The organism is Gemmatimonadaceae bacterium, from assembly GCA_035606695.1.
Taxonomy (GTDB): domain Bacteria; phylum Gemmatimonadota; class Gemmatimonadetes; order Gemmatimonadales; family Gemmatimonadaceae; genus JAQBQB01.
Genome location: DATNEW010000029.1, coordinates 1 through 57,671, shown reverse-complemented (window position 1 = coordinate 57,671; position 57,671 = coordinate 1). Strand labels below are relative to the sequence as shown.

Annotated in this window: 48 protein-coding genes (1 of these 48 running past the window's edge); 22 read left to right on the top strand and 26 right to left on the bottom strand. The window is 64.8% G+C overall.

The window, feature by feature from the left end:
* On the top strand, positions 1-661 hold the 3' portion of the coding sequence (locus VN706_15485; protein ID HXT17043.1) for a ShlB/FhaC/HecB family hemolysin secretion/activation protein. It extends 1,712 nt beyond the left edge of the window; the window shows 661 of its 2,373 coding nt (coding positions 1,713-2,373); its start codon lies beyond the left edge, outside the window; it ends in the stop codon at positions 659-661.
* A 173-nt stretch (positions 662-834) separates the two neighbouring features.
* Here VN706_15485 and VN706_15480 read toward each other — a convergent pair whose 3' ends face one another.
* Together VN706_15480 and VN706_15475 are read right to left on the bottom strand one after the other, a co-directional pair.
* Entirely contained in the window at positions 835-2,649 is a 1,815-nt protein-coding gene (locus VN706_15480; protein HXT17042.1) for an amidase, read from the bottom strand.
* A 76-nt stretch (positions 2,650-2,725) separates the two neighbouring features.
* The gene (locus VN706_15475; protein HXT17041.1) at positions 2,726-3,079 is read right to left on the bottom strand and encodes a hypothetical protein; all 354 of its coding nucleotides are present in this window, start codon (positions 3,077-3,079) and stop codon (positions 2,726-2,728) included.
* 96 nt (positions 3,080-3,175) lie between these two features.
* Here VN706_15475 and VN706_15470 point away from each other — a divergent pair, with 96 nt between their 5' ends.
* A complete protein-coding gene (locus tag VN706_15470; GenBank protein HXT17040.1) occupies positions 3,176-3,505 on the top strand; it encodes a PadR family transcriptional regulator in 330 nt (109 codons plus the stop codon).
* A gap of 28 nt (positions 3,506-3,533) precedes the next feature.
* Entirely contained in the window at positions 3,534-6,230 is a 2,697-nt protein-coding gene (locus tag VN706_15465; protein HXT17039.1) for an ADOP family duplicated permease, read from the top strand.
* A gap of 2 nt (positions 6,231-6,232) precedes the next feature.
* On the opposite strand, the gene VN706_15460 is transcribed toward VN706_15465, so the two are convergent.
* Complete coding sequence (locus tag VN706_15460; protein HXT17038.1) at positions 6,233-7,558, bottom strand: sorbosone dehydrogenase family protein; 1,326 nt, start codon at positions 7,556-7,558, stop codon at positions 6,233-6,235.
* Between the two features lie 281 nt (positions 7,559-7,839).
* Between VN706_15460 and VN706_15455 the strand changes: the two genes are divergently transcribed.
* The 4 genes from VN706_15455 to VN706_15440 all read left to right on the top strand — a co-directional run bounded on the left by VN706_15455 (position 7,840) and on the right by VN706_15440 (position 13,966).
* Positions 7,840-8,199, top strand: a complete 360-nt coding sequence (locus tag VN706_15455; protein ID HXT17037.1) for a PadR family transcriptional regulator — start codon at positions 7,840-7,842, stop codon at positions 8,197-8,199.
* Positions 8,196-10,889: an ABC transporter permease gene (locus tag VN706_15450; protein HXT17036.1), complete on the top strand. Its 2,694-nt coding sequence runs from the start codon at positions 8,196-8,198 to the stop codon at positions 10,887-10,889. The genes VN706_15455 and VN706_15450 overlap by 4 nt, the downstream gene beginning before the upstream one ends.
* Before the next feature lie 91 nt (positions 10,890-10,980).
* Positions 10,981-11,547, top strand: a complete 567-nt coding sequence (locus tag VN706_15445) for a hypothetical protein (protein ID HXT17035.1) — start codon at positions 10,981-10,983, stop codon at positions 11,545-11,547.
* 16 nt (positions 11,548-11,563) lie between these two features.
* Positions 11,564-13,966, top strand: coding sequence for a DNA polymerase domain-containing protein (locus VN706_15440; GenBank protein HXT17034.1), 2,403 nt, complete (start codon positions 11,564-11,566; stop codon positions 13,964-13,966).
* Between the two features lie 150 nt (positions 13,967-14,116).
* Here VN706_15440 and VN706_15435 read toward each other — a convergent pair whose 3' ends face one another.
* Positions 14,117-14,665: a hypothetical protein gene (locus VN706_15435; protein HXT17033.1), complete on the bottom strand. Its 549-nt coding sequence runs from the start codon at positions 14,663-14,665 to the stop codon at positions 14,117-14,119.
* A gap of 7 nt (positions 14,666-14,672) precedes the next feature.
* A complete protein-coding gene (locus VN706_15430; protein ID HXT17032.1) occupies positions 14,673-14,996 on the bottom strand; it encodes a hypothetical protein in 324 nt (107 codons plus the stop codon).
* Positions 14,997-15,085: 89 nt separating this feature from the next.
* Here VN706_15430 and VN706_15425 point away from each other — a divergent pair, with 89 nt between their 5' ends.
* A complete protein-coding gene (locus VN706_15425) occupies positions 15,086-16,267 on the top strand; it encodes a serine hydrolase domain-containing protein (GenBank protein ID HXT17031.1) in 1,182 nt (393 codons plus the stop codon).
* A 163-nt stretch (positions 16,268-16,430) separates the two neighbouring features.
* Positions 16,431-17,255, top strand: coding sequence for a VOC family protein (locus tag VN706_15420; protein HXT17030.1), 825 nt, complete (start codon positions 16,431-16,433; stop codon positions 17,253-17,255).
* On the opposite strand, the gene VN706_15415 is transcribed toward VN706_15420, so the two are convergent.
* Positions 17,230-19,710 carry an ABC transporter permease gene (locus VN706_15415; protein ID HXT17029.1) on the bottom strand — a complete coding sequence of 827 codons (2,481 nt, stop codon included), beginning with the start codon at positions 19,708-19,710 and terminating at the stop codon, positions 17,230-17,232. The genes VN706_15420 and VN706_15415 overlap by 26 nt on opposite strands.
* Before the next feature lie 137 nt (positions 19,711-19,847).
* Here VN706_15415 and VN706_15410 point away from each other — a divergent pair, with 137 nt between their 5' ends.
* The 3 genes from VN706_15410 (at position 19,848) to VN706_15400 (ending at position 23,735) form a co-directional block, all read left to right on the top strand.
* Positions 19,848-20,204, top strand: coding sequence for a hypothetical protein (locus tag VN706_15410; protein HXT17028.1), 357 nt, complete (start codon positions 19,848-19,850; stop codon positions 20,202-20,204).
* Between the two features lie 62 nt (positions 20,205-20,266).
* Complete coding sequence (locus tag VN706_15405; protein HXT17027.1) at positions 20,267-22,681, top strand: ABC transporter permease; 2,415 nt, start codon at positions 20,267-20,269, stop codon at positions 22,679-22,681.
* A gap of 61 nt (positions 22,682-22,742) precedes the next feature.
* On the top strand, positions 22,743-23,735 hold the full coding sequence (locus VN706_15400) for an aldo/keto reductase (GenBank protein ID HXT17026.1): 993 nt from the start codon (positions 22,743-22,745) through the stop codon (positions 23,733-23,735).
* A 9-nt stretch (positions 23,736-23,744) separates the two neighbouring features.
* On the opposite strand, the gene VN706_15395 is transcribed toward VN706_15400, so the two are convergent.
* Both VN706_15395 and VN706_15390 read right to left on the bottom strand, forming a co-directional pair.
* Positions 23,745-24,113 (bottom strand): hypothetical protein, encoded by a 369-nt coding sequence (locus VN706_15395; protein ID HXT17025.1) that lies wholly within the window; start codon positions 24,111-24,113, stop codon positions 23,745-23,747.
* A complete protein-coding gene (locus VN706_15390; protein ID HXT17024.1) occupies positions 24,077-24,376 on the bottom strand; it encodes a hypothetical protein in 300 nt (99 codons plus the stop codon). The genes VN706_15395 and VN706_15390 overlap by 37 nt, the downstream gene beginning before the upstream one ends.
* A 373-nt stretch (positions 24,377-24,749) precedes the next feature.
* Between VN706_15390 and VN706_15385 the strand changes: the two genes are divergently transcribed.
* Positions 24,750-27,965 carry a SusC/RagA family TonB-linked outer membrane protein gene (locus VN706_15385; GenBank protein HXT17023.1) on the top strand — a complete coding sequence of 1,072 codons (3,216 nt, stop codon included), beginning with the start codon at positions 24,750-24,752 and terminating at the stop codon, positions 27,963-27,965.
* 21 nt (positions 27,966-27,986) lie between these two features.
* A complete protein-coding gene (locus VN706_15380) occupies positions 27,987-29,543 on the top strand; it encodes a SusD/RagB family nutrient-binding outer membrane lipoprotein (GenBank protein ID HXT17022.1) in 1,557 nt (518 codons plus the stop codon).
* Between the two features lie 162 nt (positions 29,544-29,705).
* Here the strand turns inward: VN706_15380 and VN706_15375 are convergent, their stop codons facing one another.
* From VN706_15375 to VN706_15350, 6 genes are all read right to left on the bottom strand, one after another.
* A complete protein-coding gene (locus VN706_15375) occupies positions 29,706-30,473 on the bottom strand; it encodes a TonB-dependent receptor (protein HXT17021.1) in 768 nt (255 codons plus the stop codon).
* Positions 30,474-30,508: 35 nt separating this feature from the next.
* Positions 30,509-31,198 carry a hypothetical protein gene (locus VN706_15370; protein HXT17020.1) on the bottom strand — a complete coding sequence of 230 codons (690 nt, stop codon included), beginning with the start codon at positions 31,196-31,198 and terminating at the stop codon, positions 30,509-30,511.
* A gap of 208 nt (positions 31,199-31,406) precedes the next feature.
* On the bottom strand, positions 31,407-32,114 hold the full coding sequence (locus VN706_15365) for an SGNH/GDSL hydrolase family protein (GenBank protein ID HXT17019.1): 708 nt from the start codon (positions 32,112-32,114) through the stop codon (positions 31,407-31,409).
* Positions 32,115-32,167: 53 nt separating this feature from the next.
* Entirely contained in the window at positions 32,168-32,920 is a 753-nt protein-coding gene (locus VN706_15360) for a hypothetical protein (GenBank protein ID HXT17018.1), read from the bottom strand.
* 256 nt (positions 32,921-33,176) lie between these two features.
* Positions 33,177-35,600 (bottom strand): ABC transporter permease, encoded by a 2,424-nt coding sequence (locus VN706_15355; protein ID HXT17017.1) that lies wholly within the window; start codon positions 35,598-35,600, stop codon positions 33,177-33,179.
* A gap of 63 nt (positions 35,601-35,663) precedes the next feature.
* Positions 35,664-36,653: a helix-turn-helix domain-containing protein gene (locus tag VN706_15350; protein ID HXT17016.1), complete on the bottom strand. Its 990-nt coding sequence runs from the start codon at positions 36,651-36,653 to the stop codon at positions 35,664-35,666.
* A 165-nt stretch (positions 36,654-36,818) separates the two neighbouring features.
* Here VN706_15350 and VN706_15345 point away from each other — a divergent pair, with 165 nt between their 5' ends.
* The 4 genes from VN706_15345 (at position 36,819) to VN706_15330 (ending at position 44,390) form a co-directional block, all read left to right on the top strand.
* Positions 36,819-38,201 (top strand): cytochrome c, encoded by a 1,383-nt coding sequence (locus tag VN706_15345; protein HXT17015.1) that lies wholly within the window; start codon positions 36,819-36,821, stop codon positions 38,199-38,201.
* A gap of 44 nt (positions 38,202-38,245) precedes the next feature.
* The gene (locus tag VN706_15340; protein HXT17014.1) at positions 38,246-41,290 is read left to right on the top strand and encodes a hypothetical protein; all 3,045 of its coding nucleotides are present in this window, start codon (positions 38,246-38,248) and stop codon (positions 41,288-41,290) included.
* A 111-nt stretch (positions 41,291-41,401) separates the two neighbouring features.
* Positions 41,402-41,731 (top strand): PadR family transcriptional regulator, encoded by a 330-nt coding sequence (locus VN706_15335; protein HXT17013.1) that lies wholly within the window; start codon positions 41,402-41,404, stop codon positions 41,729-41,731.
* A 4-nt stretch (positions 41,732-41,735) separates the two neighbouring features.
* Entirely contained in the window at positions 41,736-44,390 is a 2,655-nt protein-coding gene (locus tag VN706_15330) for an ABC transporter permease (GenBank protein HXT17012.1), read from the top strand.
* Positions 44,391-44,418: 28 nt separating this feature from the next.
* Here VN706_15330 and VN706_15325 read toward each other — a convergent pair whose 3' ends face one another.
* Positions 44,419-45,105 carry a TetR family transcriptional regulator gene (locus VN706_15325; GenBank protein HXT17011.1) on the bottom strand — a complete coding sequence of 229 codons (687 nt, stop codon included), beginning with the start codon at positions 45,103-45,105 and terminating at the stop codon, positions 44,419-44,421.
* Between the two features lie 54 nt (positions 45,106-45,159).
* Here VN706_15325 and VN706_15320 point away from each other — a divergent pair, with 54 nt between their 5' ends.
* Positions 45,160-47,007, top strand: coding sequence for a S9 family peptidase (locus tag VN706_15320; GenBank protein ID HXT17010.1), 1,848 nt, complete (start codon positions 45,160-45,162; stop codon positions 47,005-47,007).
* Between the two features lie 59 nt (positions 47,008-47,066).
* On the opposite strand, the gene VN706_15315 is transcribed toward VN706_15320, so the two are convergent.
* The 7 genes from VN706_15315 to VN706_15285 all read right to left on the bottom strand — a co-directional run bounded on the left by VN706_15315 (position 47,067) and on the right by VN706_15285 (position 51,628).
* Positions 47,067-47,663 carry a YdeI/OmpD-associated family protein gene (locus VN706_15315; protein ID HXT17009.1) on the bottom strand — a complete coding sequence of 199 codons (597 nt, stop codon included), beginning with the start codon at positions 47,661-47,663 and terminating at the stop codon, positions 47,067-47,069.
* A gap of 70 nt (positions 47,664-47,733) precedes the next feature.
* Positions 47,734-48,120 (bottom strand): hypothetical protein, encoded by a 387-nt coding sequence (locus tag VN706_15310; GenBank protein HXT17008.1) that lies wholly within the window; start codon positions 48,118-48,120, stop codon positions 47,734-47,736.
* A gap of 37 nt (positions 48,121-48,157) precedes the next feature.
* Entirely contained in the window at positions 48,158-48,571 is a 414-nt protein-coding gene (locus tag VN706_15305) for a hypothetical protein (GenBank protein HXT17007.1), read from the bottom strand.
* 276 nt (positions 48,572-48,847) lie between these two features.
* Positions 48,848-49,501, bottom strand: a complete 654-nt coding sequence (locus VN706_15300; GenBank protein ID HXT17006.1) for a YdeI/OmpD-associated family protein — start codon at positions 49,499-49,501, stop codon at positions 48,848-48,850.
* Between the two features lie 136 nt (positions 49,502-49,637).
* On the bottom strand, positions 49,638-50,387 hold the full coding sequence (locus VN706_15295) for a Nif3-like dinuclear metal center hexameric protein (protein HXT17005.1): 750 nt from the start codon (positions 50,385-50,387) through the stop codon (positions 49,638-49,640).
* 152 nt (positions 50,388-50,539) lie between these two features.
* On the bottom strand, positions 50,540-51,040 hold the full coding sequence (locus VN706_15290; GenBank protein ID HXT17004.1) for a hypothetical protein: 501 nt from the start codon (positions 51,038-51,040) through the stop codon (positions 50,540-50,542).
* A gap of 33 nt (positions 51,041-51,073) precedes the next feature.
* Positions 51,074-51,628, bottom strand: coding sequence for a class I SAM-dependent methyltransferase (locus VN706_15285; protein ID HXT17003.1), 555 nt, complete (start codon positions 51,626-51,628; stop codon positions 51,074-51,076).
* Positions 51,629-51,979: 351 nt separating this feature from the next.
* Here VN706_15285 and VN706_15280 point away from each other — a divergent pair, with 351 nt between their 5' ends.
* Together VN706_15280 and VN706_15275 are read left to right on the top strand one after the other, a co-directional pair.
* Complete coding sequence (locus VN706_15280; protein ID HXT17002.1) at positions 51,980-52,399, top strand: hypothetical protein; 420 nt, start codon at positions 51,980-51,982, stop codon at positions 52,397-52,399.
* 299 nt (positions 52,400-52,698) lie between these two features.
* Entirely contained in the window at positions 52,699-54,276 is a 1,578-nt protein-coding gene (locus VN706_15275) for a hypothetical protein (protein ID HXT17001.1), read from the top strand.
* A gap of 167 nt (positions 54,277-54,443) precedes the next feature.
* Here the strand turns inward: VN706_15275 and VN706_15270 are convergent, their stop codons facing one another.
* The 4 genes from VN706_15270 to VN706_15255 all read right to left on the bottom strand — a co-directional run bounded on the left by VN706_15270 (position 54,444) and on the right by VN706_15255 (position 57,362).
* Positions 54,444-54,692, bottom strand: a complete 249-nt coding sequence (locus tag VN706_15270; protein ID HXT17000.1) for a hypothetical protein — start codon at positions 54,690-54,692, stop codon at positions 54,444-54,446.
* Positions 54,693-54,820: 128 nt separating this feature from the next.
* Complete coding sequence (locus VN706_15265; protein ID HXT16999.1) at positions 54,821-55,237, bottom strand: hypothetical protein; 417 nt, start codon at positions 55,235-55,237, stop codon at positions 54,821-54,823.
* Positions 55,238-55,347: 110 nt separating this feature from the next.
* Entirely contained in the window at positions 55,348-56,421 is a 1,074-nt protein-coding gene (locus tag VN706_15260) for a hypothetical protein (protein ID HXT16998.1), read from the bottom strand.
* Positions 56,422-56,534: 113 nt separating this feature from the next.
* Positions 56,535-57,362, bottom strand: a complete 828-nt coding sequence (locus tag VN706_15255; protein HXT16997.1) for a hypothetical protein — start codon at positions 57,360-57,362, stop codon at positions 56,535-56,537.
* A gap of 136 nt (positions 57,363-57,498) precedes the next feature.
* On the opposite strand from VN706_15255, the gene VN706_15250 reads away from it, so the two are divergent.
* A partial coding sequence (locus VN706_15250) for an IS5/IS1182 family transposase (GenBank protein ID HXT16996.1) occupies positions 57,499-57,671 on the top strand: 173 nt, incomplete at its 3' end.

Here is a 57,671-nt window from a genome sequence, read left to right as displayed (position 1 = left end):
TGCCGAGCTCGCGTGGAATACCGATTTTGGTCCGCGTCTCGATTGGCGGTTGTTCGGCGAAGAGCAGCGCACGGCCGAGTGGCGCAACAACTACTCGTGGGGAACCGAGTTCATTCCCAACATCGTCGCGGCGCGCGGTGCGAGCGCGGGCGCCGCGGTGCATTGGCGTCACGACACCGGGGTCGACCCGCGCGCGTTTCGAACCGCGACCGACGTGCGCCTCGAGACCGCGACCGGTGATTCAACGTATGGTCGGGGCGCGATCGACTTCACGGTCTCCCGCGGGCTCACGCGACGTACCTCCGCTGCCATCACCGTCGGCGGCGGATCGAGCGTCGGGCAGCTCACGCCGCAGCGCCGCTGGTTCCTTGGCGGCGCGCAAACGATTCGCGGCCAGAGTCCCGACACGACACAGAGCGGCAATGCATTCTGGATGTCGCGCGCCGAGCTCGGGCTCGATGAGGATTTGGCGCGCGTCGCGCTGTTCGGCGATCTCGGGTGGGTCGGCGATCGCCGAGCGTGGCGCGATGCAGGGCGGCCGATGAGTGGCGTTGGCGTCGGCTACTCGATGATGGACGGCCTCATTCGCTTCGACGTGGCGCGAGGCATTTATCCGCGGACACAGACGCGGTTGTCAGCGTATTTGAATGCGAGATTTTAGAACTACCCGCATTGTCATCCCGAGCGAGCCTGAGCGTAGCGAAGGGGAGTCGAGGGACCCCCGTCCCGGCGGAGGAGCGATAGACAGCGCTCCGCTGACGCGAGGGTCCTTCGACCGCGGCGCTGCGCGCCTTCGCTCGGGATGACACGGGCGCGCCTCCGCTCATATAACGCCTAGACAAACCCCGGCGGCCGCTCCCCAGCCACACCAAACGCCCGCTCCAATGCCACCCCCGCCCGCCCAACTGTTCCTTCATCGAACAACCGCCCGAGCAGCGTCACACCATGCGGCACGCGTCGCGGCGGATTGAACTTCGGTAACGGATGCGCCGGATCCGGCGCCCAGTCGCTGCGCGCCTCGGACACCTGCACGAACCCCGCACGCAACGTGAGCGACGGATGCCCCGTGAAGTTCGTGATCGTGAGCATCTCATCGCGCAGCGACGGCACGAGCAGCAGATCGACTTGCGAGAAGATGCGATCCATCTCACCCGCCACCATCCGCCGAAAGCGATCCGCCTGCACGAAATCCACCGCCGACAAGAAGCGCGAGATGCGAAAGAGATTCGGCCACGCGTCCGGCACCTGCGCCTTGAGCTGATCGACGCGATGATCGAGCGTGATGTCCTCGAACGCCGCGGCCGCTTCGGCGAACAGCATCAGCTGCAGTGAATCGTACGGCCAATCGGGCAGCGTAACTTCCGTCGGCACCATACCGAGCTTCTTCACCGTGTCGAGCGCCGCGCGATCGACGTCCGTCGCCGGCGCTTCCTTCATCCACGCCGGGAAGTAGCCGACGCGCAGTCCACTCACGCCCGCCGTCGCGTCGAAATCGAGATGACTCGGCAGACTGTACGTGTCGGCGGCGTCGGGGCCGCTGATGGCATTCAGCACGAGCATCGCGTCTTCGACGCCGCGGGTCATCGGCCCGAGCTTGTCGAGCGACCAGCAGAGCGTCATCGCGCCGGTGCGCGCGACACGGCCGAACGTCGGACGCAGTCCCGTGACACCACACCGCATACTCGGCGCGATGATGCTGCCGCCCGTCTCGCTGCCCACCGAGAATCCAACGAGACCGGCAGCTGTCGCCGCGCCAGGGCCCGCGCTCGATCCCGACGCGCCCTCCTCGAGCAGCCATGGATTCATCGTCTGCCCGCCGAACCAGATGTCGTTCAGTGCGAGCGCGCCGAGGCTGAGCTTGGCGATGAGGACCCCACCAGCATTCTTTAATCGCGCGACGACAGCCGAATCAGCGGTGGGCACGCGATTGCGATAGAACTCCGCACCCCACGTCGTGGGAATGCCCGCGGTGTCGAGCAGATCCTTCACGCCGAACGGAATGCCATGCAGCGGGCCGCGATACTTCCCCGCGGCGATCTCGGCATCTGCCTGTTTCGACTGCGCGAGCGCGGCGTCGCGCGTCACCGTGATGACGCAGCGAAGCTTGGGATCGAAGCGCTGGATGCGATCGAGGTAGATGTTGGTGAGGCGCGTCGACGTGAGCTTCTTCGACTGGATCCAGTGTGAGAGTTGCGCGACTGTCGCAAACGCAATCGCGTCGTCGGTTGCCGGCAGCGGGCCCGGATCGGTTGTGCTGCGCACGAAGCGATCGCGTGCGGGATTCGCATCCTTGCCGATCGTCAGCGGATTCCACCGCGACGCGGGCTGCACGGCATCGGCGATCGCGACCTTGCGCGGCCCCGTGCGTCGCTCCATGAGCGATGCCATCGCCGTGCGCCAACTGTCGGCCGCCACCTTTCGCTCGGCGTCGGTCATCGCGACACGCGCGAGCTTCTCGGCTTCAGCGAATGTCGTCGTCGTCACCGGCGGACCTGCACCCGGTCCGGTATTGAACGCCGGCGGCGCGCCCGGTGTGCCGGGCGTGGAGCTCGCCGTCGCGGACGATTGCGAATCGCCATTGCGACAGGCAGCGGCAGCGCCGAGGAGTCCAAGCGGCGCGGTGATGAGAAACTGGCGTCGGGTATTCACGATTTGGGAATGCGAAGGAAGAGGTAGGACCCAAATCGTAGCGCGAACTGGGCGCGCCGGGAAGAACGTCAGTCACTCATTGCGGTGTGAGCGCGATGGTGAGCGACACAGGGTGCGTCGAAGAACAGCCGCAACTCGGATTGTCGCCCGTGACCGTGACGTCCTGGTTGACCGTCGTGAATCCGGGCGCCGAGATCGACAGGTGGTAGTCGCCTGCGGTGCCGGGAATCATGCAGACGGTGTCGCACGACATGGTGGTTTGAGTCGGTCCGGTGACCGCGATCGTCGCGTCCTTCACCCCTGTGCGCGTCGCGGCCGATTGAAGTGTGATCGTCAGCGCGAGCGGCAGTGGACACGGGAGCGCCAGACATTCGCCGCCGCCGCATGCGGCAGCGCCAGCAAGAAATGCGAGACCGGTCAGTTTGAGCATACCCGCCTAACCTCGGCGCGCGTACGCCGGTCACCGCTCCTATTGACATTCGATACGAGCCGCTGCATTCTCATATCGACAGCCGATAGGAGTGGCATGACCCGGCCGACGCCGTTGCTTCAGGGAACGCTCGATGTGCTCATTCTCAAGGCGCTCACGCTCGAGCCGCTGCACGGGCTCGGCGTCTCGCGGCGCATCGACCAGATCACGCGCGGCGCCTTCGTCGTGGGACCGGGATCGCTGTTCCCCGCCTTGCATCGCCTCGAGGAAAAGGGTTGGCTCGAGGCGTCGTGGGGCGAATCGGAGAACAATCGGCGCGCCAAGTACTACAAGCTCACCGCCGCGGGTCGCCGCCAATTCACCGCCGAGGCCGCGGAGTGGAATCGTGTCGCCGGCGCGATGACCGCCGCGCTCGAGTCGACATGATCTCCGCATCCAGCCTGTCGATGTGATCATGCGCGTTCTCATCGCGTTGCGCAGTCTCTGGTGGAATCTTCGGCACCGAGCGCGCGTGGACGAAGCGCTCGACGACGAGCTCGCGTTGTATGTGGATCTTCTCACAAAGGATTACGAGGGCCGTGGCCTTTCACCGACCGACGCGCGACGCGCGGCACTCGTCGCAACCGGCGGTTCGACGCAGGTGAAAGAAGCTACCCGCGACGCCTGGCTGGGAAGCAGCATCGCGGCCCTGGCGCGCGAGCTTCGGTATGCGTGGCGCTCGCTCGCCCGTTCGCCTGGGTTCGTCGCGATCGCGATCGTAACGCTCGGCGTCGGCATCGCCGGATCGACGACCATCTTCACCGTGGTCAACGCCGCCCTGCTCCGCCCGCCGCCCGACATCGCCGCGCCGGCCGAGCTCGCGACGATGGAACGCGTGCAGCCGACGTCGACGTTCGACGACTTCAGCTATCCCGACGCGAAAGACTTCGACGCGCAGACGACCACGTTCGCGGGCATCGCCGCGTACAACGGCACCTACATGTCGTTGTCGACAGGCCGCACCACCGAACGAGCGTGGGTGAGTTACGTCAGCGACAATTACTTCGACGTGCTCGGCGTGCGGCCCGCGCTTGGCCGGCTCATGACGCGACATGATGCGATCGACGGACCCGCCGGTCCCGTCATCGTGCTTGGCTACTCGCTGTGGGAGCGGCGATTCGGCGCCGATTCGAATGTGATTGGCCGGATCGTGTCATTGAACGAAGGGAGATTTACCGTGATCGGCGTTGCGTCGCGGCGGTTCATCGGCGCCATGACGCTCCATCCGATGGAAGCGTTCATTCCGCTCACGGCAACGAGGTTCGCGAGCCCGGGTGGTCTGCCCGCCGATTTCCTGACGTCGCGCAGTTCGGGATGGTTGCGATTGATCGGACGGATGCGCCCTGGCGTGACGCTCGAGCGAGCGCAGAGCGATCTGTCGACCGTCGCCGCGCGCCTCGCGTCGACGTATGCATCGAACAAGGGCCGCGGCGTGCGCGTGTTCGCGGGCGCGGGCATGACGTTCGAAGAGCGCGTCGACGCCGCGCGCATGCCGCGGTTGCTCTCGCTGGCGGTCGCGTTGCTCTTGCTGCTCGCCTGCGCGAACGTCGCGAGCTTGTCCCTCCTACGCGCATCGGCAAAGCGCCGCGAGTTTGCAACTCGACTCGCGCTCGGCGCGTCGCGCGCATCGCTCACCCGGCTTCTCGTCATCGAGGGCGCGTTGATCGCCTCCGCCGCAGCGCTGCTCGGATTGGGACTCTCGCAGCTGCTCGTGCGAACGACGTCGATCGTTGGCGGGATCGTGTCGATTCACGCCGTCGACCTGTCGATCGACCGCCGCGTATTGCTCGTCACAATCGCCGTCGCCGCGGCGACAGCCATACTCGTGTCTCTGCTCCCGAGTGTGCACGCGTCGCGGACCGATCTCGCCGTGCTGCTCAAGGACGGCGCGGGCGGAGCGATTCGGCGGCGCACGCGAGGCCAGCGCGCGCTCGTCGTTCTTCAAGTGGCGGCCTCGCTGGTCCTGCTGTCGTCCGCGTCGATCGTCTATAGCGCGTTCCAGCGGTTGATGCACGTCGATCCCGGATTCGACGCGCGCGGCCTGACGTTCGATTATCCGGAGCTGCGGGACATCGGCTACGATTCGGCCGCGCGCCGGCAGTTCGAGCGCGCGCTCTACGCGCGAGGCCAGTCCGATCCGTCGTTCGACGCCGTGGCACTCACGTCCACGGTCCCGCCGCAGGAGTATGCGACGCGCGTGTCGGTGTTTCACCCGGGTCAGGAGCCGCCGCCCGGCGCACTCGACGGACACGAATTCGAGCTCGGCACGCGCGTGGCGGTGGATGCGATCTCACCGAATCTGCTGGACGTGATGCGCATTCCACTGCTCGCGGGACGCGCCTTCACGTTGGCCGACGACGAGCGCAGTGAATCGGTCGTTCTCGTGAGCCGCGCGCTCGCGGACGCGTTTTGGCCGCGGGCGAATCCGATCGGTCAATATCTGTCGTGGCCGAGTGTGAGCGGCGCTCGCCGGCCGCCGATGCGCGTCGTCGGCGTCGTCGCGAACACGCGCCATCGCTCGTTGACGAGCGATCCGCCGCTCGTGATGTATGTGCCATTTACCCAACACGCCGAGCTATTTCCGGCGATCGTGGTGCGCGGGAAGCACGGCGTACCGCCTTCGCCGCGGGCCGTTCACGATTTTCTCATGCGCGTCGATCCGCGAGTGCCGGTGTTCGGCGCCCAGCCGCTGATCGATCACGTGGCGAGCGAGATTCGCCCACAGCGCATTGCCAGTGCATGGATCGGCGCCTTTGGCGGTATCGCCTTGGTGCTTGCCGCGATTGGACTATATGGAGTCGTCGCGCAAGGGGTGGTGCAACGCACGCGCGAACTTGCCGTGCGCTGCGCGCTCGGTGCGACGCCGGGGGAGGTCATGACGCAGGTGCTTCGCGACGGATTGGCGTTGTCCGCATTGGGCGCCGTCGCCGGCGTCGCGGGATCATTCTGGGCGTGGCGCGCGTTGCGCGGCATGTTCGCCGGCGTCGATGCGAATCCGTCGGCCGTCCTCGCCGCACTCGTGCTCCTCGGCACCGCGACCGTCGCGGCGAGCTATGTGCCCGCGCGGCGCGCGGCGCGACTCAATCCGGTCGACGCGCTGCGCAGCGACTGAGCTCAGCGTCCTCCACCCGGCGTCACCCGCCACACCGCATTGCCGACATCATCCGCGACGAGCAGCGCGCCGCGCTTGTCGATCGCGACCCCAACGGGGCGTCCGTGCGCGTCGTCGCCGTCGATGAATCCCGTCAGCACGTCGATCGCCGCGCCACTCGGCTTTCCTTCCGCGAACGGAACGAAGATCACCTTGTAGCCGCTCACCGGTTTGCGATTCCACGAGCCGTGTTGTCCAACGAACATGCCGTGCGTGAATGGCGCAGGCAGCGTCGCGTTCTTCGACCAGGTGAGTCCCAGCGACGCCGTGTGCGGTCCAAGCGCGTAATCCGGCGCGATCGCCTTCGCGACGAGGTCCGGCCGCTGCGGTTTCACGCGAGCATCGATGTGCTGTCCGTAATAACTGTACGGCCATCCGTAGAACGCCCCGTCGCGCACCGACGTCATGTAATCGGGTACGAGATCGCTGCCCAACTCGTCGCGCTCGTTCACCGACGCCCAGAGCGCGCCCGACTCCGGCTCCCACGCCAATCCAGCCGGGTTGCGCAGCCCGCTCGCGAATACGCGATGCGCGCCAGTCTTCGCGTCGATCTCCCACACCGCCGCACGCTCGGCTTCCGCTTCGATGCCATGCTCGGCGGCGTTGCTGTTGGAGCCGACGCCAACGTAGAGCTTCGAGCCGTCGGGGCTCGCGAGCAGGCTCTTCGTCCAGTGATGGTTGTACGGCCGTCCCGGCAGATCAGTGATCTTGCGCGGCGCCGCGGTAATCCGGGTGTCGCCGTCATGATAGGGATACGCGATCAGCGCATTCGCATTCGCGACGTACAACGTCTGTCCGACGAGCGCGATGCCATATGGTGAGTACAGGCTGTCGAGCAATACCGATTTCGTTTCGGCAACGCCGTCGCCGTCCGCGTCGCGCAGCAGGATGATCTTGTCCGGGCTCGGTACCGACGCACCAGCTTTCTTGAAATAGTATTTCATGAACCAGCCGCGGATGCCCTTGGGATCATCCTCGGGCCGCACCGGTCCGTTCGACTCGGCGACCAGCACGTCGCCGTTCGGCAATACGTACAGGAAGCGGGGATGGTCGAGGTTCATCGCGAACGCGCGCACGGCGAGCCCCGGCGCCGCTGTCGGCGTTGTGCCGGCCGGCCATCCCTTCGCCGTTTCGACTCGCACCACGGTCACGAGTGATTTTTCGGGGCCTGGCAGCTCGGGCGCCGGACCCATGCCCGCCGACACCGGCAGGTGTGCGTTGCCGCCACACGCCGCGGCGAGCGCGGCCGACGACATCCATAGAAGAGCGCGTACGATGCGATTCGACATGCGTCGCGGAGGGGCAAGAACCTCACCAGTCAACTATTAAACGGATGTGAATCGACCGCGGCCCGGCTTGCCTTGTTTTGATGCAGAACGTGACGCTGGTCATCCTGACTCCTCGCTCAGCGGAGCGCTGCGTGCGACTCCTCCGCCGGGACGGGGTCCTTCGACTCCGGCGCTCCGCGCCTTCGCTCAGGATGACAGGCGGCGCGGCGCCTGAAACCCCACGTTGCCATAACCGTACTAGGGGAATATCCTTTTCCCCTTACCGCACTACTGGAGCGCCCGTGGCCGACCGCGACGTCGATCTCATTCAAGGCACCCTCAACGTGCTCATTCTGAAAACGCTGTCGTGGGGCCCGATGAACGGCTACGCCATCGCGCAGTGGGTGCGACAGGCGACGGCCGGCGACATCGACGTCGAGGAGGGCGCGTTGTACCCCGCCCTGCACCGCATGGAGCATCGCGGGTGGATCAGCGCCGAGTGGGGGGTGAGCGAGAACAATCGCCGCGCGAAGTACTATCGCCTGACCACGCTGGGACGCCGAACGCTGCGCGAGCGCACCGAGAGGTGGGAGCGGTTGGTCAGCGCCGTCGGCAAGGTACTTCATGCCCACGCACGTCATTTGAACGCCGAGGCCAAATGATGCCCCCACGAGATCGCGATGCGCGCGAACCAGAGTCGACGCAGCCAACCTGGCGGCGGTATCTGCGATTCATTCGCCCCAATGCGGCCGCCGACCTGGACGACGAGCTGCGTGACCACATCGGTTCGACCATCGACGAGCTGGTCGCACACGGCATGACGCGCGACGCGGCAGAAGGCGAAGCGCTGCGCCGATTCGGCGACGTTGCCCGCGTGCGGCGCGAAGTCGAGCGGCTCGACGCCCGCCATGAGACACGAATGAACATCAGCATGGCGCTCGACACGCTGCGGTACGACGTGCGCTACGCGTTGCGCGGCCTTCGCCGAAGCGTCGCGTTCACCGTGGTCGCGGTGGTATCGATCGCGCTCGGCATCGCGGCGAACACCACGGTTTTCTCCGTCGTGAACGCGCTGCTTCTGCGGCCCATTCCCGGAGCTCGCGCCGATCGCCTGCTTCGCGTATACGTGAATCGTCATAGCCCATTCGAATACACCGATCTGGCGTGGCTTCGCGATCGTTCGAAGTCGCTGGAGTACATGTTCGGCGAGCGGACCAGCGCGATGTCGTTTCGTGCGTCGGCTGCGTCAGAGGACGAACGCATCCGTACCGCCTACGTTACGCGTGGGTACTTCCCCGCGCTCGCGCCGCGCTTCGCGCTCGGGCACCCCTTCGATGTCGACGAAGCGCGAGATGGCGGCCGCAGCGCGGTGGTCGTGCTCACCAATTCGTTCTGGCAGCGGCAGTTTGCCGGCGACTCATCAGTAATCGGGCGGCAGATCATCATCGCCGCGCATCCGGTGACGGTGGTCGGCGTGCTTGCGCCGGAGTTCCGAACGTCCGTGCTCTCCTGGTCGCCCGACGTGTTCATTCCCTTTTCGCTGGCGCCGGTCCTCACGGGACAAAAGCTCGATGAGTTCGGAGGCAGCTTCTACACGACGGCGCGGCTCAAGGCCGGTATCTCACAGCAACAGGCCGAGGGCGAGCTGCGCGGCTTGATGACGCAGCTTGCGCGTACGGACAGCGTGCGCTACGACGGAATGCACGTGCAACTCGATCACGTTCGCGGCGTGAATGCCGAAGAGCGCGTCGGCGTCGAGGCGGGATCGGCCTTTCTCATGGTCATGGTCGCGATGGTGCTACTCATCGCGTGCGCGAACGTCGCCAACCTTCTGCTCGGCCGGGCCGCGGCACGGCGCACGGAGATGGGAGTTCGCCTGGCGATCGGCGCGAGCCGCAATCGTCTCGTGCGTCAACTCCTCACCGAGAGTTTGCTCCTCGCCGTCGCGGGCGGAGCGTTGGGGTTCGTGACCGCGTGGGCACTCACGCACGCAATTCCGAGCGCGCTGCCGCCCGAAGCGGGCATCGACTCGACGTACTTCGCGCCGGACGCGCACGTCGTCCTTTTCACGACTGCGCTGTGGTTGCTCACGACGTTGTTGTTTGGCGTGGCGCCGGCGATGCGTGCCGCGTCACCCGATCTGATCGGACTTCTGAAAGGCGGCGAGACGAGCGCACGGCGTCGCTCGCGGCGTGGCGCGCTCGTCGTCGCGCAAGCGGCGTTGTGCGTGATCCTGCTCGCGGTCGCGTCGCTCTTCTTGCGGAGTCTCGCGAGCAGTCGTTCGGTCGATCCCGGCTTCCGCGCCGACGGCGTCGTCGATGCAACGGTCGATCTCGGTCTTCTTCCGCCCGCGCAGGACAAGGCGGCGATGCTCGCGAACATCGTCAATGCCGCGGCCAGAATGCCGGGCGTGCGGTCGGCGTCGCTCGCCGCCGTCATTCCGCTCAGCGGCAGCAACATGGAAACGGGCTTCGCGCCGGAAGGAATGACGGTGCGCACGCGCCGCGAACAGCCCTACGTCTATTTCAACGTGATCGGCCCGCGTTTCTTCGAGACGGTGCGCCAGTCACTCGTTCGCGGCCGCGAATTCCTCCCAACCGACGCGAAGGGTTCGCCGCGCGTCGGAATCATCAACGAGGCGGCCGCGCGCCACTACTGGCCCACCGGCGACGCACTCGGAAAGCGCTTTCATTTTGGATCGGCGACGGGGCCGCTCACTGAAGTTGTCGGCATCGTGCGCGATGCGAATTATGTGATGCCGGGTGAGGCACCGAAGGTCACGGTTTACGTGCCACTCGCGCAGGATCCGCGAGAGGAAATGACGCTGCTCCTGCGCACGTCCGGGAATCTCGCGAGCACGCGACGCGCGGTGTGGTCGCTGCTGCACGACGTTGCCCCGACGTTGCCTCCGCCACCCGTCGTTCACATGAGCGACGACATGGCAATCACGCTGCTCCCCGTGCGTCTCGGCGCGGGGCTGCTTGGATCGTTCGGTGTCATTGCGCTGGTGCTCGCCGCGGTGGGCATCTACGGCGTGGCATCATACTCCGTCTCGAGTCGCCGCCGCGAGATCGGTGTGCGCGCCGCACTCGGCGCAACACGCGCACGGCTCGTGCGAATGGTGTTGTGGGAGAGTGGGCGGCGCGTCGGGATTGGAGCGGCAATCGGTCTGATCGTGACCATCGCCATCGCGTTCGGCCTGAATCGCGTGCTGTACGGCATCCAGCCGCTCGATCCCCTCGTCCTTGGCTCGGTCGCGTTCCTGATCGCGCTCGTCGCTGTCGTGGCCGCGCTCATTCCGGCGCGCCGCGCGGCCGGCGCCGATCCGGTGAGTGCGATGCGCACCGAATGAAGAACGGTTCGTCCCACCGTCGTTGACGGTCGCCTCGGCCCGCGCGAGCGTGACACCTCGAGGTTCACCGCTCTCCGGGTCGAGGTATCGTTTGCGAAGACCATTCTTGCTTGCCGTCATTGCATTCGCCGCCACGCTGTTCGTCATGGTGGCGTGCGGTCGCGCGATGCAACCGGCACCCATGCTCGCCAGTGCATCGCCTGCCGATCGCGATCTCGCGCGATTACGCGATGCCACGCGCCCATTCCGCGATCTCGATTCGGCGGTCGCCGCCGGATACCCGCGCACCGTCACGGACTGCATCATTCACGAGCACCACGGCGCGATGGGCTATCACCACTTGAACCGCGATCTCGCGGACGGCGTCGTGGACGTCGAGCATCCCGAGATGTTGCTCTACGAGCGATTGCCGAATGGCGTGTATCGCTTGAATGGCGTGGAGTTCATCGTTCCATATCGCTTCTGGAGCCGCGACTCCACACCGCCCGAAGTGCTCGGCCAGCGCATGAAGCACGAGGACAATTTCAAGTACTGGTATATGCACGTGTGGGCGTGGAGGCCGAATCGCGACGGGCTGTTCGCCGACTTCAATCCCGACGTGCAGTGTCCGGCGAGCGCGAGCAAGGTGTATCACTCGCCTTCGGAGCCGGCGGAGTAGCGATTACACTGAGGGGATGGAGGAGTCCCTCGCGCCCGCGCCAGCGCGGCACATCGATGACCGAAAGCAGGATGAGTGGTTGTGGGGCTGGGATCCCACACCGGGCATCGTCTCGGTGTGGGCCGAGGAAGACGGGACCGCGCGGGTGTGGCGCCGGCTTCCTGATTCCGGGGCGTTGGTCTGCGACGAGCTGCCGTTTCGGCCGTGGCTGCTGCTGCGCTTTCCCGACGACATTCGCCATCTCGGCCCGCGTCTTGGCCGGCCCGGCGACGACGACGCGTTCGTCACCTGGCGCGAGCTCAGCGGGCCTGGCGAGCTGCGCTACCTCGTTTCCGCCCAGCATTATTCCACACTGACGTCGGCGGTCTGCGCCGGTGCGTCGCGGCGGTTGGGGCGTCACGTCGGCCACATTCGCGAGCTCCACGAGGCGGATCAGGTCCTGGCGCTGCCGCTCGATGAACAATATCTCGTCGCCAGCGGCCGCACGTATTTTAGAGATCTATCATTCGACGACCTGCGCCGGCTGCAATTCGACCTCGAAACGACCGGGCTCGACTCGTCGCACGACCGGATGTTCATGGTCTCGATCCGCTACCCGAACGGCCAGACCGAAACGCTCGAGTGTTCGTCGCACGACGATGCGGGCGAGGCCGCGCTGATCCGGCGCCTCATGGACCGAATTCGCGAGTCCGACCCAGACGTCATCGAGAATCACAATCTGCACGGCTTCGACCTGCCGTTCCTGGAGCAGCGCGCGCGGCGATTACGCGTTCCGCTGACCCTCGGCCGCATCGAGACGCCGGGACTCAAGCAGCGCGGCGCACGGCGTGGGGCCCCGAGCGGCCGTGACGACGACCGGCAGATTCGGTTCGTCGCGCCGGGGCGAGAGCTCATCGACACCATGGACGCCGTTCGCCGTTACGATCACGGCGTCCGCGAGCTGCCCGGGTACGGATTGAAAGCGCTCGCGCGCCACTTCGGTATCTCCGGGCCCGAGCGCGAGCTGATCCCGGGCGCCGAGATTTACAATACTTATAAGACGGATCCCGCGCGTGTGCGGCGATACGCCATCGCGGACGTGGAAGAAGTCGCGCAACTCTCACGGCTGCTTGGCGGCCCGGCATTCGCGCTCGCGAGGATGGTGCCCCGTCGGTACGAGCGGCTGGCCGACGCTGGACCAGCCACCGGCGTGATCGATCCGCTCATCGTGCGCGCGTATCTGCGCGAGGATACGGCGTTGCCGGCGCATCACGAGAGCGACGGCACCGAGCACACGGGCGCGGCATTGTATCTGTTCGCGACGGGCGTCGCGCATCGCGTGGTGAAGGCGGACGTCGCGAGCCTCTATCCGTCGCTCATGCGTGCGTATCGTATAGGTCCCAAGCGCGATCATCTCGGCGTGCTGTTGGCGCTGGTGGACCGACTCGTCGAAACCCGTCTCACCGCGAAGGCGGCTGCGCGCGCGGCGCCGCCAGGCTCCGCGACGCGGCATAGCCAAGAGGCGATGTCCTCGGCGATGAAGATCGTGGTCAACTCGGCCTACGGTTATCTCGGCGCGACGACACTCACGCGACTCGCCGATGTCAACGCGGCTAACGAGATCACACGTCATGGGCGTGAGACGCTGGCGCTCATGTGCCGCGCGTTGTCGGAGCGCGGTGTGACGCTGCTCGAGGCGGATACGGACGGCGTGTATTTCGCCGTGCCCGCGACCTGGAGCGAGGATGATGAGCGGCGCACCGTCTCGGAGGTCGCCGCCTTGCTGCCGAACCTGGTGCAGCTCGAGTTCGAGGGACGTTACGCCGCGATGTTGTCGCACGAGCCGAAGAACTACGCGCTGCTTGGCTATGACGGCGATCTGAATCTGACGGGCGTGGCGTTTCGGTCGAGTCGCATGGAGCCGTTTGCGGCGGAGTTTCTGCAGATCGCGATTGGCCGGCTGCTGGTCGACGACGTCTCCGGCGTTCGCGAGGTGTACCTGCGCACGATCGATCGCCTGCGCGGCCGGGAGTACTCCACGTACGACGTTTCCTCACGCGTGCGACTGACGAAATCGCCGGAGGAGTACGCGGCCACGCGGGAATCGCGGAAGGAGTTGTCGTACGAGGCGATGCTCTCGAGCGGCCGCACGCACTGGCGCGTGGGCGAGCGGGTGCGCGTGTATCGAACGCGCGGTGGTGGCGGCCGCGTGGTGGAAGAACGAGAGGATCCCGATCGTCCATTGCGGGACGATCCCCGCGACTATGATGCCGAGTGGTACGTGCGGCAGCTGCGAGATACGTTCGCGGCAAGGATGGTGCGGGCGTTCACGGTGTCGGAGTATGCGGCGGTGTTTCCGGATCCGGATCAGCTGGCGTTGTTTGCGCCGGCGATAGAGGGGATTCGGCCGATATTGGTGGGGGCGCCGGTTCAGATCTGATCTATCCCTCAGACCGCGGCCGGCCACGGGCGCAGAACAAAGAAATAACAACGAACAGATCTGACCAGATCTGGTCCGTTGTTGTCGTTGTACGTTTTTGTTCGCGAGTAGTGACGTCCTCCGCGCAGCGACGCACAGATCTTGTCCCGCCTACAGATCTGTTCCCTTCCCCTGCTCGGGACACTTCTTCACCGTCTCCCACTTGTTCGACTTCCCGAGCGTGTCGGTGAGCATCCAGTACTCCTCGAAGACCGAGGAGTAACACACCGTGACTGTCACCCGCCCCGCCCATTCAAAAAAATTCTTCGGCACGTAGGCCGCCCCGAATCCGACCATCTCGGTGTGATCTCCAGGACGTAGCGCATGCTGATACACCGTGGCGTTGCTGTGCGGCGGCGGCGTGTGTCCAAAGAGCGTCGCCAGCGCAACATCCCAATTGCGTTGCGGCTTGCCGTCCACCGTCACGCTGACGTAGTGCACGACGGCAGGGCCGAGACCGGTGTTGTCGAGGTCCAGCTTCGCGCCACTATCGCCGACCCACGTCTGGATCTCCAGATGCGGCCACACCTCCGCGCGATCGTGCGCGCGCTGCAGCCACGCTTCGTACACGCCGACCACGACCGCGGTCAGACTCACGACGAGCGCGGCGATCGCAATGAACGTTTCAGGTTCCCGATACCACGGGCGGCCGGCAGACATCGCGTGCCTACTTCGGCGACTCGATTTTGTAGATCTCGCGCTTGCCGTATTCCACGAGATCGTGATAACCCTGCATGATCGTTTCCATCTCCTTCATGTCTTCTTCGCTGCCTTGCCCCGACTGGCCCGACATCATCTTCTCGAATGCCTCGACGCTTTCCACTTCCATCTCCGCGACGGCCGTCCAGTAGCGTTCCGCGGCGAAGTCGGTCAGCACGCGCATGACCGGCATGCCGCTCCGCTTCGACACCGCGTTCATGGCGTGAAACTTCTCGACCAGCGCGCGCACCTTGCCCGGCTTGCAGTACATGACTTCGCGAATGACGTACATGGGACGGCTCCTCGATCCGAGATGACGTGAACGGCACCACCCGAATAATGAACGTTGCGGGCGCGGACGGCGAGGTGCAGACTAGCGGGATGAAACCCATCCTTCCCGGTGCTGCCCTCCTCTTTCTCGCGGCAGCCGGCCCGGCACAAGTCCCGGCGGCGTGGCCGGAGTTCACGCGGACGTTTCAGACCTACGTCGACAGCGATCATGTCGTCGGCGCGAGCGTCATCTACATGCGCGACGGCACGGTGCTCGGCCGCTACGACACGGGCTCGGCGGATCGCGCGGCGAACGTGCCCGTCGACTCGGAGACGATCTTTCACTGGGGATCGATCACGAAATCGCTGACGGCGATCTCCATCATGCAGCTGCGCGACCGCGGCAAGCTGTCGCTCGACGACAAGCTCGTGAAGTGGGTGCCCGAGATGCATTCAATGCATGATCCGTATAGCATGATGGACAGCATCACGCTGCGCATGGTGCTGTCGCACACCGCCGGTTTCCAGAATCCGACGTGGCCGTACAGCCAGGGCCGGCCCTGGGAGCCGTTCGAGCCGACGACGTGGAACCAGCTCGTCGCGATGATGCCGTATCAGCGGCTCGAGTTTCGCCCCGGCTCGCGATATGGATACTCGAATCCCGGCTTCATCTATCTCGCGCGCGTGATCGAGCAGATCACCGGCGATCCATGGGAAGATTACGTTCACAAAAACATCTTCGCGCCGCTCGAGCTCCGGCGAAGCTACTTCCGCTCGACGCCGTATTATCTCGCGGCGCATCGCTCGCACAACTACAACTACGTGCGCGATACGACTGGAGCGACTCGCCTCGTCGACAATGGCGCGGACTTCGATCCCGGCATCACGTCACCGAACGGCGCCTGGAACGCGCCAGTCGGCGATCTCGCGAAGTACACGGCGTTTCTCACCGGCGCGGTGATCCCGGGCATGTCGCACGACCGCTACGCGATCGTGCTCCAGCCCTCGAGCCTGAACGAGATGTGGCAGCCCGGAAAACCTATGTCTCAAGGCTACGAGGCCGCGCCCACACAATGGATGGGCCTGTCGTTCTTCGTCATCGACCACAACGGAACACGACTCCTCGGCCACACGGGAAGCCAGGCCGGCTTTCGATCGTTCTATTATTTCAATCCCCTCACGAAAGCCGCCGTGATCGCCGTCTTCAACACAACGAACAACGCGTCGCCCGCGAACAGCGCGCATCGCCGCATGGAGCTCCAGGCGCTCGACCTGCTGCGGAACGCGCCGTGAACGGTCGCGAACGGTCATGAATGCATCGTGACCGCGCGATACTAGGCGGCCCAAGCACCGCGTTACGCAATCTTCACAATTTCCCGACTTGCCCCTGATCCGGGAGTGGCTATCGTGTAGGCCCCCTGCTCCTAGCGACAACCCTTTTCCAACGGAGTACACCATGGCCAATCAGGGCGACCACGGCCGGTTCAGCTGGAACGAATTGATGACCAGCAACACCGACGCGGCCAAGAAGTTCTACTCCGAGGTCGTTGGCTGGACGACCAAGGATTGGGGCGACGGCGCAATGGACTACACCCTCTTCTCCAACGGCGACATTCCCGTGGCCGGCTTGATGAAGATTCCACCCGAAGCCGCCGCGATGGGTGCGCCTCCAAGCTGGTCCGCCTACGTCGAAGTGAGCGACGTCGACGCCACCATCGAGCAAGCCACCAAGCTCGGCGCCAGCATGCTTGGCCCGGCGCAAAGCGTTCAAGGCGTCGGCCGCTTCGCGATGATGCGCGACCCGCAAGGCATCGCCTTCGCCATCGTCACCAGTGAAAATCCGCTCTCGCCCGAAGGCGATCCGCAGGCATTCGAGTTCTCGTGGCACGAGCTCTCGACGACCGATGCGGCCGCGGCGTTCGCGTTCTACAACGCGCTGTTCGGCTGGGAAAAGACGGGCGAGTTCGACATGGGCCCCATGGGCGTTTATCAGATGTACGGCCGCGGCCGATTCATTTACGGCGGCATGATGAACGCCACGCCAGGCGCGCCGCACCATTGGCTGCATTACGCGCGCGTGCCCGACAGCGCCGACGCCGCCGCCGAGCGCGCCGGCAAAGCCGGCGGCACCGTCATCCTTCCGCCGATGGATGTACCCGGCGGCGATCGCGTCGCCGTCGTCATCGACCCGCAAGGCGCGGGCTTCGGTATTCACTTCAAGGCGGCGGTCCCCGCGACACCGGCGATGGATTCCGCTAGTCGGCCCGCAACGCTTCCGTAGGATTCACCCGCGCTGCTCGCCGCGCCGGGATCCAGCTCGCGAGCAGCGCCAGCAGCACCAGCGTCACCGACGCGCCGCCGAGCGTCAACGGATCGCTCGGCGCCACCTCGAAGAGGAGGGCGCGAAGAAAGCGCGCCGTGACGAGCGACAGCACGAGCCCGACGCCGACCCCTAGCACGCTTAGGGCAAGGCCCTGCTTGGTCACCATCGCCATCACCGCGCCGGGCTGCGCGCCGAGTGCGATGCGCACACCGATCTCCCGCGTGCGCAGCGTGACGATGTAGGCAATCACGCCGTAGAGGCCAACGACGCCCAGCACCAGCGTCACCCCAGCCGCGACGCCGAGCACGATCATCGTGAACGAGAGCGGCGCGATCGACGCATTCATGATCGCGCGCATCGAGCGAACTTCATAGGTCGGCAGCGATGGATCGAGATCGCGCGCGAGGCGCTGCATCGCCCGGCTCACCGCGTCGACGTCGCCATTCGTGCGAGCGACGAGCGCCATGTTTCGAGCAACACCACCGACGATCGTGTCGCTCGAGATCGACTCAGGCAGGTAGACCGCCGGCGTGGGCGGCGACGCAAGCGACGTATCGCGCGCCGAGCCGACCACCCCGACGACGGTGTGCCACGCGCCGCTGGGCAGCGTGCGAAAACGTTTTCCGAGCGCCGTGCGGCCGGTGGAATCGTGGAAGAACTGTCTCGCCGTCTCCTGGCTGATGACTGCGTCATTCCCGTGATTCGGATCATCGATGCGCGCGAACGTTCGCCCGGCGAGGAGCGGCAGGCCCATCGCGCGGAAATAGCCCGAGTCGACCGTCGTGTAGAGTTGCAACGGCGGAATCGCCTTGCTGTTGCTCGCGTCCCCTTCGACATAGAACGGATCGTTGTCGCGACCATGTTCCACCAACGGCAATCGCGACGTGACGCCAACCGCCTGCACCCCGGGAATCTCGGCGGCGCGTCGCGCAAGCTGCATGTAGAACTGCACTACCGCCGTGTCGCTCGAATACCGCGCGACCGGCAGCGAGAGCCAGAGCGTCGCGACGCCGTCGGGATTGAAGCCCGGCTTCACGGCATGCAATCGCTGAAAACTGCGAAAGAGCAATCCGGACGCCGCGAGCACCACGAGCGCGAACGCCATTTGCGCCGCGACCAATGCGCTGCGCGCGCGCTGGCGCGAGCTGCCGGCCGTGCCGCTGCGACCACCCTCGCGCAGACCGCCGAGCGCGTCGCTGCGCAGGAATCGCACGGCGGGAATGATGCTGCACGCAACGGACACGAACGCCGCGACGACGATCGTGAACACAATCGACGCAACGCCGATCGAGATCTCACTCAACCGCGGAAGCTCGGCAGGGCCGGCGCTGACGAGCAGACGAATGCCGATCGTCGCCGCGCCGAGCGCGAGGACCGACGATACGATGGCGAGGAATGCGGACTCCGTGAAGAAGTGCGCGAGCACCTGACCACGGCCTGCGCCGAGCGCGGAACGAACCGACAATTCACGATGTCGCCCGTCGGCGCGCACGAGCAGCAGGTTCGCCACGTTCGCGCACGTGACGAGCAGCACGAGCGCCGCCGTCGCCGCGACGATCCACAAGGTCCGCGCGACGTCGCCGACGATGTCTTCGCGCAGCGGAACGAGACGCGGCACCGGCCTCGCCTGATCGAGCAGCATGCTCGTCGGAATTCCGGGGCCGACGTTCGGGAAAATCTCGACCATCCGCGGCAGCACGCTCGCGAAATCACGCTCGGCCGCCTGAATCGTGACGCCAGGCTTGAGCCGCGCGACGGCATCGTACCTGAAGCCGCCGGGGAATGCGTCGTTGGGATCGAGCTGACTCGGCAGCCACAGCTGCGTTCCGGCGTCGGGGAAGCGAAAGCGCGACGGCATGACGCCAATGATCTCGTACGGTCTGCCGTTGATGACGACGTGTTTACCTATCGCGTCGCGATTCCCGCCGAATCGAGTGCGCCAGAGTCCTTCACTGAGCACGACGACTTTCGCGCCCTTCGGAGCGTCCTCCGCGTTGGTGTACGTACGTCCGACGAGCGGCGCGACGCGCAGAAGCGGAAACAGATTGGCCGTCGCCCACACCACCTGGATGCGCTGCGGATCGGCGTGGCCGTCGGGATCGGTGATGCTCGCCGACCCACCGCTGTACTCCGCAATGTCCTGGATGGAATGCGCAAAGCGCTTGTACGTGTAGTACGTGCCTTCCGTTTGCTCGGCATGCTTCAACGACAGCGCGGGCATGTCGTGCCATGCACCGACCAGCTGATCCGGCTGCCCGTAGGGAAGCGGACGCAGGAGTACGCCGTCCACGATGGTAAAGATCGTCGTCGCCGCACCGATGCCGACGGTCAGCGTCAACACAACGGCCGCCGCGAAGACGGGCGCGCGACGCAGGGAACGCCACGCGTACGTGAGCGAATGCGAAAGCGACATGAAGTGGCCTGGTCGGGGGTTCGACTGGCCGTACGGTACCTCCCGGCTTGTGGTTTCCGATGCGTCACGGCCGGATCAACCAAATGCGCCGTCGCGTTGTCCTACCAGCTAGTCACACTCACCTCTACGGAGCTTCCATGCGATTCAGACCGGCGATCCTGTCGTGGATGGCGATTATCGGCGTCGCGGCGCTGCCGGCCGTGGCGCACGCGCAACGATATTCCTGGCCCTCCGACGCCGAGCGAGGCGCGCGCCAGCAGGAACGCGCCGTCGAGCGCGCCGAACGTGCGCGCGAGCACGCCGACCGGGACCGCGAACGCGCGATCGAGCGTGCGGCGGATCGCGTGTCTGAGCGCAGACTGGAGCTCCGCTCCCGCGAACGTGTTGCCGACCGTGTGAGCGCCCGTTCGCGTGAACGCACGCTCGATCGCCTGCGTGATCGGCTGGACTTCGATCGCGAGCGGCGGTTCCGCGGGCCTCAGCGGATTCGCTAGACACAAACCAACGCGCACGTCGTGCTGTCTGACCGCCAGACATCACCCTCGCGGCCACGACGATGCTTCAGGATGTTCGGTTTGCCATTCGCACGCTGCTGAAGAACCCTGCGTTCACCGTTGCCGCCGTGATCTGCCTGGCGCTCGGCATCGGAGTGAACGCGACGATCTTCAGCTGCGTTCGCGCGTTCTTGCTGCGGCCGTTTCCGTATCGGAATCCCGACGAGCTGGTCGCGATCGGTGAATCGAGCACGCGCGGCTGGCACATGAACTCCGTGTCGTACCCGAACTTTCGGAGCTGGCAAGCCGAGAATCGGTCACTCGAGAGCGCTGGTGCGTACACGGGAGCGTCGTTCAATCTGGCGAGCGGCGACGGCGCCGACTTCATCGAGGGCGGCTCCGTCTCCTGGACGATGTTTCACGTGCTCGGCATTGCCCCGGCGCTCGGGCGCGATTTTCTCGAGGAGGAAGATCGCGTCGGAGGCCGTAAGGTTTTGCTCATTAGCGATCGCTTATGGCGCGAGCGTTTCAACGCGCGCCGCGACGTTGTCGGCCGGCAGGTGATGGTGAATGGCCAGCCCTACACCGTGATCGGCGTCATGCCGCCCGACTTCGAGTTCCCGGCGTCCGCGCAGGCATGGACGCCGCTCCGAACGGATCCCGTCCAGAATCGCGGCAATCATTCATGGCAGGTGATCGGCCGTCTGAAGGCCGGGTCCACCATCGAGCAGGCGCGCGCCGATCTCTCACGCATCGGCCGCGAGCTCGAGGCGCTGTACCCCGCCTCGAATACGGGCTGGGGGGTCGAGGTGCAGACATTGCGCGACTTTCAGGCCGGCGACGCGCGGCCCGCGCTCATGATCATGATGGCGTCGGTCGCGTTCGTCCTGCTCATCGCGTGCGCGAACGTAGCGAACCTGCTGCTGGCGCGCGCCGCCGCGCGATCGAAGGAGATGGCCGTACGCGTCGCGCTCGGCGCCGACGGGTGGCGCGTGATTCGCCAGATGCTCACCGAAAGTATTGTCGTCGCGCTCGCCGGCGCGACGCTCGGCGTCGCGTTCGCGTACGCGTTCCTGCAGTGGATCAAGGCGAACATTCTGGGCGGAATCCCGTTCTGGATGCACTTCACGATCGATGGGCCGGTGCTGTTGTTCACGGTCGCCGTCGCGGTGGGCACGGGGTTTCTGTTCGGACTCGTCCCCGCCCTGCAGGCCGCGAACCCCAATTTGAATGAGACGCTGCGCGATGCCGGCGCCCGCGGCGCGAGCGCCGGGCGTGCGCGGCAACGACTGCGTTCGAGTCTCGTCATTGGCGAAGTCGCATTGTCACTCGTCTTGCTGGTTGGCGCGACGCTGCTCGTTCGCAGCTTTCTCGGAATGCAGAGCATCAAGCCCGGCTTCGATGCGAGCCACCTGTTGACGATGCGCGTCACACTTTCCGGTCCGTCGTACGACTCGTCGTACAAGCGCTTCAACTTCTTCGATCCATTTCTCGCGCGTCTCAACGCCCAGCCGGGTATCGTCTCCGCGTCGATCGCGAACAACATTCCGCTCAGCGGCAACAACAACAACAGCTTCTTCCTCCCGGAGGGACAGGACATCAAGCTTGGCTCCGAGCCGCTGCTCGAGATCCGCTGGGTCTCACCGCGGTACCTCGAGACGCTCCGCGTGCCGATCATCGCCGGGCGCATGTTCACGCAGCAGGAATGGGCGGATAGCGGCGAGACGGGCCGCGTCGCCGTGATCAATCAGCACATGGCCGAGAAGTATTGGGGATCAACGCAGGCGGCGCTCGGCAAACGATTCGACTTCAACGCGGCCAGCGCGACCACGCACCGCTGGAACACCATCGTCGGCGTCACGCCGGACATCAAGGACCGGCAGCTCACGTCGGCGCCCGACTTTCAGGGATACATGCCATATCGCCAGGGCGGCTGGAACTCGGCGGCGATCGTCGTGCGCACGCAGGGCGATCCCAGCGCGGCCACCAAGACCGTGCTCGCGGCACTCAAGCAGAGCGATCCCCTCGTCGCGGCGTATCGCGTGCTCACCATGGACGCGAACATCGAACGTTCGTATTGGCAGCAGGCGCTCTACGGAAAGATGTTCGCCGCGTTCGCGGCGATTGCGCTCGTGCTCGCCTCCGTTGGCGTGTACGGCGTGATCTCGTACGCCGTCTCGCAGCGCACGCAGGAAATTGGCGTGCGCGTGGCGCTCGGCGCGCAGCGCGGCGACGTGTTGCGACTCATCGTCGGCCACGGCGCGCTGCTGGGGGCGATCGGTATCGCGATCGGGCTGGCCGGCGCGTTGGCCGTCACGCGAACGTTGCGCACGCTGCTCGTCGGCGTGTCGCCGTTCGATGCCGCGAGCTTCGCCGGCGTCGCGGTGCTGTTGGCGTGCGTGGCGCTGGTGGCGAGCTACGTCCCGGCCCGCCGCGCGGCGCGAATCGATCCGGTCGACGCGTTGCGCTACGACTGAGCACGCTACGCATTTCTCGCCCTCCGTATGATCTCAAACGAGGTCACTTCGGATCGGGAGCATGCGAGAGATGCAAATGCGAACGCTTGGCCGAGCTCAATTACGAGTGTCCGCGATCGGACTCGGCTGCATGGGGATGAGTGAGTTCTACGGCGAGGGCAACGATCGCGAGTCGATCGCGACGATTCATCGCGCGCTGGAGCTCGGCATCAACTTTCTGGATACGGCCGACATGTACGGCCCGTTCAGGAACGAGGAGCTGGTGGGCAAAGCGATCGCAGGTCGTCGCGATCGCGTGGTAGTCGCGACGAAGTTCGGCAGCGTTCGAGGCGAAGCCGGTCAATTCCTGGGCATTCGCGGAGACCCGGACTACGTTCGCAAGGCGTGCGACGCGTCGCTCGAGCGACTCGGCATCGATCATATCGATCTGTATTATCAGCATCGTGTCGACACCAAGGTGCCGATCGAGGACACCGTCGGCGCGATGGCGGAGCTCGTGAAGGCCGGCAAAGTGAAACACCTCGGTTTGTCCGAGGCCGCCCCCGACACGATTCGCCGTGCGAATGCCGTGCACCCCATCACGGCGCTCCAGACCGAGTATTCACTCTGGACCCGCGATGTCGAGGAGAACGGTGTGCTCGATACCGTGCGCGAGCTGGGAATCGGTTTCGTGGCGTACAGCCCGCTCGGCCGCGGTTTTCTCACCGGCCAGTTCAAATCGTTCGACGATCTGCCGGCGGATGATTTTCGGCGGCGCAACCCTCGCTTTCAAGGCGAGAACTTCGCGAAGAATCTGGACCTCGTCGCTGAAGTCGAGCGCGTCGCCAAGGACAAGGGCGTGAGTGCCGCGCAACTCGCGCTCGCCTGGGTGATGGAGCGCGGTGACGACGTCGTACCGATTCCAGGAACGAAACGCATTGCGCGCCTCGAAGAGAACGCCGGTGCGGCCGACATTCAACTCAGTGCGCAGGATCTGTCGCGGCTCGACGATGTATTTCCTGTCGGCGCCGCGAATGGGACGCGATATCCGGACATGAGTACGGTCTATCGCTGAAAATCGTGGTCATCCTCGCTCCGGTCGGTCGGGATGATGTGTCGGCCCGACCGCCAGCGCGCCTACCTCTGCACGATGGGCGAGTAGCCAACGCCATCCGACCAGTTGCCGATTGGCGCCAGTGCTCAGGACGCTGTCCTTCGGTACGTCGATTAGGAAACGCTCATGATGCGTCGCGGCGTCGAACACGCGAATCTGTGATTTGACGGGATCGCTCACCACCGCCACGCGACCGTTGGGCGCGATCGCCATGCGGTAGGGCAGCCCGAAGCCGCGAATCGTGTCGGTGACCTGCGCCGCGCGCACGTCGACCACGAGCACCGCGCCGCTCGTCTCCGACGTCACCGCGGCAAGGGGGTCGCCGGGAAAAAACGCCATGCCGTGCGGCCGTCGTGCGAGATCGCGACTTCGTGCGGGCCTTCGCCGGTGGGCACCGTCGCGATGGGACGTCCACTCGCGGCGTCGACGAGCGTCGCGGTGTTGTCGTTCATGTTGCTGGCGACGACGGTGCCGGTGATGGGGGTGGTGGGCCCCGAGGTCTGTGCGCCGAGCGTGGTCTGGTGCCCGATGCTGAGGGTGAGGAGGGCGGCGGCGAACGAGTGAATCCGGTCAAACCGATGACGCGAGTCGAGGATGCGCATGGCGGGAATATGCGCGCGCGGGGGATGAGCAAACTGTAAAGAGTGTGTTCGCCCGGCATGCCGAACAGATGCTTAATTCACACGTAAATGATTGCCACGCAACGATTTGTGACCGTTGGGAACCCGTTGACTGTTCCCTTACACGCCGGTTAGTTACTCGCATCGTGAGGCTACCTGCTCGCACCGAGTCACGGCCTGACCGGCCCGTGCCCTTGCGATTCCCTTGCATCACGACTGCATCGCAGTAACAGGCTGCGCACATCTCGGCGCAGCCACTCGGAGCCCTGGTCGAGCTGTCACCGCATGTGCATGCCGCCGCCGACATGCTGTGCGGAACGCCCGGCCGTTTCACTCAACGAGGAAACGACACGCCATGTCCAGAAACTCGCACGCCGCCTTCGCGGTCGCAGCGCTGTTGCTGGGGGCAATCCCCACACTTGCCGCGGCACAGCAAGGCACGACGATCAGCGGACGCGTCACCAGTGAGTCCGCGGCCCCACTGCCGTCGGTCAGCGTCAGCATTCCCTCGATGTCAGCCGGTGCGCTGACCGACGCGAATGGACGCTACTCGTTCACCCTTCCCGGCAATCGTATCGCGGGACAGACCGTCACGCTGACCGCGCGCCGCATCGGCTTCGAGCCCAAGTCGACGACGATCCGACTCGCCGGCACCTCGATCACGCATGACTTCATGCTCAGCGCCGCCGCGATGGAGTTGCAAGGCATCGTCGTGACCGCGCTCGGACAGGAAAAGGAAAAGAGCCAGCTCGGCACCGCGGTGCAGACGGTGAGCAACAGCGATTTGACGCAGACCAAGGCGCAGAGCATCGTCGATCAGCTCGAGGGCAAGGTCGCGGGCGTTCAGATCACGGGCACCGGCACGCCGGGCGGCTCGAGCTACATCTCGATTCGCGGCGCCAACTCGATCACGGGCGACAACACGCCGCTGTTCATCGTCGACGGCGTGCCCGTGTCGCACATCGATCACGGCGCCAGCGCGAACGGCGGGTGGGACTTCGGCAGCGCGATCAACGACATCAATCAGGACGACATCGAGTCGATGACCGTGCTCAAGGGGCCGAATGCCGCGGCGCTGTACGGCTCACGCGCGGCGAACGGCGTCATCCTCATCACGACAAAGACGGGCCGCAACTCGGGCGGCCGCATGCGCGTCGACGCGAACTCGTTCTACACGTGGGACAATCCGTCGCGGCTGCCCACGTATCAGAATCAGTACGGCCAGGGCGCCGGCGGCGAGTTCCTCTATGTCGACGGTCTGGGTGACGGCGTGAACGACGGCGCCGACCAGAGCTGGGGCCCGCAGCTCGACGGCCGCACGTCGGGGTGCATCTTCAAGCCGAAGACGACGACGTACGACACGAGCGTGCCGTGCAAGCAGTTCGACGCCGTCGACGGCGGTCCGTGGGTCGCGCATCCCGACAACGTCGCGTCGTTCTTCCAGACGGCGCACACCGCCTCCGCGACGATCGCCGTGAGCGGCGGCACCGACCGCGCGAATGCGCGTCTCTCCGCCGGCACCGACAACAACTCGAGCATCATCCCGGGCACGTATCTCCAGAAAACCAACGCGCTCCTCACGGGCACGCTGCAGGTGACCGATCGCCTGAGCGCCGACGCGACGGTGAACTACATCCGGAACGGCGGCCGCAATCGCCCGGGCCAGGGCTACTCGAACAGCATTCTCGAGAGCTTCGTGTGGTTCGGACGCCAGGTCAATCTCAGTGAGCTCAAGCAGAACTGGCAGGCCTCGTCGGCGCTGAACAACGGCCCGGACGGCCGCGAGTACAACTGGAATTACGACTTTCATAACAACCCGTACTTCCTGATGTACGGCAATCCCGAGAACGACACGCGCGATCGCCTGCTCGGCAACGTCTCGGCGACGTACAAGATCACCGACTGGCTGAACCTCACGGGCCGCACCGGCTCCGACTGGTATCGCCTGAACATCGCGCAGGACTGGAGCCCGGCGGACATCACCGGCGCGCCGGTGAATCCGTCGTACAACGGCGGCTTCGCGCTCTCGAACGAGTACAACAACGAGACGAACAGCGAAGCGCTGCTCACCGCGAACAAGACCTACAACAAGCTCGCGCTGAACGGCACGTTCGGCGGCAACATCCGCAAGGAGACGTACAACTGGACGCAGGTGTCGACGCAGGGCATCTCGGCGCCGGGCATCTACAACGTCTCGAACGCCGCGATCGCGCTGGCGAACTCGCAGACCGATCGCCGCCGGCAGGTGAACAGCGCCTACGGCTCGGCATCGTTCACGTACAACAGCTGGTGGACGGTCGAAGGTACCGCGCGCAACGACTGGTCGTCGACGCTGCCAAAGGGCCAGAACTCGTACTTCTATCCCTCGGTGAACACGTCGCTCGTCCTCAGCGATCTCTTCCCGTCCATCGCCAACCACGGCATCTCGTACTTCAAGCTGCGCGGCGCGCTGGCGCAGGTGGGCAACGACGCGAGCCCGTACCAACTGCGCACCGTGTACACCGGCGTCTCGTCGCAGTTCAAGGGCCAGCCGCAGTTCACGCTGAGCGACCAGATCGCGAACGCCAGCCTCAAGCCCGAGCTCACACGGTCGAGCGAAGGCGGAGTCGAGATCGCGTTCCTGCACGGCCGGGTCGATCTCGACGCGAGCTACTACGACAAGAACACGCGCAACCAGATCTTCCCGGTGTCGATCTCGTCGGCGACGGGCTTCGGCGCCGTTGTGATCAACGCCGGCCGCGTGAAGAACGAAGGCGCCGAGGCGCAGCTCACCGTGCAGGCGCTGCAGATGAGCAATGGGTTCAACTGGACGACCGGCTTCAACTTCGCGAAGAACGCGAGCCGCGTCGTGACCCTCTACCCGGGCATCAGCCGCATCCGCCTCGGCAACACGTGGGGCGTCGACGTCGAAGCGCGTGAAGGCGAGCCATACGGCACGCTGTTCGGCACCGCGTTCGCGCGCGACAGTGCCACGGGCTTGATCCTCACCGACGGCGGCCTGCCGCAAGCGGGCTCCAAGAAGGTGATGGGCAACTTCCAGCCGGAATGGGTCGGCGCTTGGAACAACAGCTTCGTGTGGAAGAACTGGTCGCTCAGCGGCTTGATCGACATCCACAAGGGCGGCAACATCTTCAGCGTCACGAACCAGTGGGGCGAATACGCGGGCGTGCTCGCGAATTCGCTGCAGGGACGCGAGGTGGACTGGAACAAGCCCGGCGTCGTCGTGCACGGCATCGACGTCAACACGGGCAAGCTGAACACCGACACGGTGACGTCGGAAGAGTATTTCCAGAACATCTATCCGTCGGTCGATCCGTACATCTACAACGACACGTGGGTGAAGCTGCGTGAAGTGCGCCTGGGCTATGAGCTCTCGCCGCGCCTCGCCAACCGCCTGCATGCGAACTCGATGAACATCGCGATCGTCGGCCGGAATCTGCACACCTGGACGAAGGTCCCGAACATCGATCCGGAAGTCGCGTACAGCCAGGACCCGGGCAACCAGGGCCAGGAGTACGGCTCGATCCCGAGCGCACGCAGCATCGGCGTCAGCGTCCGCGTCACGCCGTAACGAGCCCTGGAGACAACTCTCATGACGAATAAGACGAAACTCTTCGCGCTCGTCGCCGGCCTCGGTCTGGTCGCGGCGGGCTGCAACAACGACAAGCTCACGTCCATCAACGTGAACCCGAACAGCCCGGAGGACGTCCCCGCCACGTCGCTGTTCACGGAGGCCGCGCGCCTCTCGGTGTCGCGCTACATGGGGAACGGCTACGACCTGCGCGGCATCGAGTGGGTCACGCAGCATCTCGCCGAAGTGCAATATCCCGACGAAGACGACTACAAGCGTCTGCTCGCGGCGGCCGGCACCACGTCGGGATGGTTCGATCCCGCGTATTCGAGCGAGCTCGAGGACTTGAAGAAAGTCGTCGACAAGGGCACGGCGGCGAACAATCCGGGCGTCACCGCGCCGGCAATGATCCTGCGCACCTGGGTGTTCTCGTATCTCACGAACACCTTCGGCGACATTCCGTATTTCAGCGCGCTGCAGGGCGACAGCGCGGGTGCGACATTCACGCCGAAGTACGACGCGCAGAAGGACATCTACGCCGATTTCTTCAAGGTGCTCGATGCCGCGTCGAAGTCGCTGGCGAGCGCGTCGAACTCGCTCGGCAGCGCCGATCCGATTTACGGCGGATCGCCCGCGAAGTGGCAGAAGTTCGCCAACTCGCTGCGCCTGCGTCTCGCGATGCAGCTCGTGAACGTCGATCCGACGACGGCGTCGCAGCAGGTGCAAGCGGCGCTGGCGGCGCCGGGCGGCGTGTTCACGTCGAACGCCGACATGGCGGTCTTCAACTGGCCGGGCGACGGCGTCTACAACAATCCCTGGTCGGGCAATTTCCAGACGCGCGACGACCATCGGATGTCGCAGACGTTCATGAACATCCTGCTCGCGACGAATGATCCGCGGATGCCGATCTGGGCGCAGCCCACGGTCGCCGATCCGACGAAGTACGCGGGCATGCCGAACGGGCTCACGCAGTCGACGGCGCAGCCGTACTTCAACACCAGCTCACGCCCCGGCAAGATCTTCTGGCCGTCCGTGAACTCGGCCGGCGTGACCGGCGGTACGGGTGAAAAGACGCCGACGTACATCCTCACGTACGCGGAAGTGTCGTTCCTCGAGGCCGAAGCCGCGGCGCGTGGCATCGGCGGCTTGAGCGCGGGCCAGGCGCAAAGCTTCTACAACGCCGGAGTCACCGCCTCGATGACGCAGTGGGGCGTGACCGATGCGTCGAAGATCAGCACGTTCCTCTCCGCGCCGAGCATTGCGTATCAGAGCGGCGTCGCGGGAGAGTCGCAGATCGCGCAGCAAGAGTGGGTCGCGCTGTTCACGGACGGCGGCCAGGCGTGGGCATTGTGGCGCCGCACGTGTGTGCCGAATACGCTCAAGCCGGGTCCGTTCGCGATCATCAACACGGTGCCGCGCCGCATGCAGTACTCGACAAACGAGTACGCGTTGAACGCGAGCCAGGTGAAGGCCGCGATCACACAGATGGGCGGCGACGACGTCTTCACGACGCGGATGTACTGGGACAAGAATCCGACGGCGGCGCCGACGTATACGACGGGGTGTGGGACGCGGTAGCGCTACGCGTCGGCGTCGGGGCGCATGGGCGTCGGGGCGTCGGGGCGAACTGCAAAGGGCGACGGAATCTCTCCGTCGCCCTTTGTTCTTACCGCCCCGACGCCTCGACGCCTCGACGCCTCGACGCCCCGACGCCTCGACGCCCATACGCCTACGACACGCCTACTTCGCCTTAGTCCAAACTAGAATCGTCCCACACGTCGCCGAGCGATCGAAATACTGCGACGGAATTCCCGCGAACGAGCTGTAGATCTCGATCCCCGCGATGTCGGGCGGACGCGCGACGTCGTCGATTTGCGCGCCGGGCAGGCGCACGCCGTCGAGCCAGACGAGTGGCGCACAGCCGCGAATCCGCACCGTGTTGCCGAGGCGGCCCGGGAAGGCGCTCACGCCGGGCACTTCGCGTAAGAGTTCGCTAATGAATTGCGGTCGCCGCTGGCGAATGCGCTCCTCGTCGATGTACTTGCCGAAGCTGTTCGTCGCGCGCCGCTCGTTGAATGCGCGCAATCGCTCGTCGTCGCGATCGGCTTGGCCGGTGACCGACATGCCGTCGATCTCCGCGGCGCTCGGATCCAGCGTCACGACGATCGAGGCGCGATGCGTCGCGTCAGGAATCGTCACCGACAGCTCGCGCGGCGCGAAACCGAAATGACGAACGCTGAGCACCGCGGGGTTCGAGACCAATCCGCTGAACTGAAAGCGGCCCGCGGAATCGGATCGGACGTGCCGAGCGCGCGTGTCGTGTTCGAGCACGCTGACCTCGGCGTCCGGCACCGCGTTGCCGTCCTGGTCCGCCACGGTGCCCGCCACCGAATACGTTGCCGCGACCTTCGCGCGATCCGGTTGTTTCGCTTGCTGGGCCGCACCGACCGCAAACGGTAAGGCGATCTGCGCCGCGAAGACCAGCCGGCGAAACAACGGGATGCGCATGTGAAACTACCTCCTCTTGCTCGAGACCTGCTGCATCAATCGTGCAGGACTTTGCCTAATGCGTCCAGGCGTTCGGCCCAATAGGTCTTGAGGCGTACGACCGTCTCACGATCCGGCAACTTCGTGTGCTCGAGCGCGACGGAGCTCTTGCCGTCGCCCTTTGCGAAGAAGCCAACCGCGACGATGCCGCCGTCCGGCCAGTCGAGGCGCATCGACTTGGGGCGCGTCGCCGTGCGGATTTTCACACCCGCATCATCGAGCCAACGTTTGCGTGTCCTGGCGCTGGCCCACGCATCGTAGAGTGTGTCAATCGGCACGTTGTACGTTTTCGATTTCGATGCGCCGTACGAGCCGTCGCGCTGTTGGCCGCGCGCACGCAGGCCTTTGATGCGCTCGTAACCCACGGTGACCATCTGGCCCCACCATGGACCAACCTTGTACGTGTCGCGCACGAGTTTCGCGATCGCCGCGTGCGACATCGTGTCGGCGCCGTGATGGTCGAGCGCTTTGACCCAGCGCGTCCAGGTGCATCCCGTTTTGTCCTTCACGACTTGGTCGCTCATGCCGGCGAGCGTGGCGTAGTCGGCGGGATTCGCGGCGGCGAGCGCCACCGCGGATTTCTTTTTCGGCTTGCGCGTGATTTGCGCGCGGGCGGCGGTGTACGATTCGGCGGTCTTCTGCATGCGGGCGCGCACGAGGCGCTTGAGACCCTTATTGGCGGGCATCGTCGTTCTCCATTGGGTACACCACGGTCCTCTCCCCAGCAGCAACCGTGGTGACGCAATGATCACGACATCATCCGGGAGTGTGCCCCCCTTTGCCTCGCGCGGGATTCCGGCTGGGGCGGAATCGAGAGAGGTTGGGCGTGGATCGCCGCCGCAGGTACGATGCGACGGATTGATGATCTGCGTCAAGAGGCGCCGCCGCTCCGAGTCAGGATGACTTGAGCGCCTCCCCAATCGCCGCCTCAACGATCGGCGCCATGACCCGATACCCCGCTTCCGTGGGATGCACTCCGTCGCGCGACAGCCCTTCGCGCATGCCGCCATGCTCGTCGGCCATCGCGGAATGAAAATCGGCATACGCCGCGTGCACCCGCGACGCGTACGCCTTGATCCACGTGTTGAGCGCGATCACCTTGGGCGCCGGCTCGAGACCGCGCTTCCAGGGATAGTCGAACACCGGCAGCACCGACGCGAGCACGACGTGAATGCCGTTGGCCTGCGCGATCTCGGTCATCGACGCGATGTTGTCCTCGATCATCTCGAGCGTCGACGGGCCCGTGTTGCCGGCGATGTCGTTCGTCCCCGCGAGAATCACCACGACGGCGGGCTTGAGCGCGATCACGTCCTGGCGAAAGCGAATCAGCATCTGCGGGGTGGTCTGGCCGCTGATCCCGCGACCGACGTACGGCTTGCCGGGAAAAAGCTGCGCGAAGAACGGCGCCCAGGCCTCGGTGATCGAGTTGCCCATGAACACCACACGCTGCTCTCCCGCGGCGGGCGGCGGCAGCTCGGCGTTCGCCTGCCGGTACTTCTGGAGGTTGGGCCAATCAGGGTTGGGCGGCTGCTGCGCGGCAAGGCGGCCCGAGAGGACGACCCCGACCAGCACCGCGAACCGGCCCACACGGCGAGCGAACATAGGCGATTACCTATGGTTGTATTGTTATGATTTTATAACTCCATTTATTTAAATTACGGCAAGGACCACGTCTCGCGCAGCCCGGCATACGCGGCGGCGGGCAGCTGCACCAGCATCGGACGCTGCCGCGGATCGAGCCATGCGATCACGCGCCGAAGCACGCCCGCGTCGAACGCCGTGCAGCCGGCGGTGGTCGACGCCGGACCGTTCCAGATGTGCAGGAAGATGCACGACCCGCGTCCGCGGCGGGGCGGCGTCGCGTTGTACCCCACGATCACACCCATCTCGTACTGCCGGATCGACCGCATGTGCTCGGCGCTATTCCAATCGACCACTGAGGTCATCGCGCGATCGACGACGGTGTTGTAATGCACGGACGCCGTATCGTCCACGCAGTCGCTCGTCGGCGATAGTTGCACGTACGGCAGGCGCACCCACGACGCATCGCTCGTCGGCGCGAACCCGAAGACGGTGTCGAGTGGAAAGGCGCCGGCGGGAGACCGTCCGTCGCCCTCGTGCTTGTGCGGTGCCGAGTCGCTCGCGTCGGCGTCGAAGCCGGTGCCCCAGGCAAGCCCGGTGCGGCCCACGACGACCGGAGTCGCCGCGTCATCGACAGCGCGCCACGCGTCGCCGGCAGTCACGCGCGTGTAGCGGCGCAGCGTGCCGTTCGTCGCGTTCCAGTCTGGCGTCGTCACGACGACCAGCTGGCGCGCGTCGTCGAGCGGCGTCCGCGTCGCGGCGCGCGTCGATGGAACCGCCGTCGGAGTCGTCGTCGTACTCCGCCCCGCGCAGGCGACGAGTGACATCGAAGCGACAACGCACACACACATGCACCCACACACGGCCAACTGACGGGCTCTCATCACACGCACGGCTTCAACCCGGAGAAACGGTCCATTCAGTATACCAGGACGATGTCTCGGACCGCGATTCTGCGCGCGATCGCCACGAGCCCGTTGTCATCCTGAGCGAAGCGAAGGATCTCATCCGGGTCCCGGCATCGGGAGCATCCAACCGGGTGAGATCCTTTCGGCGCTCCGCGCCTCAGGATGACGGCGGCGATCACCCACCCCGAAACACCTGCGCGGGATCCGCCCGCAACGCGCGCCGCGACGGGAGAAAGCACGCAACCGCCGCCGTTGCCAGAATGAGTATTACAACACTCATATATGTCAGCGTATCGGTCGGTGTGACGTTGAACAGCAGCTTCGTCACCAGCCGCCCGGTCGCCATCGCCACGCCGACGCCGAGCACGAGTCCCACCGCGACAATGGTGAGGCCCTGCCGCATCACGAGCAGCAACACCCTTCGTCCGCTCGAGCCCAACGCCAGACGAATGGCGATCTCCGGCAGGCGCTGCGTCACCCCGTAACCGATCACTCCCGCGAGGCCGGTCGCCGTCAACACCAGCGCCACAATCGAGAACACGGTCAAGAGCGTGGTCGTCAACCTCGGCTCCGCCAACTGCGCTCCCTTCACTTCTTCCAGCGTCTGCACCGACGACACGGGCTGCTGCGGATCGATGTCGTGAATCGCCGCGCGCAATGCCTTGGTCACCGGCGGCACGGCACCCGTCGTCCGCAGGAATACACGCAGGTCGCCGGCGCCCTGACTCACGATCGGAAGGTAGATCTCGTCCGTCACATCCTTGTCCAATCCGGTGACGCGGACGTCGCCAACTACGCCAACCACCGTGAGCCACGTCTTGCCGCTGTCGGGACTGATGCGCGTCCCAACAGGATCGCGCCCGTGCCAATAGTTCCTGGCGAGACGTTGGCTGACGATCGCCAGAGGCATAACCGTATCTCGATCGGCGCGTGTGAAATCACGGCCGCGAATGAGAGGAATACCGACGGTCTTGAAGTAGCCGGGACTCACGAGGGTCGCATCCGAATGCGGCGTACCAGTCGTCGCCGCGCCCGTCACACCCTCGATCTGAAAGTGAATGTCCTGCGCGCGTGCATTCGCCAACGGCAGCGTGCTCGCGAGCGCGACCGACGAAATGCCGGGCATGCCGGTGAGCCGATCGAGCGTGGCGTCGGCGAAATCGCGCGTCGACTTCGCCGTGCGATACTTCGTGAAGTTGAGCGACAACCGCGCCGTGAGCACGTTGCTGACGTCGATGCCCGCGTCGACGCGCCGCAATTCCAAGAGACTGCGGCCGATCAAGCCCGCGCCGATCAACATCACCACGGCGAGCGCGACTTGCGCGACGACGAGCACGTTGCGCATGCGATGCTCGCCGCGCGACGCCATCGCGCCCGTATTCCCCTGTCTCAAGGCGTCGGCGATGTTCGCGCCGCGCGCCGATTGGACGAACGGCACCGCCGCGATGAGCAACGCGCAGAGCACGCACAGCAAGAGAGCGAACGTGAATACCGGAACGCTCATGCCGATCTCACCGGCACGCGGCGTGAGACGCGTCGCGGTGGCGCGCAGCAATCCGATCCCCGACGCCGCGAGTCCCACGCCGAGCACGCCCCCGGCGATCGAGACGTACAAGCTCTCGAGCGCCAGTTGACGATAGACGACCGAGCTCCCCGCACCGAGTGCGACGCGAACCGCCATCTCTCGCGCGCGGCGCATTTGGCGCGACAGGCTCAGGTTCGCGACGTTCGCCACCGCGGCCAGCAGCAGAAACGCCGCCGTCGCCAGGAGCAAGAGCAGAATTGGTTTCGCCCGCGCAGTCATCTCATCGCGCGCCGACTCGGCGACGAAATGAAAACGCTGCGGCGCCGGGTACGCTTCCTGGTGCACCGTGTGAAAACGTCCGCCGAGCGCGGCGAGCTCCGTCTGCGCGCGCTCGAGCGAGACACCAGGCTTGAGCACCGCGAACGCGCCGACCATCCGCATGCCGTAGTCGTTCAGCATGACCGGCGCCGAACGGAATGGGCACGCCCCGGCGGGCATGAACATCGCGTCGTTGTTCGGATAGCTGGGTATCGGCGGCAAGACCCCGACCACCGTGTGCACCTTGTCGTTCATCGTGAACTTCGCCCCGATGATCGACGGATCGCCGTGAAACTGTTCCATCCAGAACGTGTGCGTCAGCACGACGACCGGCGGCGCACCCACTGCTTCCTCGCCCGGCAGGAACGTGCGGCCGAGCAACGGCTTCACGCCAAGCAGATCGAAGAACTTGTCGGACACGACGCCGGTCTGCACGCGAAGCGGTTCACCATGCCCGTATAACTGAAAGGACATGCTGTGATACTCCGCCACGCCGCTAAACGTTTGCGTGTTGGCGGCGAGCGCACGAACCTCGAGCACCGAGAACCCTTCGTCGGGCGACTGCGTCGAGGGCTGCGTCAGATGCACCAGGCGGTTGCCCGCGCCAATCGGCAGGCGACGCAGCAGCACACCGTCGACCATGCTGAAGATGGCCGTGCTCGCGGCGATCCCAAGGCCGATGGTGAGGATTGCCGCCAGGCTATACGCCGGCGATCGGCGCAGCGTACGCAGCGCGTATCGTGAGTCTTCGAACATTGACCGTCCTCCAGAGGTGCACCGCGTCACGCGTGTTGGGTACCGCCGGCTCTGACAGTCGATTTACATGAACGGTTTGCTGACGAGGTCGAATCGGCTGCGGTAGTGTTTGGGCGACACTCCGAAGCGCCGCTCGAAGGCGCGGCGAAACGCGTCGTCGCTCGCGTATCCCACCGAGCGCGCGACGGCCTCCACGCTCGACCGTCGAGCCGCGAGCCGGCGGCAGGCCTCCGTGAGACGCGCTTCCTCGACGAAGACCGCCGGCGTGACCTGGAAGCGATCCTTGAACGCGCGCGAGAATTGTCGAACGCTCAGGCAGGCGCGCTGGGCGAGCGCCTCGACGGACAGATCCGCCCGCAGGTGCGTGGGAATCCACGCGGCGATGTCGGCGAACCGATCGCTGGATTCGACCTGAAAGCGCAGCGGCTCGGAGTACTGATTCTGTCCGCCCGAGCGCTTGAGATACACGACCATCTCGCGCGCGACGGCGAGCGCGGCTTCCGGACCCAGGTCTTCTTCGATCATCGCCAGCGCGAGGTCGATTCCGGCCGAGATGCCCGCCGACGTATAAAAGCGATCGGCCTTGTGAAAGAGCGCGTCGCGATCGACGCGCAGCTTCGGAAATCGGCGCTGCACGTCGTCGGCAAATCCCCAATGCGTCGCGACGTCGCGGCCGTCGAGGAGGCCGGTCGGTGCGAGTCCATAGATCCCCGTGCACACGCTCGCGATTCGCCGAATGTTCGTCGCTCGCCCGCTCACCCATTTCGCTACGCGCTCGGCCAGCCCGCCCGCGCGAAGTCCGCTCCCGCCGGGGACGATGAGCGTATCGAGCTCGGTACTGGTTGGAATCACGTGACGCGCCGTGAACGCGACGCCGTTACTCGCGGTGAAGTGCTTGGAGTCGACGCCGATCACGACGAGCTCGTACGGCGGCTCGCCGTCGACGGCGAATTCGGGCACCGACAGCGCGTCGGAGCAGAACACGTCCGCGGGGCCGACGAGGTCGAGCGCCTGAAGATTCTCGAAGCCAAGGATGCCAATGCGACGCGACATGCAGCACGATCGCGAAGAATCACGATGGCCGCAATGACGCTGATCCGACAAAAACGGCCACGCTCGCCAAAGCGCCGATTCGGCTCAACGCAGGCGCGGCCGATTGTGACGATATCGCCGCGCTCCCACTCTTTTGCTAGATTGGCTCACCTCCAGGAGCTCTCAATGCCGTCGTCCCGCCCCGGTTCGATCCCCCTCGTTCCATTGCTCGGTATCGCGACGCTGACGATCGCCGGTGTCGTGCTCGCTTCTCCCAACGGACCACTCGGTGCGCACCGCGCCGACCCAACGTTCGCCAAGGACGTGGCGCCCATCGTCTACCACAATTGCGCGATGTGTCATCGCCCCGGCGGCCAGGGTCCGTTCTCGCTGCTCGACTACGACAGCGCGGCGGATCACGTCGACGAGATCAGGGACGCCGTGAAGACCGGCGCAATGCCGCCCTGGCATGCCGAGGGTCCGCATGGTGTTTTCCGCAACGATCGTCGCTTGAGCGATGCGGACAAGCAGACGATTCTCGACTGGATCGATGCGGGAGCCAAGGCCGGCGACGCGAAGGATCTCCCGCCCAAGCCCGTATATCCCACGAGCTGGTCGATCGGCACACCGGACGCGATCGTCGAGATGCCCGAGTCGTTCCATGTACCGGCGAGCGGCACGATCGAGTATCAGTACTTTCAGGTGCCGACGGGATTCACCGAAGACAAGTGGATTCAGGCGATGGAATTCATGCCCGGCGCGCGGCAAGTCGTGCATCACATTCTCGTCTACGCCTACACGCCGCCGCAGCCGGGCGCGCAGCAACAATCCGCGCCGACGGCCCCGCCACCCGGTACGCCGCGTCCGCAGCCGCTGTTCTTGCGCAATCCCGCGTATCGGCAGCAGCCCGAGCCACCGCGCCAGGACACGCTTCACGCACCGCCGCGGCAACTCGGCACCTTGATCGGCGGCACCGCGCCCGGCACGAACGTGATGGAATTCGCAAAGGGCACCGCGCTCAAGATTCGCGCGGGCACGGTCCTCACGTTCCAGATGCACTACACGGCGAAGGGGCACGACATGATGGATCGCTCGAAGGTGGGCTTCAAGTTCGCGGCGGAGCCACCGAACGAAGAGATCTCGATGGCGGCGTTCACGAATGGATCCTTCACGATCCCAGCGGGCGGCAAGGACTCGGTTCCGTCCGAGATCACCGCGACGCAGCCCGTGCGCATCTGGGGCTTGCTGCCGCACACGCATCTGCGCGGCGTGAAGTGGCGCTACACGCTCGAGAAGCCCGACGGCACGAGCGAAGTCGTGCTCGACGTGCCGCACTACGACTTCAACTGGCAGACGTACTACCTGTTCGACAAGCCGCTCGAGATTCCCGCTGGGGCCAAGCTCAAGTCGATGGCGTGGTACGACAACTCGGTGGCGAACAAGCACAATCCCGATCCCACGAAGGACGTGCACTGGGGCGACCAGACGTGGGAAGAGATGCAGTACACGGGGTTTTTGTATAGTGTGCCGAGCAGGAACTTGAAGAAGAGCGGTACGACGCAGCATTGATGCTGCACGAGAGCGCGCTCTCGCACCCCACCGGAGTTTCCGTCTTGCGTCACAATTCACGTTTCGCGTCGCTGCTGGCGCTTCTGTCGCTTCTGTCGCTGTCGGCGACGGGAGCGGCCCAGCAGTCGCCATTCGATTCCCTGCACTTCCGCAACATCGGCCCCGCCGCGACCGGTGGACGCATTCACGACATCGAGGTCGATCCCACCGACCCCGCGACGATCTACGTCGCCGCGGCATCGGGCGGCATCTGGAAGACCACGAACCGCGGCACATTCTGGTTTCCGATCTTCGACAAGATGCCCGAGAACACGTTCGGCGATCTCGCGATCGCGCCGTCGAACTCGCGCATCATCTACGCGGGATCGGGCGAGCAGAACAACCGGCAGTCGTCGTCATGGGGTTCGGGCGTCTATAAGACCACCGACGCCGGCGCGACCTGGACGCACATCGGGCTCGAGAACACGACCAGCATCGGTCGCGTGATCGTGCACCCGACCGATCCGAACATCGTGTACGCGGCGGCCGTGGGAAATCTGTGGAAGGCGTCGCCCGAACGCGGCGTATACAAGACCACCGACGGCGGAAGAACGTGGAATCGGATTCTCTACGTCGACACGCTCACCGGCGCCACCGACATGGTGATGGACCCGCGCAATCCCAACGTGCTCTACGCGGCGACGTATCAGCGTCTGCGCAGCGCATTCGGATTCAACGGCGGCGGCCCCGGTAGCGCGCTGTACAAGACGACGGACGGCGGCGCGACGTGGACCAAGCTCGAGAAAGGCATTCCCGCCGGCGACAAAGGGCGCATCGGTTTAGCAATCTCTAAATCCAACCCGGACGTCGTCGTCGCGCTCATCGAACATGCGACGGAGAGCGGCACGTACCGCAGCGACGACGCCGGCGCGACCTGGAGGCGCGTGAGCCGCCAGAATCCGCGGCCGATGTATTACAGCGCGCCGTTCATCGATCCGACGACCGACAAGCGCATCTGGATCCTGGGCACCACGATCGTGAAAAGCGAAGACGGCGGCAACACGTTCGAGGGCGCGCCGACGTCGCCGGCGTATGACATCGGGCTCAAGACCGACCATCACACGATGTGGATCGATCCCCGCGATACGCGGCACGTCATCATCGGCGGCGACGGCGGGTTGAACGAGAGTTTCGATCTCGGCAACACCTACGTGCGGATGAACAACATCCCGATCGGGCAGTTCTATCACATCGCGGTCGACGATCGCGATCCGTACTTCATCTACGGCGGGCTGCAGGACAACCACTCGTGGATGGGTCCGAGCGCGACGCGCCACTGGCTCGGCATCCTGAATCAGGATTGGGTGCAGATCGGGTTGAGCGACGGCACCGGCCAAGCCGTGGACAAGAGCGGCTACCACACCATCTATACGTCGTCGACGAACGGCAACGTCCAGCGCTTCGATCCGATCACCGGCGATCGCTACGACATCAAGCCGATCCCGCCTAGAGGCGACTCGGCATATCGCTGGGATTGGGATGCGCCGCTGATCGCATCGCAGCATACGCCGGGCACGGTATACGTCGGCGCGAATCGCCTCTTCATCTCGCACGATCGCGGCGTGACGTGGACGCGGACGGAAGATCTCACGCGGCAGGTGAACCGCGACACGATTCCGCTCATGGGCAAGAAGGGCCGCGACATTCGCATCTCGCGCAACGATGGCGAAACGACGAGCAGCGAACTGACGACGATCGCCGAGTCGCCGCTCGACGCGAAGGTGTTGTGGGTGGGCACGGATGACGGCAACGTGCAGGTGTCGCAGGACGGCGGGAAGACGTGGAAGGAAGTGAGCGCCGCGGTCACGTCGGGGACGGGCATCGCGAGCGGAACGTTCGTCTCGCGCGTGGTTGCGTCGAGTGCGTCGCGCGGAACGGCCTACGCGGCATTTGACGCGCACCGCTCCGGCGATTTCGCGCCGTACATCGCGCGCACGACCGACTTCGGCAAGACATGGACGCGCATCACGGACGGCCTGCCCGGCGACGCGTCGGTGCGCAGCATCTATGAGTATCCTGGAAAGGCGAACCTCGAGCTCGCCGGAACCGAACGGCATCTGTTCGTGAGCCGCGACTCCGGCGCGCACTGGTCGCAGCTCACCGCGAATTTGCCGACGACCATCTATTACGACATGGTCGTGCAGCCGCGGACGCACGACCTCGTGGTCGCGACGCACGGCCGCGGGCTATGGGTGCTCGACGACGCCACGCCGCTCGCCGACTGGTCGCCCAGGATTGCAGCGACGTCCATGTATTTGTTCGCGCCCGCGCGGGCGACCGTCATGCAGTACTGGGACGACATCTCGAACATGGCGCAAGGATTCTTCGCGGCGGAGAATCCCGCCGACGGCGCGACGTTCACCTACTGGCTCAGCAAGCCCGCGCAGAAGGTGCGGCTCGTCGTTCGCGGGCCGACTGGAAAAGTGATTCGCACGGTCGACGGCAAGACGGCGGCGGACGTGATCAATCGCAGCGTGTGGGATCTTCGCCATGAGCCGCCGCCGGCCACGCCCGGTCGCGGCGGCGGCGAGGAAGGCGGTGGCGGCGGTGAGGAAGCCACCGGCGGTCGCGGCGGCCGCCCTGCTCTGCCGATTCCGATGCACGAGATCGGCAATCGTGGACCGTACGTGTCGCCGGGCACATACTCCGTTACGCTCGACGTCGACGGCGACACGACGAGCCGCACGTTCGAGGTGCGCGGTGATCCCGCGCTGCCGGTGACGGTCGCGCAGCACAAGGCGCGCGAAACCTTTCTGCTCGACGTGCAAGCGCAGCAGGTGAAGGTCGAGCAGATGGCGGCGACGCTTCGGCAGCGGCGCACCGGCGCGACCGGTGCCGATTCGGCGAAGCTCGTCGCGCTCGAGCGGCGCCTCACCGGCGGGCGCGATGCGCCGCGCGCCAAGCTTGGCGCGATTGCTCGGGCATACAATGGAAACGGCGCGCAGCAAGGCAGTTTGTATCCGCCGAGCGCGCAATATCGGCAGGCGCTCGTCGAGGCGAAGGCGGAAGTGGCGGCGATCGAGAAAGAGCTCGCCGCGCTGAAGCCGTAAGCGCCGCCGACCGCGGCAGCCTCTCGAAAAAGGGTTGGAATGGCCGTCTCGCGGCTGTTCCAACCCTTTTTGCGGAGCAAGTGTCTTAGGGAAAGACACTTGGGGGAACGCATGGCACTGCTCAAGGGAACGCTCGACGTCCTGGTCCTCAAAACCCTGTCCTGGGGACCGATGCACGGGTTCGAGATCACCAAATGGCTCGAGGCGCGCTCGAGTGGACGGTTGGACATCACCGATGCGGGATTGCTCCAGGCCCTGCACCGGCTCGAGGCGCGCGGACTTCTGTCGGCGGAGTGGGGCGTCACCGCCAACGAACGGCGCGCTCGCTACTACAAGCTCACCCAGGCCGGCCGGGCCGCGCTGCGCGCGGAGTCGGCGGCGCTGATCGATCAGTTCGACGCGCTCATGAGTGTACTCACCGCTCGTTCGGCGAGGATCTGATCCGATGCGACGCCTCTTCCGCCTGCCGCTGCGCAGCGACGCCGCCGCGGCCGCCGACGTCGACGAGGAGCTACACGCGTTCCTCGCGGAGCGCGTGGATGATCTCGTCGCGCAAGGAATGTCCCCGAGCGAGGCGCGTGCCGAGGCGGTTCGTCGGCTCGGAGCGTCGGTCGATGAAGCCAGCGCTTCGCTACACACCTCAGCCGCCGCACGGGAGCGCAGCATGAGAGTTCGTGAAACGCTCGATGGCATGCGGCAGGATCTGCGATACGCCGTTCGCGCGCTGCGCCGCGACAAGGCCTTTGCCGCGTTTTCGATCGCGATCGTCGCGCTCGGCATTGGCGCGAGCGCCACGGTGTTCAGCGTCGCGAACGGCCTGTTGCTGCGGCCCCTGCCGTTCGCGAATCCCAATCGACTCGTGTGGATTCAGAACGGCACGGAGCCCGGACTCTCGGCGCAGACGTTCCAGGTCAATCCACTCCTCTCGTTCAAGCGGGAGAATGGATCGTTCACCGACGTCGCGGCCTACGCGGCGTTCTACGGTGACGGCGACATCACGTTGAGCGAAGGTTCGGAATCGATTCGCCTCAGCGCCGTTCCCGTCACGCAGAACTTCTTTCCGCTGCTCGGCGTGCATCCCGTGCTCGGCCGCAACTTCACGCCCGAGGAGAGTGTTTGGAACGGTCCGAGCCCCGTCATGATCAGTCATGCGCTCTGGGAGCGGCGCTTTGCGTCCGATCGCGCGATCATCGGCAAGCGGATCACGTTGAACGGCGACCCGACGACGGTCGTCGGCGTGTTGCCTGCCTCATTTGACTTCGGTTCGGTGTTCGCGCCGGGCGCGCGGATCGATCTGTACACGCCGATTCCGCTGTCGCCCGCGACCAACCGCTGGGGCAACACGTTCGCCGTGGTTGGCCGGCTCGCGCCTGGCGCGACGGTGCAATCGGCGGCGGCCGAGCTTCGCGTCCTGTCGCCGCGCGTCACTGCCGAGAATCCGAATGCCAACAAGTTCGATGGAGTCGTGTCGCCGCTCGCGGAGCACGTGAGCGGACGGGCGCGATTCGGCCTCGTGGTGCTCGCGTTCGCCGTGGGCGTCGTGATGCTGATCGTGTGCGCGAACTTGTCGAATCTGCTCCTCGCTCGCGCGACGACTCGACAGAAGGAAATGGCAATTCGTGCCGCACTCGGCGCCGGTCGCGGGCGTCTCATTCGCCAGATGCTCACGGAGAGCCTCGTACTCTCGGCGTGCGGCGCGGTCGTCGGTCTCGCGTTGGCCGCGATCGGCACCAACGCCATCGCGCACATGGATGCCGTGAGCTTGCCGCGCCTTGCGGACGTCACGCTCGATGCGCGCGCGCTCGCGTTCACGGTGTTGTTGGCCGCCGGCGCGGGACTGGCGTTCGGTATGGTGCCGGCGCTTCAGATGTCGGAGGCCGGCGTACACGATACGCTCAAGGCGTCGGGCCGCGCGGCAACGGATAGCCGCCGCAGCCAGTGGATGCGCCGCGGTCTCGTGGTGTCGGAGATCGCGCTTGCGTGCGTGCTGCTCGTGGGATCAGGGCTGCTCGTTCACAGTTTTCTCAAGGTGCTCGACGTCGATCTTGGGTTCCGGCCGCAGCGTGTCGCGGCGGTTCGGGTGGATCCGGACCAGAACTTCAAGACGAAGGACGAGCTCGTGAGCTACATCGACAACGTGCTGGCGAGCACGCGGAGCATTCCCGGTGTGAGCGCCGCGGCCATTGCCGATGGCATTCCGCTCGGCAGCAATCGGAGTTGGGGCATCACGCCCGGCGGTCAGGAGTATCGAAAGGGACATTGGACGAGCGCATTCATTCGCGTGGCAAGCGACGGGTATCTCGACGCGATGGGCATGAAGCTCGTCGCGGGCCGCGACATCTCGCCCCATGACGTCACGGCGACCGAGCCGGTGGTCCTGCTGAATGAGACCGGCGCGAAGACGTTGTGGCCCGGTCAGAGCGCGCTGAACAAGCTGGTGCGCCTGGGAGGCAACTTCGATCGGCGTGTGGTGGGCATCGTCGCCGACGTGCGCAATCTGTCCGTCGAGCAGAGCGCTGGCGTGCAGGCGTATCTCCCGACGCGGCAGGAATTCAGTCAGTCGACCGTGACGCTCATCGTGCGCACGAGTCTCGAGCCGGCGTCATTGGCAGGTGCTCTTCGCCGGCAGCTCGCGTCGATCGATCCACACCTGGCGACGAACGAGATTCACACGCTCGACGCGGCGGTGAACCGGTCGGTCTCGCCTCGGAAGTTCTTCACCGCGCTGCTTGGCGGCTTTACAGTTTTTGCATTGTGTCTGGCGTTGCTCGGGATCTATGGTGTGATCTCGTACACCGTCACGCATCGCACGCAGGAGATCGGCGTGCGCATGGCGCTGGGCGCGACGCCGGGGGTGGTGCAGGCGCGCATCATTCGCGAGACGCTGCGCCTGGCGGTCGTGGGCGTCGTGATCGGCACGGCCGGCGCGTGGATTGCCGGGCAAACGTTGAGCGGCTTCTTGTTTGGCGTGACGCCGGCGGATCCCGTCACGTACGTCGCGATGGTGTGTGTGTTGTTCGCGGTGGCGATCGTGAGCGGCTATGTGCCGGCGCGCAGGGCGTCGCGGATCGACCCGGTGGTGGCGTTGCGGGAAGGGTGAGGCCTTGCGCGGACCGGTGCAGGCCGCGTCACGACCGGCGAGCGCGCGGTGACGACGCCGGTGCGGGGTTTCGCAAATACGCTACGAATGTTCGCGCCACTTCGCCCTGCAGCTGCCGGTCGGTAAGGGATGTCAGCTTGTGCCACATCGACACGTCGTCGAGCGCGTGGACTTCGACGACGGTGGCCATCGTGAGCAGGGCGAAGGTGATCGCGCGGCGGGGGTTCGAGTGGGCGATCTCGTTCTTGAAGGGAAGCAGCGCCTCGATGAGTCGCTCGTAGCTCACGGCCACCAGTGAGAGCGCGCGTGAGCGAAACGTCGCGTCGGAGTCGGTCTCGACGAAGCGGGTAAGGGCTCGCATCAGCCGCGGCTGCGAGCGGTATTGCTGGATCGTCACGGCGGCCAGTCGCGACGCGACCTCCTCCAGCGTGAGTTTCTTGAACGACTCGATCCGCATCGAGTTTCGACTGCCCTCGACGCTGCGTTCGAGCGCGTCCAGCAACGCGGCACGAATGAGCGTGTCGCGATCGTGGAACCGCCGATAGATGCTTGCCGGCGCGACCTCCGCGGCCGCGGCAATTCGGGGGACGGTCGCGCCGTCCAAGCCATGCTCGGCCAGCATCGCGATCGCCGCCTTGAGCAGGCGGGACTCGGTCGCGCGGCTCCGGTGTTGGTGCGCGGCGGGCGGCGCGGCGTGTTGGGCGTCGTCGGTCATGGGCGTAAGCTAGCTGGTGGTTGACAAATGTGAATGTGAATTTACATTTACATTATGTCTCCCTCGACCGCGACATTCCCGCTCATTCCGCGCCGCGCCCTCTTCGGCCATCCTGCCGTCGACGCCCCGCGCATCGCGCCCGACGCCACCCGCCTTGTGTATCTCGCGCCGCACTTGGGCACGCAGTGCGTGTGGGTGCGCGATCTCGGGCAGCGCCCCGCGAACGATCGCGTCGTCGCCCATGATCGCACGCGTCCCGTTTCCTGGGCGCGCTGGCAGGGCGACGGCCGGCACGTGCTCTATCTCCAGGACGACGGCGGCAACGAGAACTACCATCTCTTTCAGGTCGAGGTCGACGGGGTTGGCTTCCGCGATCTCACGCCGGGTGACGGCGTTCGCGCCATGCCACTCGCGATCGATCCGTGTACCCCGGGAGAGCTGCTCGTCACGCTCAACCGCCGCGATCCACGCCTCCTCGACGTGCATCGCGTGAACGTCACCGACGGCGAGTCCGTGCTCGACACGATCAATCCGGGCGACGTCGTCACGTGGCTCGCCGACACGCGACTCGTGGTTCGCGCGGCCGTCGCGCAACTGCCGGACGGATCCTACGTCATCCGCGTGCGCGACGACGCAGATGCGCCGTGGCGCACGCTGGATGAGGTGCCCTTTGCCGACGGCCAGCCGCGCATCGCTGCGTTCTCCCCGGACGGACGATCCTTATACGCCATCACGGCGAAGGAGGCGAACGCCAGTCGTCTCGTGCGGTATGACGTCTGCACCGGCCGCCGCGTCGTCGTCTTTGAACATCCCATATACGACGTCGAACGAGTCTTCGTCGATCCATCCAGCCACAACGTCGTCGCCGTCGCGGTGCTCGAGGAACGCCTTGTCTGGACGGCGCTCGATCCCGCCTTCGCGCGTCACCTCGACGATCTGCGCGCGGCAGATCCCGGTGACTTCCTGATCGACGGCGCGAGCGCCGATGGCAACACACTCATTATCCGGTATCAGAGCGACGTCAGCCCCGATTCTTTTCACTGCTACGATAAGACAACCGGTAAGTCGACGCTGTTGTTCCACAGCCGGCCCGACCTGCGCGCCGAGGCGCTGGCACCGATGCGCCCGATTGCGTACGAGGCGCGCGACGGTCTGGTCATTCACGGCTACCTGACGCTGCCGAATGGCACGGAACCGCACGATCTGCCGATGGTCGTTTACGTACACGGCGGGCCATGGTATCGCGATCGCTGGGGGTACGAACCCATCGTGCAATGGTTGGCGAACCGCGGCTACGCGGTGCTTCAAGTCAACTTTCGCGGATCGACGGGTTACGGCAAAGCGTTTCTCAATGCCGGCAACCGCGAGTGGGCCGGCGCGATGCGAACGGATCTCCTCGATGCGCGCGACTGGGCAATCGCGCAGGGGGTCGCTGATCCAAAACGGATCGCGATCTTCGGCGGCAGCTTCGGCGGCTACGCCGTCCTTACCGCACTCGCGTGGACACCGGACGCGTTCGCCTGCGGCGTGGACATCGTCGGCCCATCGAACCTGGAGACGTTCATGGCGACGCTTCCACCCTACTGGAGCGCGATGCGAAAGTTGTTCACGGAGCGCGTGGGCGAAGCTCCGGAGTTCCTGCGATCACAATCGCCGTTGCACAGAGCGTCATTCATTCGCGCGCCACTGCTGATTGCGCAGGGTGCGAACGATCCTCGCGTGAAGCGGGCCGAGAGCGATCAGATCGTCGAGGCGCTGCGCGAGAGCGACGTCGCCGTCGAATACCTGCTATTCGAAAACGAAGGACACGGATTCGCTGACCCCGACAATCTCGAACGATTAACCGCGCTCGCGGAAACCTTCCTCGCGCATTCGCTGGGCGGTCGCGTCGAACACGCGTGATCAGCAGAACTCACACAACGAAGCGAACCCTCCTGGTTGCGCATCGCGATCCACATCTCCTAGGGTCTCTCCAGAAATCCCCTGCCCTCGTATACCGCGGGCATCGCCTTTTCGATTCGCGCGGCGCGAGTCGCCGACTGCTTCGCCGCCGCGAAGTGGTAGAGGTAGCTCCGTTGGCGTCCGGGCGTCAGCGCCTCGAAGGCGCGTTTGAAACGCGGGTCTCTTCGGAAGCGCTCGCTCAGTTCTTCGGGGACTGGAAAATCCGACGTTTTCTTCGGCTTCACGCGCACGCCGGCCTTCTCGATCGCGATGGCCTCGCGCACGTATGCCTTGATCGTCGACGCTTTCGTCGCGATGTCCTTCGCGCTGGTGAACTTCATCACACGACCGGCCTGAACCTGACCGAGCTGCACCAGCACGTTCTGGGGATCTTTCAACAGAGCGCCCTGAAAGAAGCCGAGCGCGAAGTACTCCTTGAAGCCCTGCATGATGACGATGTTCTTTCCGTCCACGGTGTAGGTGGGCTTCCCCCACTTGCACTCCTCTTTCATGCCAAGCCCCGCGAGCACGCGCCGCATCGCCGCGATCTCGGCCGTCCAGCGCTCTCGATACGCCATTTCCATGAAGGCATACCCCTCGACATTTGTGTGACTCAATGTCCCACGAGCAGCAAGGTAGTCGAATACCAAGGGACGCGGGCGGCGCGGGCTCCCGTCGCCAGGGCCCTCAGTCGAACAGACCGACCACCCACGCCGCGACCGGAGCGAGGACCGGAGCGACCGCTTGCGCGATGGCATCCTGCAGGTCGCCTACGCCGCCAGCCACGGTCTCGAGCTGTTGGTCCGACAGCGCGGCATCGCCGCCCTGAAAATCGGGAAGCACGATCGTCGCGTCGGAGCTGTTCTCGATGAATCTCACGTTAAAGGATTCTGATAGCGCCGAGGCCGGCTTGCCGGCGTGACTCGCGATGGCGGCGCGCGGATTGGCCAGGAGCTCTGCGCGAAACGCCGCATCGGTCGTGGAGCGCACGAGGACGGCGTGTACGAGCTCGTGACTCCGTGCCACTTTGTCGGTCTGCGCATCGCGGACCGCGCCCGGCTGGTCGAGTTGCATGTGTTCGTCCCCTGAAATGAGTGGAGCTGAATTGCGCCTAGAAGCCGTACGGGTCGGTGGTGTGTGCCCTGATCCAATCCGCCGCGGCGTCATACAGCATGACTGCGGCAACGGCGGCGGTGGTGACTCCCACACTGGTGTCAGTGCCGCCAGAGACGGTCTCCAACTGCGCCTCCGAGAGCGTTGAACTCTCCGAGACGAGATCGGGCAACACGATCGTTGCATCCACGTTGTTCTCGATGAACACGATGTTCAGAGACTCAGGCATCTTGGAGACATCGCAGCCGTTGAACTCCGCAAGCGCCGCACGCGGCTCGGTCAACAGCTTCTGCCGGAACGCGCCGTCCACCGCCGATCGGCTGAGCACCGCCGAGTAATACGCGTTCGCCGTGGTCGCGAACGCGGGGTCGGACGAGTACCGCTGCATCTGCTCCCGCATCGTTGCCCGCATGATCTTTCTCCTGAATCGGCTCACGCCGTGGGGACGCGATTGCCAATCACGGTTGTGGTGGAAAGCGGCCGGTGCATCACTGAGCAATTGTTTACTTATGATGCTTTGCTCACGATGATGGGCCGCGGGAGGGCAACGGCCGTGCCCGCAGCGAAGTCAATGCGAAGACGTTTTGTGCGTTGCGGTTATCTCGGTGCGCGCCACGCTGCGTCGTGTGCAGTCTGGAGCGACGGCTCTACTCTATGGAGCGACGCGTCGTACTGCGCGGCCAGTCGATCACTCTGCCGACCGTCGCGATCTCCCAACGGTCGCCGCGGCTTTCGTCGCATTTTTCTGCGGAACGATCGTCTCACCGCGAGCGAGCATCGCCACGAGTGTCGCAATCTTCTTCGCCCGGCCCGCGGGCGTCTTCATGCTGTTCGTGCGAAACGCGAGCGCGAACAGGTTCTGCTTACTGAGCGTCGAGAACGTCTTTAGCGCGCGCACGTTGGCTTCGATGGCGGCGCGGAGATCGCCCGGTATGGTCTCCCTGGAGATCTCGCGGATGGGCGCGTAGGCCGAGTCCCATCGGCCATCCGCTTTGGCGGCGTCGATCTGCTGCTGACCGTGGGGCGTCATGCGTCCGGCGCCGATGAGGCGAGCGACGTGCCCGCGGTTGACCTGACTCCAGATGCTCTTCGCGGTCCGCGGTGTAAAGCGCTGCAGGAATGATTGCTCGTCGAACGACTTCTTGATGCCGTCGATCCAACCCCAGCAGAGCGCGACGTCGAGGGCCTGGGCGTAGTCGACGGTCGGCAATCCCGAGCTTTTCTTGTGAATCTTGAGCCAGATCTCCGATTCACTGGCGTGGTGGGTCGCCATCCATTTCTCGAACGCGGCGGCGGACTTGAAGCTCTTGATCTTGGCGGGATTGGGGATGACGGGTGGCATGACCGAAATATGCTCGACTGGGCCCTACATACTCTGCTGACAGCATCGCAGTGACATGCAGCGCACCGTGACAACGACGAATCGAACAAGAGTTTGCTGCTTCATCGATTGTGCGGGCGCACCTGTCGCCCTCGCTTCAGCGTTCGTTAAACGACGTGCCGCGACCATGTTCGATCGGTGCGCGGCCGCCACCGGTGATGAACGCGGCTTCTTGGATCCGATGCCAATCGAGCCCGAGCGCAGCCGCGACCGATTCCACAAAGTGGCACACGCCCGGAAACTCCGTCGCATCGTGCGACGCGAGAACGAGGGACAGCCCCTGCTCGCGGGCAAAGAGTTCGGTGTAGAGCGAGCCTTCGCCGGTGAAAAAGGTGTCACAACCCAGAGCGACGGCTTTGGCGAGGTATTCTGTGCTGCCGCCACCGCCGGGGACGACGGCAACGCGCCGGAAGTCGGACGCGTTGGGCCACGCACGCACTGGTGTTGCCAAACGCTCGGCGACGAGCGCCGTCCATGCGTCGAACGTCATGGGCGGCGCGAGAGCGACCACGAGATCATCGCCGCCCTCGCGTTCGACGGTGAGACCGATGAGCCGAGAGAGAACGGCGCTGACACTGTCAGTGGGGACACGATCGAGCGCCTCGTGCGCTGCATAGAGCGAGATGCCTTCCCTCCTCAGGCGCTCGAGCTTGGGAGCATGGAGGTCGAGATCGATGGACGCCCAGGGCGCGTGATGTACGAAGAGGCAATCAACACCGCGTTCAATCGCGGCGTCGATGGTCGCGAACGACGTATTGAGCGCGGCGCCGATGCACCGGACGGACGAGCGACCGCGGACGAGGAGACCGTTGCCGGTCGGGTCGTCATAGGTGCTCGTGTGAAGCATCGTTTCCAAATGAGCGAGAAGCTCATCGAGGGTACGTGACTCGGTCATGAGAGATCGTTGACCAGCAAGGGATGCGTGGGTGTCATCTAGGGTTGTAGTTGAGCAAGGAAGTCTAATCCGAGCGTGGGGACACGATGGCTCGGCATCGCTCGCTATGAATCGCGCGTCCGAACGCTGAGTCCTTCGGGCAGTTCGGCTCGAGGCAGAAATCCGAGGAGCCGGCCATCGGGCGTTCGAGAATCATAGTGGCGCTTTACGTACGGGCGCGCACCGTCACCCGCGTCAAATGCAGTCGCGAGAAAGTCCGCCTCGGCGGCGGTGAGTTCGCGTGCCGACCCATCGTCGGCGACGAAAACAAAGCCGGACCGCGCTTCGTCGGGCGTTGGTGCGACGCGTATCTGGACGGGCCGCGCTTCGCCGGCCGGAAACCAGACGCCGGGCACAGTGATCGGCGCGGCGATGTCACCGACGTCGAGCGATTGTGGATCAACGTCTTCGACGTATTGGCCCGTCAGCGTCGTCCCGGGCGGCAGCCGATGCAACGCGGCTTTGGCGGCGAACCACGCCGTGCCCGCGTCGGGCGCCGTGACGCCGATGCCGAGGCCGTGACTCGCTGGGAACCAATAGTGGCGTAAGAGAGGTGTGTCACTCATCTCGCGAAAGGACCCCCAGAGTGACGATCCGGACTACGCCTTCTCGACAAAGTAATAATGGTTCTCGCCCTCATCCTTGGCGTCGGCGACCCACGTCAGGCCAGCGTCACGCAGCAATCGCTCATACGTGTGCTCGCCGAGAGATTGCGACCGGCGTCCGGTCATGGCGTCCAACCATTCCAAAGGCTCGCGGTGTGCCGTGAAGAGAAAGCGTCCTTGTGGCTCGAGGGCGCGCGCGACCTTTTTGATGACGAGCGCTTGCGCGGCGGGGTCGAGTAAGAACAACAGGCCCCAGGCAAGCACGCCGCTAAAGGTTCGGTTAAAGAACTCTGATGCCTCGACGGTATTTCGCTCAATCGGCACATCCGGGAACCGCTCGCGGAACGCTGCGACCATCGTCGGTGACGCCTCGACCGCGTACGTCGTGAGACCCGCCTCTTGCAGGATCCGGGTGCTCGGTTCACCGGGACCCGAGCCGAGGTCGAGCACCGTCGCGCCGCGGGGAAAGGCGTCTGCCCAGGCCTTGACGACCGCGGCACCGATCGAGTCGCCGGCGGGAGACCGGGTACCGCGTCCGGCAATGTACATGTTCGCGACCGCTTCATATCCGTTCGAGCCGTCGTCCGTTGCCGTACCCATTGCACCTCGACCAGAATTTGGTTGCGTTCCTGTATCTGCCTCTCCGAAGAGTTTGCATGCATTCTGATCGCAGCGATAGGCGACCGGAGCCACCGAAAATCAGGATCGTATTTTTGCAAGGCAGGAAGCGAGATTTATTGCAAGCTAACGCAGCTAACACCGAAGCTAGAGCTGCAAGGAAGTCTAATTGACGTGACCCCTATTCTTGATCCAGCTATTCCTGTCGATCGGACTGGGTAGAAGGTGTGAGCAACAGGTAGTCTCCGCAAACTCCGCCGGGGTTCGAAGGGCGAGGCCGCTGTGCGGCCGAGCTTCGTTGTACTCGATGCGCCACGCTTCGATGGTGCGTTGCGCATCGGCCAGGTTCACGAACGAGCTCTCGTTGAGGCATTCATCGCTGAGTCGGCCATTGAAGCTTTCGACGTAACAGTTCTCGCTCGGCTTGCCTGGGCGAATGAAGTGGAGCGTGATGCCGCGGTTGTGCGCCCACTGGTCGAACGCCTGTCTCGTGAACTCCGCGCCATTTTCGCAGACGATGGCGCGGGGAGCGGCGTCATGCGCGCGCGTTCGTCGAGCAGCTGGATCACGCGCGGCGCCGGCAGTGAGCCACCGGAGGTGAGCAGCGGACACGCGCGCGAAATCATTGACGACGCTGAGCACACGGATCACACACCCATCACGGAGCGGACCATAGACGAAGCGATGTGCGGACGGCGATAGCCCGAGCGCGGTTTCTGCATCGCGCATCGCGAGTCGTTCACGCAGCGACGTATCGTCGCGCGTGGCGAAGCCAGTGAAGCGGTACGCGCGACGTTCTGACAGGTCGCCGGCTACTATGATGTCACGCTCCGCAAGGCCGCAGTCTGGCTCTCTGCGTTCGGTGCCGGTGCTTGCGTCGGGATGTCGAGCTGGAAGTTCTTCAGCGTCTCGAATGAAGGGTTGTCGTGCAGAATTGCCGGCGGTACTTTCGCCGGGCGATTCGCGACGGACACTCCCAAAGACCTGACAAGGTGCGCACCATGAAAAGACTCCTTGCCGTATCCGCGATTCTTCTGCTTGGTGTGACGGCGGCCGTACGTGATCGGACCACGGTCCGGGCGCCGTACGTTCCCGTGGCGGTCCTCTGCGCCAATGAGTCGAACACATTGTGCTCCATCGTGCCCGCTTACATCGGGACGGATTCGTCCCTCAAAAGGGCGCTCGACTACGGCGGAATCTTCGGCAAGGCGCCGACGAGTTCCGCGACGGACGTGGAGACCCCGTTCGACAACATGGCGTGGCAAATGTTCGTCGCGCTCAACTGGGCCGCCAACGCGACGACCCAGCCGCCGGCGAAGGGACTCACGGCGGCCGGGCCACGGGTGTGGGAGAACTTCAAGCGGATCAGCGCGCTGTTCGGCAATTCGCCGAAGATCGCCAACTGCGCCAACCCGTCAAACCTCACCGTCTTCTCGATCGGCTCGAACGGAAAGGGAAAGCCCGCGCCGAACAACGAAGAGTTTTTCCAGGCGTCCACCGACCTGCCGCTGATCGACGTCAATGGGAACTGGACGGTCTACGAGCGCCGAGTGAACGACATCGAGGCGAATTATCTCCAGGCGCCGGATGGCAAGCGTTCGCAAACGCTCACGACGATCGCGGGGCAGGACACGTTCGTGAAATACAATCCAGCGGGCGCGCAATTCACCGCGTCGGCGACGACGCCGACCGGCGCCAATGGCTCGATCGAGGTCAAGACGTCGTGGCGCATCATGAACGCGAACGCCGGGGATGACACGACGCGCTATTTCACCGAGCGCGCGATCCTCGCCGTGGCCGGAGACCTCGTCGTCACCAACCAGCCGATCTGCGCGACGGTGACACTGGGCCTCGTGGGCATGCACATCATCCAGCGGAACCCGCCCAACGCCGTCAACGCGAACCTGAAGCCGCAATGGATCTGGGCGACGTTCGAGCACGTGGACAACGCGCCGCTGGCCAAGTCGCCGTGTAGCGTGGTGAGCGCCTGCTCGCCCCGTGCGAACTGGATGAACCAGCCGAGCTGCGGGGCGGCGGCGCCGAGTACGTCAACTCGTTATTCGTACTTCAACAAGAGCGCGAACGTCGCGGGAACGAACATCATTCCGGTGTCGAACAAGGCGGACAAACGGTTCGTGTGGAGTGCAGCGCAGCCCTATGCCAATGGCGCGACGACGCCGGCGAGCGCGCTACCGCAGGTATCGCGCTGTTGGGCGCCTTATCCACTCACCGCGCAGATCAATAGGCAGTGGCAAAAAGCGTTGGCTTCCGTCCAGACGCCGTTCAGGAATTACGCCCTGATCGGCACGCAGTGGGGTGCCGCCGTTACGCGGCAGACGACCAATCCCGTGCCCACGGACGCTGTGCCGGGAATGCTGTCGAACGTCACACTCGAGACGTACATCCAGAATTTCACGTTGAGTGATACGGGACACCGGGGCCCTGGCTCGTGCATCAGCTGCCACAACTTTGCGACGCTGGCGGTTGGTGGACGGGACAAGGCGACGGCTGACTTCAGTTTTCTTCCCGGACTCGCTCAGCCGTCGACCGCTCGCGCCGCGATCAAGAGCATACGGTAATATCGCGATGGTTGTCCGGAGTTCTTGCTCGACTTGGGATTGCGCCAAAACGGATCGATTGCCGTCTGGCTCAGCTGCGAGTCTTCAAGGCGATATATCAAAAGACTAAATCGCGATACCGGCGGGCGCCATCCTGCCGAGATGCAGCACTCGTCAGCTGGCGTTCGTTATACGCCATGCGCATCGGACGGGGGTCGCCAATACTCGGGTTCATCCGCTGAACTCACCACCTGCGCTCGATCGCCGACCACGGTACAGCGAATTCGGCCGCACTCGCAGGCGTCCGGCAGGTGCGTTTGCACGAAATATCCGCAGAACTTGCATTGCGCGAGGACCGTCGGGTCGAGCGGACTGACGACTCCATCGCGCACGTCTACCCAAACCAGCGGGCCGACCTCGAGTTCGGAAAGTGGCATGTTGCGATGCGTGGTTGCCGTACGCCGCCCCAGGTAAGCTGCGAGGAAATCATATGAGAATGCGCGCAGCGCGCATCATCAATAGCCTCCTCGGCAGCTTCAGCGTTCGTCAGGCCGGCGCGACGGATTCAAGCCCCCGGCTCAAGGTATCGCCACGCACGAATGAGAAGGACGACACCGAGCGTCTGCGCTAAAATCCACCAACTGTACTCGTGCGCCCAAAGTGAGTTGACGACGGCAGCACCCAGACAGGCGCCAGCCAACAGCGCACCGATGCGTCGGCGGCGGCGCAGTTGGAGATACGTGTTGCCGAGTGCGAACGTGAGGAGAACGAGCAGCGTGACGGCCACGCCCGGCCTACCCAATTGGGGTTGGGTCTGTTCATGCCATCCCAGTTTTGGGAACGCAATCGCGATGATCGCTAACACTGTCGCGAAGGCCGCGCCGACAGTGCACAGGCCAAAATACGCCGCGACGAGAGAGATGCGTTCAACCGCGACATTCGGAAGAGGTTCGCCGGATGAATCCGTCACGGAATTTGGCATAAAAGTTTGTGCATCGGCCTAACGCCTGAGTTCAGTTGCAAGCGAGTCAAATAAGAGTGCGCGCGGAGCGCGCACAATCAATAGCGATCCTTTGTCAGCCGCAATGTTCGTTAGGCAGCATTGCGCGTGATCGCGTCGAGTACTTCGAAGAAGCGTGACAGGTCGGAACTCCGCGCCAGACGTCGTGACTGTGTGGCGAGCAGTGGCCCGGCCTTGCCCGACCGTGCGGATTGCTCCAGGAAGCCAACAGTTCGCCGATCCGCGAACATTGCATCGACGTATGGTAAGTAGCTCATATGAGCGCGGTCGGGCTCATCGCTTGCGTCGGCCGCCTGGGCACTGAGGTCCTGCGCTCGGCTGACCGCCATCTCCACGCACACGCCCGGACATTCGTATGGATTGAGAGCGCGCAACGCGATCGCGGCATCCGCGCCAAGTTCCGTAGCGCACTCTGATGCCACCTCTCGAGCTACGGAGAAGAATGTGGCGACGCGATGAATATCCTCGTCGTCCACCGAACGAATGACATCAAGGCCCTCCAATTCATACGCTCGCTCGAAGGCGACGCGCACATTGGGAGCGCTTGCTAGGTGAGCGTTGATCGCTGCGACGGTCGGGGCCGCAGCCGCATGCGTGAATGCTGTGAGGCCGTCCATCGCGAGTGCGCGGGAAGAGATGGACGCAATGTGTGACAAGTCCACTTTGTTTAGCGCTTGCTTTCGATACGAGTGGGGGAGCTTCACACCGCGCGTATCTCCGCGAATCGCCGACGTCGCAACCTGTTCCGCCTGCAGTGCTCGAAGCCGCGGACCCTCCTCGCTAACGGTCTCCGCAAGTGGCTCAAGCCCTTGTTGCTGAAAGAGTCTGGAACCAACGTCACGAACGTAATCCGCTTGAGTGCCCTCGAGACGTGCGATCAACTGCGCGAGGGCTTCAAGACGGGCGACCTGATACGAGCCACCCCACTCGTATCGGATGTCTGGGAAACGGGAAAGCAATGCAAGCCGACATTCCCGACTGGCATCGTCCGCCAGCTGGCTGATTTCCTGCGCGTGATGAAGTGAGAGCGCGAGCGTGCACGAGCGCGCGACCCATGCTTCAATGAAGCCGGCGAACGCGTTCGGGTCGCGCGCTGCCAATCGTTCGAGGTTGGCGATGTCGCCGGAATCAAGATAGACGAGCATTGCCCTGACCGTCACTCGTGGGATGGATGCTGCCTAACGCCCTAGCTAAGCTGCAAGGGAATCACATAAGAATGCGCACGAAGTGCGCATGATCAATAGCTCCCTTGTCAGCTTCAGCGTTCGTTAGGCAGCTTGCGGCTGGAACCAGTCTCGCCAGCGTCTCCCGGCAAAGACGTTTCGCCGGACACCGCAGCGACCAGCTGACTCTTGTTCTTCAGCCGATGCATTTGCGACAACGAGTACACCGCGACGACGGCGAGGCCAATCCAAGGACCCCAGACCTGAGGTATTGGCGACCCGCCCCAAAAGCCGAATGGCCGATTCGATATCACGAGCCCGAGCAGCGGTGCGCTCGCCGCGACAAATCCTAGAATAGCTAAGGCCATCATCGAGGGGCCGCCGAGTTCATCTCGCGGCAGGAGGCCCGTCCAGAGCGACGCCTCAAAACTGAGGGTCAGCTTCCCCACCAACGCATTTATGCGCGGCTCGAGCCACGAAGCGAGAAAGTATCCCGCTCGATGCGATCTGACGGCCTCGCTTAACCAAGCGAGGAAAATGAAGCAAGCAAAAACAGGAATCGCACCTGAGAACACTGCTGTCACCAGCGCGGGCCTTCGAGAGATGCCCTCACTCGTCATGGCTCCGCCGGCAAGCGCGCCCATAGCCGCCAGCCCGAGGATCATTACCTGGACCCGATTCGTGATCGTGTTCAGGCTCTCTTGTCGTAACGACTTGTACTCAGTCAGCAAAACGTGCAGCTCGGCGCCGTGACGCTCCGTCCAATCGGTACCATTGGCGTTGTCATGGCGCGACACTGCCTCACTCAGCTGAGCAAGCTTCACATACTCTGACCGACTTCGAAGTGCCAGTGGTCGGAGTAGTTCGGCTAGTTTGCCGCGATCTACTTCGTGGAGATCCGAAAGATGACCGAGGAAAGGCATCTGCTGATCCGACGGAGTGTGATAGCTGCCTAACGCCCTAGGGAAGGTCTGATTTAATAGAGTTTTCTCTTGTGCGGAATGGGCTTCGATGCGGTATTGCCGCGTCGAAGTCCTTTCTCTTTTCGGAGCGCGCCCCATGGGAGAGCAGCGGACGTTCGCCGGCGAAGCGTGGAGCACGAAGAAGCGCGTCACGCGGCGCGAGCGATTCCTGGCCGAGATGGATGCGGTGATTCCCTGGGCCGCGCTTGGCGCGTTGATCGCGCCGTACTATCCCACCGCCGGGAAGCGGGGGCGACCGCCGATGCCGCT

What these genes read in the sequence shown, in the direction of transcription:
- VN706_15475 (HXT17041.1), bottom strand. Translation starts at nt 3,079, where the DNA reads ATGCTCAAACTGACCGGTCTCGCATTTCTTGCTGGCGCTGCCGCATGC.
- VN706_15470 (HXT17040.1), top strand. Translation starts at nt 3,176, where the DNA reads ATGACCCGGCCGACGCCGTTGCTTCAGGGAACGCTCGATGTGCTCATT.
- VN706_15465 (HXT17039.1), top strand. Translation starts at nt 3,534, where the DNA reads ATGCGCGTTCTCATCGCGTTGCGCAGTCTCTGGTGGAATCTTCGGCAC.
- VN706_15460 (HXT17038.1), bottom strand. Translation starts at nt 7,558, where the DNA reads ATGTCGAATCGCATCGTACGCGCTCTTCTATGGATGTCGTCGGCCGCG.
- VN706_15450 (HXT17036.1), top strand. Translation starts at nt 8,196, where the DNA reads ATGATGCCCCCACGAGATCGCGATGCGCGCGAACCAGAGTCGACGCAG.
- VN706_15440 (HXT17034.1), top strand. Translation starts at nt 11,564, where the DNA reads ATGGAGGAGTCCCTCGCGCCCGCGCCAGCGCGGCACATCGATGACCGA.
- VN706_15435 (HXT17033.1), bottom strand. Translation starts at nt 14,665, where the DNA reads ATGTCTGCCGGCCGCCCGTGGTATCGGGAACCTGAAACGTTCATTGCG.
- VN706_15430 (HXT17032.1), bottom strand. Translation starts at nt 14,996, where the DNA reads ATGTACGTCATTCGCGAAGTCATGTACTGCAAGCCGGGCAAGGTGCGC.
- VN706_15425 (HXT17031.1), top strand. Translation starts at nt 15,086, where the DNA reads ATGAAACCCATCCTTCCCGGTGCTGCCCTCCTCTTTCTCGCGGCAGCC.
- VN706_15420 (HXT17030.1), top strand. Translation starts at nt 16,431, where the DNA reads ATGGCCAATCAGGGCGACCACGGCCGGTTCAGCTGGAACGAATTGATG.
- VN706_15415 (HXT17029.1), bottom strand. Translation starts at nt 19,710, where the DNA reads ATGTCGCTTTCGCATTCGCTCACGTACGCGTGGCGTTCCCTGCGTCGC.
- VN706_15410 (HXT17028.1), top strand. Translation starts at nt 19,848, where the DNA reads ATGCGATTCAGACCGGCGATCCTGTCGTGGATGGCGATTATCGGCGTC.
- VN706_15405 (HXT17027.1), top strand. Translation starts at nt 20,267, where the DNA reads ATGCTTCAGGATGTTCGGTTTGCCATTCGCACGCTGCTGAAGAACCCT.
- VN706_15400 (HXT17026.1), top strand. Translation starts at nt 22,743, where the DNA reads ATGCGAGAGATGCAAATGCGAACGCTTGGCCGAGCTCAATTACGAGTG.
- VN706_15395 (HXT17025.1), bottom strand. Translation starts at nt 24,113, where the DNA reads ATGGCGTTTTTTCCCGGCGACCCCCTTGCCGCGGTGACGTCGGAGACG.
- VN706_15390 (HXT17024.1), bottom strand. Translation starts at nt 24,376, where the DNA reads ATGCGCATCCTCGACTCGCGTCATCGGTTTGACCGGATTCACTCGTTC.
- VN706_15385 (HXT17023.1), top strand. Translation starts at nt 24,750, where the DNA reads ATGTCCAGAAACTCGCACGCCGCCTTCGCGGTCGCAGCGCTGTTGCTG.
- VN706_15380 (HXT17022.1), top strand. Translation starts at nt 27,987, where the DNA reads ATGACGAATAAGACGAAACTCTTCGCGCTCGTCGCCGGCCTCGGTCTG.
- VN706_15375 (HXT17021.1), bottom strand. Translation starts at nt 30,473, where the DNA reads ATGCGCATCCCGTTGTTTCGCCGGCTGGTCTTCGCGGCGCAGATCGCC.
- VN706_15370 (HXT17020.1), bottom strand. Translation starts at nt 31,198, where the DNA reads ATGCCCGCCAATAAGGGTCTCAAGCGCCTCGTGCGCGCCCGCATGCAG.
- VN706_15365 (HXT17019.1), bottom strand. Translation starts at nt 32,114, where the DNA reads ATGTTCGCTCGCCGTGTGGGCCGGTTCGCGGTGCTGGTCGGGGTCGTC.
- VN706_15360 (HXT17018.1), bottom strand. Translation starts at nt 32,920, where the DNA reads ATGTCACTCGTCGCCTGCGCGGGGCGGAGTACGACGACGACTCCGACG.
- VN706_15355 (HXT17017.1), bottom strand. Translation starts at nt 35,600, where the DNA reads ATGTTCGAAGACTCACGATACGCGCTGCGTACGCTGCGCCGATCGCCG.
- VN706_15350 (HXT17016.1), bottom strand. Translation starts at nt 36,653, where the DNA reads ATGTCGCGTCGCATTGGCATCCTTGGCTTCGAGAATCTTCAGGCGCTC.
- VN706_15345 (HXT17015.1), top strand. Translation starts at nt 36,819, where the DNA reads ATGCCGTCGTCCCGCCCCGGTTCGATCCCCCTCGTTCCATTGCTCGGT.
- VN706_15335 (HXT17013.1), top strand. Translation starts at nt 41,402, where the DNA reads ATGGCACTGCTCAAGGGAACGCTCGACGTCCTGGTCCTCAAAACCCTG.
- VN706_15330 (HXT17012.1), top strand. Translation starts at nt 41,736, where the DNA reads ATGCGACGCCTCTTCCGCCTGCCGCTGCGCAGCGACGCCGCCGCGGCC.
- VN706_15325 (HXT17011.1), bottom strand. Translation starts at nt 45,105, where the DNA reads ATGACCGACGACGCCCAACACGCCGCGCCGCCCGCCGCGCACCAACAC.
- VN706_15320 (HXT17010.1), top strand. Translation starts at nt 45,160, where the DNA reads ATGTCTCCCTCGACCGCGACATTCCCGCTCATTCCGCGCCGCGCCCTC.
- VN706_15310 (HXT17008.1), bottom strand. Translation starts at nt 48,120, where the DNA reads ATGCAACTCGACCAGCCGGGCGCGGTCCGCGATGCGCAGACCGACAAA.
- VN706_15305 (HXT17007.1), bottom strand. Translation starts at nt 48,571, where the DNA reads ATGCGGGCAACGATGCGGGAGCAGATGCAGCGGTACTCGTCCGACCCC.
- VN706_15300 (HXT17006.1), bottom strand. Translation starts at nt 49,501, where the DNA reads ATGCCACCCGTCATCCCCAATCCCGCCAAGATCAAGAGCTTCAAGTCC.
- VN706_15295 (HXT17005.1), bottom strand. Translation starts at nt 50,387, where the DNA reads ATGCTTCACACGAGCACCTATGACGACCCGACCGGCAACGGTCTCCTC.
- VN706_15290 (HXT17004.1), bottom strand. Translation starts at nt 51,040, where the DNA reads ATGAGTGACACACCTCTCTTACGCCACTATTGGTTCCCAGCGAGTCAC.
- VN706_15285 (HXT17003.1), bottom strand. Translation starts at nt 51,628, where the DNA reads ATGTACATTGCCGGACGCGGTACCCGGTCTCCCGCCGGCGACTCGATC.
- VN706_15275 (HXT17001.1), top strand. Translation starts at nt 52,699, where the DNA reads ATGAAAAGACTCCTTGCCGTATCCGCGATTCTTCTGCTTGGTGTGACG.
- VN706_15270 (HXT17000.1), bottom strand. Translation starts at nt 54,692, where the DNA reads ATGCCACTTTCCGAACTCGAGGTCGGCCCGCTGGTTTGGGTAGACGTG.
- VN706_15265 (HXT16999.1), bottom strand. Translation starts at nt 55,237, where the DNA reads ATGCCAAATTCCGTGACGGATTCATCCGGCGAACCTCTTCCGAATGTC.
- VN706_15260 (HXT16998.1), bottom strand. Translation starts at nt 56,421, where the DNA reads ATGCTCGTCTATCTTGATTCCGGCGACATCGCCAACCTCGAACGATTG.
- VN706_15255 (HXT16997.1), bottom strand. Translation starts at nt 57,362, where the DNA reads ATGCCTTTCCTCGGTCATCTTTCGGATCTCCACGAAGTAGATCGCGGC.